This window comes from Hydrogenophaga sp. FG152 (assembly GCF_057809615.1).
The window spans coordinates 228,659-286,329 of sequence record NZ_JBMDKH010000004.1; the positions used below are offsets into that span (position 1 = coordinate 228,659).

At 72.1% G+C, this 57,671-nt stretch carries 18 protein-coding genes (2 of these 18 running past the window's edge); 14 read left to right on the top strand and 4 right to left on the bottom strand.

Annotated elements, in window-relative coordinates:
* The 11 genes from ACODTB_RS07225 to ACODTB_RS07275 all read left to right on the top strand — a co-directional run.
* Window positions 1–3,995, top strand: the 3' portion of a protein-coding gene (locus tag ACODTB_RS07225; RefSeq protein WP_291116740.1) for a type I polyketide synthase. Its footprint begins 388 nt before the window's first position; only the last 3,995 of its 4,383 coding nucleotides appear in the window; its start codon lies off the left edge, out of view; it ends in the stop codon at window positions 3,993–3,995.
* Entirely contained in the window at window positions 3,992–11,707 is a 7,716-nt protein-coding gene (locus tag ACODTB_RS07230) for a type I polyketide synthase (RefSeq protein ID WP_291116776.1), read from the top strand. Before ACODTB_RS07225 ends, ACODTB_RS07230 begins: the two co-directional genes overlap by 4 nt.
* A 7-nt stretch (window positions 11,708–11,714) precedes the next feature.
* Window positions 11,715–18,332, top strand: coding sequence for a type I polyketide synthase (locus ACODTB_RS07235; protein WP_291116779.1), 6,618 nt, complete (start codon window positions 11,715–11,717; stop codon window positions 18,330–18,332).
* Window positions 18,329–19,231, top strand: a complete 903-nt coding sequence (locus ACODTB_RS07240) for a hypothetical protein (protein WP_291116781.1) — start codon at window positions 18,329–18,331, stop codon at window positions 19,229–19,231. Before ACODTB_RS07235 ends, ACODTB_RS07240 begins: the two co-directional genes overlap by 4 nt.
* A 147-nt stretch (window positions 19,232–19,378) precedes the next feature.
* A complete protein-coding gene (locus ACODTB_RS07245; RefSeq protein WP_291116784.1) occupies window positions 19,379–20,272 on the top strand; it encodes a DMT family transporter in 894 nt (297 codons plus the stop codon).
* Between the two features lie 24 nt (window positions 20,273–20,296).
* Window positions 20,297–26,812 (top strand): type I polyketide synthase, encoded by a 6,516-nt coding sequence (locus ACODTB_RS07250; protein WP_488929193.1) that lies wholly within the window; start codon window positions 20,297–20,299, stop codon window positions 26,810–26,812.
* Complete coding sequence (locus ACODTB_RS07255) at window positions 26,809–30,213, top strand: non-ribosomal peptide synthetase (protein ID WP_291116790.1); 3,405 nt, start codon at window positions 26,809–26,811, stop codon at window positions 30,211–30,213. The genes ACODTB_RS07250 and ACODTB_RS07255 overlap by 4 nt, the downstream gene beginning before the upstream one ends.
* Before the next feature lie 37 nt (window positions 30,214–30,250).
* The gene (locus ACODTB_RS07260) at window positions 30,251–34,849 is read left to right on the top strand and encodes a type I polyketide synthase (RefSeq protein ID WP_488929194.1); all 4,599 of its coding nucleotides are present in this window, start codon (window positions 30,251–30,253) and stop codon (window positions 34,847–34,849) included.
* Complete coding sequence (locus ACODTB_RS07265; RefSeq protein ID WP_291116796.1) at window positions 34,846–38,157, top strand: non-ribosomal peptide synthetase; 3,312 nt, start codon at window positions 34,846–34,848, stop codon at window positions 38,155–38,157. Before ACODTB_RS07260 ends, ACODTB_RS07265 begins: the two co-directional genes overlap by 4 nt.
* Window positions 38,154–38,924: an alpha/beta fold hydrolase gene (locus ACODTB_RS07270; RefSeq protein ID WP_291116799.1), complete on the top strand. Its 771-nt coding sequence runs from the start codon at window positions 38,154–38,156 to the stop codon at window positions 38,922–38,924. Before ACODTB_RS07265 ends, ACODTB_RS07270 begins: the two co-directional genes overlap by 4 nt.
* The gene (locus tag ACODTB_RS07275) at window positions 38,924–39,814 is read left to right on the top strand and encodes an alpha/beta fold hydrolase (protein WP_291116802.1); all 891 of its coding nucleotides are present in this window, start codon (window positions 38,924–38,926) and stop codon (window positions 39,812–39,814) included. The genes ACODTB_RS07270 and ACODTB_RS07275 overlap by 1 nt, the downstream gene beginning before the upstream one ends.
* A 9-nt stretch (window positions 39,815–39,823) precedes the next feature.
* On the opposite strand, the gene ACODTB_RS07280 is transcribed toward ACODTB_RS07275, so the two are convergent.
* Genes ACODTB_RS07280 through ACODTB_RS07290 form a run of 3 tightly spaced genes read right to left on the bottom strand, consistent with a single transcriptional unit; the run spans window position 39,824 to window position 54,194 of the window.
* Complete coding sequence (locus ACODTB_RS07280; protein ID WP_291116804.1) at window positions 39,824–40,684, bottom strand: serine aminopeptidase domain-containing protein; 861 nt, start codon at window positions 40,682–40,684, stop codon at window positions 39,824–39,826.
* 3 nt (window positions 40,685–40,687) lie between these two features.
* The gene (locus ACODTB_RS07285; RefSeq protein ID WP_291116807.1) at window positions 40,688–41,494 is read right to left on the bottom strand and encodes an alpha/beta fold hydrolase; all 807 of its coding nucleotides are present in this window, start codon (window positions 41,492–41,494) and stop codon (window positions 40,688–40,690) included.
* A 25-nt stretch (window positions 41,495–41,519) separates the two neighbouring features.
* Window positions 41,520–54,194 (bottom strand): amino acid adenylation domain-containing protein, encoded by a 12,675-nt coding sequence (locus ACODTB_RS07290; protein WP_488929195.1) that lies wholly within the window; start codon window positions 54,192–54,194, stop codon window positions 41,520–41,522.
* A 263-nt stretch (window positions 54,195–54,457) separates the two neighbouring features.
* Between ACODTB_RS07290 and ACODTB_RS07295 the strand changes: the two genes are divergently transcribed.
* The 3 genes from ACODTB_RS07295 to ACODTB_RS07305 all read left to right on the top strand — a co-directional run bounded on the left by ACODTB_RS07295 (window position 54,458) and on the right by ACODTB_RS07305 (window position 57,402).
* Complete coding sequence (locus ACODTB_RS07295) at window positions 54,458–55,153, top strand: SGNH/GDSL hydrolase family protein (RefSeq protein ID WP_291116813.1); 696 nt, start codon at window positions 54,458–54,460, stop codon at window positions 55,151–55,153.
* Window positions 55,150–56,226 (top strand): acyltransferase family protein, encoded by a 1,077-nt coding sequence (locus ACODTB_RS07300; protein WP_291116816.1) that lies wholly within the window; start codon window positions 55,150–55,152, stop codon window positions 56,224–56,226. The genes ACODTB_RS07295 and ACODTB_RS07300 overlap by 4 nt, the downstream gene beginning before the upstream one ends.
* A 153-nt stretch (window positions 56,227–56,379) precedes the next feature.
* Window positions 56,380–57,402 carry a polysaccharide deacetylase family protein gene (locus ACODTB_RS07305; protein ID WP_291116819.1) on the top strand — a complete coding sequence of 341 codons (1,023 nt, stop codon included), beginning with the start codon at window positions 56,380–56,382 and terminating at the stop codon, window positions 57,400–57,402.
* An 81-nt stretch (window positions 57,403–57,483) separates the two neighbouring features.
* Here the strand turns inward: ACODTB_RS07305 and ACODTB_RS07310 are convergent.
* The coding region annotated (locus ACODTB_RS07310) for a hypothetical protein (RefSeq protein ID WP_488929196.1) crosses the window boundary (this coding region is incomplete at its 5' end): on the bottom strand, window positions 57,484–57,671 show 188 of its 1,502 nt. The annotated region continues 1,314 nt past the right edge of the window.

Genomic DNA, 57,671 nt, shown 5'->3' on the forward strand with positions numbered 1-57,671 from the left:
TGCAGGTGAGCTGGGAAGCGCTGGAAGACGCCGGCCACGCCGGCCCCGAACTCGCGGGCTCGCGCACCGGCGTCTACCTGGGCGTGAGCAACAACGACTACGGCCGCGCGCTGTTCGCCCACCCCGAGCTGATCGACGCCTACTTCAGCACCGGCAACGCCTACAGCGTGGTGGCCGGCCGGCTGTCCTACTTTCTCGGCCTGCAGGGGCCGGCGGTGGTGGTGGACACCGCCTGTTCCTCCTCGCTGGTGGCGCTGCACCAGGCCTGCCAGGCCCTGCGCGCGGGCGAGTGCGACCGGGCGTTGGCCGGGGCGGTGAACCTGATCCTCACGCCCGAGATGAACATCAACTTCTCGCGCGCCCGCATGATGGCCGCCGACGGCCGCTGCAAGACCTTCGACGCCGAGGCCGACGGCTACGTGCGCGGCGAAGGCTGCGCGGTGCTGGTGCTGCGCCGCCTCTCGGACGCGCTGGCGCAGGGCGACCGCGTGCTGGCCGTGGTGCGTGGCAGCGCGCTCAACCAGGACGGCCGCAGCGGCGGCCTGACCGCGCCCAACGGCCCGGCCCAGGAGGCCGTGCTGCGCGCGGCGCTGGCCTCGGCCCGGGTGCCGGCGAGCGCGATCGGTTATGTGGAAGCGCACGGCACGGGCACGCCACTGGGCGACCCGATCGAGGTCGGTGCGCTCGGCGCGGTGCTGGGCGAGGGCCGCAGCGCGGCGCAGCCGCTGCCCATCGGCTCGGTCAAGACCAACATCGGCCACCTGGAAGCGGCCGCCGGCATGGCCGGCGTGATCAAGGTGGTGCTGGCGATGCAGCGGCGTGAGATCCCGCCGCACCTGCACTTTCGCACCGGCAGCCCGCACATCGCGTGGGACCGCCTGGCGCTGACCGTGCCCACGCAGGTCACGCCCTGGGCGCCGATCGAGGGCCGGCGCCTCGCGGGCGTGAGCTCGTTCGGCTTCAGCGGCACCAACGCCCACGTCATCCTCGAAGAAGCCCCGCAGAAGACACCCGCCCCGGCTGGCAAGGACCGCCCGCTGCACCTGCTGGCGCTCTCCGCGCGCGACGGCGCCACGCTGCAGGAACTGGTGCGCCGCCACGAGGCCGCGCTGGCCAAGGCCACCGCGCCGCTGGCCGACCTCTGCTTCACCGCCAACGCCGGCCGGGCCCACTTCAGCCACCGCGTGGCCGTGGTCGGCGCCGACCTCGAAGGCATCCGCCAGGGCCTGGCCCAGGCCGAGGCCAGCCAGGTGCAGGGCGCGCAGCGCCCGCAGGTGGCCTTCCTGTTCACCGGGCAGGGCGCCCAGTACGCCGGCATGGGCCGGGCCCTGTACGACAGCGCGCCGGTGTTCCGCCAGGCGCTGGACGACTGCGCCGCGCGCCTCGCGCCCCTGCTGCCGCGCGGCCTGCTGGAGGTGATCTTCGCCGCGCCCGGCGAGGCCTCGCCGATCAACGACACCCTGTATGCGCAGCCCACCACCTTCGCCATCGAGTACGCGCTGGCCGCGCTCTGGCGCTCCTGGGGCATCGAGCCGGTGGCCGTGATGGGCCACAGCCTGGGCGAGTACGCCGCCGCCTGCGTGGCCGGCATGCTCCCGCTCGACGACGCGCTGCGCCTGGTCACCGAGCGCGGCCGCCTCACGCACGCGCTGCCCGCCGACGGCGGCATGGCCGCGGTCTTCGCGCCCGAGGCGGTGGTGATGGCCGAGCTGGCCCGCGCCGGCGGCGCGCTGACCATCGCCGCCTACAACGGTCCCGAGCACTTCGTCGTCAGCGGCCTGCGCACCGAGGTGGACGCGCTGCTGGCCCACCTGGAGCGCGCCGGTGTGCGCGCCAAGGCGCTGCGCGTGCCGCACGCGGCGCATTCGCGCTGGATCGAGCCGGTGCTGCCCGAGTTCGGCCGCGCGCTCGAAGGCGTGCGCTTCTCGGCGCCGCAGATCGCGCTGGTGTCCAACCTCACGGGCCAGTTCGCGGGCGTGGAAGAGATCGGGCGCCCGGGCTACTGGCTGGACCACATGCGCCAGCCCGTGCGCTTCGAGCAGTCCCTGCAGGTGCTGCTGGCCCAGGGCATCACGCACTTCATCGAGATCGGCCCGCACCCCGTGCTGCTGGGCATGGGGGCCGAATGCGCCGCCGGCGCGCCGGTCGAATGGCTGCCCTCCCTGCACCGCGAGCGCGCCGACTGGACCGACCTGCTCGAAGGCCTGCAGCGCCTGTACCTGGCGGGCGCGGACGTGAACTGGGCCGCGCTCGACGCCGGCCAGGCCCGCCAGCGCGTGGCCCTGCCCACCTACCCCTTCCGAGAGCGCCGCCACTGGATGGACGTGGTGGGCCAGCCGGCCGCCCCGGCCGACGGCGCCGCCCGCCGCTGGGACGCGCTCACCCGCGCGCTCCAGCGACAGGCCGAACGCGGCCCGCTCGACCTGAACGCCGCCTCCTACCCCGCCAAGTGGGCCTGCCTGGAGCGCATCACCTCGGCCCACGCCGTGCGCACCCTGCGCGACGGCGGGCTGTTCAAGGCGGCAGGCGAGCGCCACACCCTGGCCCAGGTGCTGCAGCGCGCCGGCATCGCCGAGACCTACGGCCACCTGGTGCAGCGCTGGCTGGACCGGCTGGTCGCCCAGGGCGATCTGGTGCAGGAGGGCGACAGCTTCGTGGCGCCCGCGCCGCTGGCCGAGCCCGACCTGGCCGCGCTCTGGCGCGAGGCCGAGGCGCTGTTCGCCGACAACCAGCCCCTGCTGGCCTACGTGCGCCATTGCGGCGAGCTCGTGAGCCCGGTGCTGCGCGGCGGCGAGAGCCCGCTGGAAACCCTGTTCCCCGGTGGCGGCTTCGAGCTGGCCGAAGGCCTGTACGAGCGCTCGGCCACCATGCGCTACATCAACGCGCTCGCGGCCTCGGGTTTCGAGGCGCTGGGCGCCTCGGTCGCGCCCGGGCGCCAGCTGCGCGTGCTCGAGGTCGGCGCCGGCACCGGCGGCACCACCGCCTCGCTGCTGCCCGCCTTGCCGGCCGACCGCACGGCGTACCGCTTCACCGACGTGTCCGACTTCTTCATGGACCGGGCGCGCGAGCGCTTCGCGGGCCATCCCTTCGTGAGCTACGGCGTGCTCGACATGGACCGCGATCCGTTCGAACAGGGTGTCGCGCCGCAGAGTTTCGATGTCATCGTTTCGGCCAACGCGGTGCACGCCAGCAAGGACCTGCGCCTGACCCTCTCGCGCCTGCACGATCTGCTGGCCCCGGGCGGTGTGCTGCTGCTGGTGGAATCCACCGTGCACATGGCGTGGTTCGACATGACCACCGGCCTGATCGAAGGCTGGCAGCATTTCGCCGACGACCTGCGCACCGACAACCCGCTGCTGCCGCCCGCCACCTGGCTGCAGGCGCTGCGCGACGCCGGCTTCGACGCCGCGGGCGCCTGGCCCCAGGCCGGCTCCAGCGCCGAGCTGCTGGGCCAGCACGTCATCGTGGCGCGCGCGCCCGGCGATGCGTCGTCGGGCGCCGCGGCGGCGCAGGCCGGCGAGCTGCCCGAGGCGATGGCGCCGAGCGCCACCCCGGCCCAGACCCGGGCTGGCGCCCTGCGCGAACAGCTGGAAGCGGCCCTGCCGGGCGAACGTCTGGAGCTTTTGCGTGAATTCGTGCGCGATCGGGTCGTGCGTGTGCTGCGCCTGGACAAAAACGACACACCAGGGCGGCATGATCGCCTGATGGACCTGGGTTTCGACTCTCTGATGGCGGTGCAGCTGCGCAACCAGCTGGGCGCCAGCCTGGGCCTGGACAAGCCCTTGCCCGCCACCCTGATGTTCGACCACCCGACGATCGACGCCCTGGCCAGCCACCTGCTGGGCCGTCTGGCGCCGCCCGAGGCCCCGGCGCCGGCGGCCCCGAAGGGCATGGAAGTTGCACCCGCCCCGGCGGTGCTGGGCGAGGCCGCGGTCGCGGCCATGAGCGATGCGGACATCGAGGCCTTGCTCCTCGACCGCCTGGGAAAACCATGAACGACGAGCGTCCGAACCCCGCTGCTGCGCCGCAGGAGCCTGCGGCCCTGTCGCCCCTCAAGCGCGCCTTCCTGGCCCTGGAGGATGCGCAGTCGCGCCTGGCGGCCATGGAGCGCGCCGCGCGCGAGCCGATCGCGGTGATCGGCCTGGGCTGCCGCGTGCCCGGCGGCGGGAACGACGCCGACAGCTTCTGGCGCCTCATGCGCGACGGCGTGGACGCCATCGGCCCCACGCCCGCCGACCGCTGGGACATGGACGCGCTCTACGACGCCGACCCCGAAGTCCCGGGCCGCATCGCCACGCGCCAGGGCGGCTTTCTCGGCCCGGTGGACCAGTTCGACGCCGGCTTCTTCGGCATCGCCCCGCGCGAAGCGCAAGGCATGGACCCGCAGCAGCGCCTGCTGCTGGAGGTGAGCTGGGAAGCGCTGGAGAACGCCGGCCAGGCGCCCGACCGGCTCGAAGGCTCGCGCACCGGCGTCTACGTGGGCGTGACCGCCAGCGACTACGCCTACATGCAGCTCATGAGCGGCGACCGCTCGCTGCTCGACGCGCACTTCACCTCCGGCATGGCGCACAGCATCGTCTCCGGCCGCCTCTCGTACCTGCTGGGCCTGCAGGGCCCCAGCCTGACGCTGGACACCGCCTGCTCCTCGTCGCTCGTGGCCGTGCACCTGGCCTGCCAGGCCCTGCGCAGCGGCGAATGCCGCATGGCGCTGGCCGGCGGCGTCAACCTCATCCTCTCGCCCGACCTGTACATCGCGCTCTCGCACTCGCGCATGCTCGCGCCCGACGGCCGCTGCAAGACCTTCGACGCGTCGGCCGACGGCTTCGCGCGCGGCGAGGGCTGCGGCATGGTGGTGCTCAAGCGCCTGAGCGACGCCCAGGCCGACGGCGACCGCGTGCTGGCCGTCATTCGTGGCAGCGCGGTCAACCAGGACGGCCCCAGCAGCGGCCTGACCGCGCCCAACGGCCCGGCGCAGGAAGCCGTGATCCGCGAGGCGCTGGCCCGCGCGGGCGTGGCGCCCCACGAAGTCGGCCTGGTCGAGGCGCACGGCACCGGCACCCAGCTTGGCGACCCGCTGGAGGTGCAGGCCCTGGGCGCGGTGTTCGGCAAGGACCGCGAGCAGCCGCTGTGGCTGGCCTCGGTCAAGACCAACATCGGCCACCTGGAAGCGGCCGCCGGCATCACCGGCCTCATCAAGCTGGTGCTCTCGTTGCGGCACCGCGAGATACCGGCCCACCTGCATTTCAAGACGCCCAGCCCGCACATCCCCTGGGCCGACCACGCGCTGCGCGTGCCCACCGAACACACGCCCTGGCAGCCCATCGGCGGGCGCCGCATCGCCGGCGTGAGCTCGTTCGGCTTCAGCGGCACCAACGCGCACGTGGTGCTCGAAGAGGCGCCCGAGGCACCCGCGCTGCCGGCCCGGCCGGCGCGCGCCGCGCACCTCATGGCCCTCTCGGCGCGCGACGAGGCCGCGCTCGCCGCCCTGGCCGCGAGCTACGCCCAGGCCCTGCGTGGCCGCGACGACGCCGAGCTTGCCGACATCTGCTTCACCGCCAACGTTGGCCGCTCGCACTTCGCGCAGCGCGCCACGGTGCTGGCCCACAGCGTGGCCGAACTCTGCGAGCGCCTCGACGCGCTGGCGCGCGGCGCCGAAACCGAGGGGGTGAAAACCGCGCGCGTGGCGCGGCGCGATCCGCCGCGCGTCGCCTTCCTGTTCACCGGCCAGGGAGCGCAGTACGCCGGCATGGCCCGAGGCCTGTACGACAGCGAGCCGGTGTTCCGCGCCGCGCTGGACCGCTGCGCCGCCTTGCTCGCGCCACAGCTCGAACGGCCCCTGCTGTCCGTGCTGTTCCCGGCCGAGGGCGAGACCTCGCCGCTCAACGAGACCGCCTACACCCAGCCCGCGCTGTTCGCGGTCGAATACGCGCTCACCGAATGGTGGCGTGCCTGGGGCGTCGCGCCGCAGGCCGTGATCGGCCATTCGGTGGGCGAACTCGTGGCGGCCTGCGTGGCCGGCGTGTTCAGCCTGGAGGACGCGCTGCGCCTGATCGCGGTGCGCGGCCGCCTGATGCAGGCGCTGCCCGCCGGCGGCGGCATGGCGGCGATCTTCACCACCGAAGAACAGGCAAGGAAAGCCATCGAGCCCTACCGCGACAGCGTGTCGCTGGGTGCCGTCAACGGCGTGGACCAGGTCGTCATCTCCGGCGTGCAGGCCGACGTGGACGCGGTCTGCCGCGAACTGGCGGGGCAGGGCGTGCGCACCCAGGCCCTGACCGTCTCCCACGCCTTCCACTCGCCCCTGGTCGAGCCCATGCTCGACGCCTTCGAGCGCGAAGCGGCGCAGCTGCGCCTCTCGCGCCCGCAATTGCGCCTGGTGTCCAACCTCAGCGGCGCGCTGGCCAGCGAGGAGTTCACCCGCGCCAGCTACTGGCGCCAGCACGTGCGCGAGGCGGTGCGCTTCGGCGACGGCCTGCAGGCGCTGGCCGCGCTGCGGCCCGATGTCTGCATCGAGATCGGCCCGCACCCCACCTTGCTGACCATGGCCAGCCGGGCCTGGGGCGATGCCGGCCCCACGCTGGTCGCGTCCCTGCGCAAGGGGCGCCACGACGGCGAGCAGATGCTCGACGCCGTCGGCGCGCTGTACCTGGCCGGTGCTGACTTGAACTGGCGCGCCGGCGGCGCGGGCCGCACGGTGGACCTGCCGTCCTACCCCTTCCAGCGCGAGCGCTGCTGGTTCCAGGCCAAGCCCCCCGCGCCGGTGCCCGCGGTGCGCGGCCGGGGCACGGGCCATCCCCTGCTCGGCACGCGGTTGCGTGGCGCGGGCACTGAAACGGTTTTTGAATCCCGCCTGAGCGCGGACGAGCCCGGCTACCTGCGCGAACACAGGGTGCAAGGCCACGTGGTCGTGCCGGCCACCGCCTACCTGGACACCTTGCTGGCCGCCGCGCGCCAGCTGTTCGGCCAGGGTCCGGTGGCGGTCGAAGACATCACCGTGCAGGAAGCCATGCTGCTGGCCGAAGACGGCGCGGCGCGCACGCTGCAGGTGGTCTGCGGCGCGGCGCGGCAGGGCGGCGCGGTGGCGGTCACGCTCAGCAGCCTGGATGAAGACGCCACCGACGCCGAACCCTGGGTGGCGCATGTGTCGGGCACCTTGCGCGCGGGCGCCGCCGCGGCGTCAACCGGTTCCCTGGCGGCGCTGAAAGCCGCCTGCGCGGAACCGGTGGACATCGCCGGTTTCTACGAAGGCTTCGCGCGCCGTGGCCTGGACTTCGGCCCCGGCTTCCGCTCCATTCAAACCCTGTGGCGTGGCCCGTCGCAGGCCGTGGGCGAAGTCGCCCTGGCCGATGCGCTGGCCAAGGACGCCGGCGCCTACGGCATGCACCCCGTGCTGCTCGACGGCTGCCTGCAGGTGCTGGCCGCCGCGCTGCCCACCGACGGCGAGGAAGGCCTGTACCTGCCCATCGGCATCGGCCGCTTCGCCTTGCATGGCACGCCCGGCGCGCGTTGCTGGAGCCATGTGAACGTGCTCGCGAGCAGCGCCGAATCGAGCCGCGCCACCGTCACGGTCTGGCAGGCCGACGGCACGCCGCTGGCCGAGCTGGCCGACGTGCAGCTCAAGCGCGTCTCGCGCGACGCGCTGGCGCGCCTGGGCGAGCGCTGGCTCGACGACTGCCTGTACGAGACCGTGTGGCGCGCCGCGCCGGCGCCGCCGCAGGACGCCGCGCCGCAGGCTCCGCTGGCGGTGCTGAGCGCGCAGGCCATGCAGGCCTTGCCCGCGCTGCGCCAATCGGCGCGCCTGGACGCCTACGATGCCTTCATTCCCCAGCTCGAAGCCTTGTGCGCCGAGTACGTGGTGCGCACGCTCTCGCGCCTGGGCTGGGCGCCCGCCGTGGGCGAACACGCCACCGAAGCCGCCCTGGCCGCGCGCCTGGGCGTGCAGGCGCGCCACCACCGCCTGTTCGGCCGCCTGCTGGCCATCCTGGGCGAGGTGGGCCTGCTGGCCCGCGATGCGTCCGGCTGGGTGGTGCGCCGTGCCCTGCACGAGGCGCAGCCCGAAGCCGAACTGGCGCGCCTGAAGGCCGCCTACCCGGACGCCACCGCCGAGCTGGAGATGACCGGTCGCGTGGCAGCCGAGATGGCCGAGGCCCTGCGCGGCGAGCGCGAGCCCATGCAACTGCTGTTCCCCGGTGGCTCGCTGGACACCGCCGAGCGCATGTACCGCGACGCGCCCACCGCCCAGGTCTTCAACGGCCTCATGACCGAGGTCATGCTGGCCGCCGTGGCCCACCAGGCGGCCGGCAGCGACCGGCCGCTGCGCATCCTGGAAATCGGCGGCGGCACCGGCGGCACAACAGCGCGCTTGGCGCCGCGCCTGCCCACGCAGGGCGTGGAATACACCTTCACCGACATCGGCCCGCTGTTCGTGGCGCGCGCCAGGGAACGTTTCGCCGCGCACGGCTTCATGCGCTTCGCGGTGCTCGACCTCGAACAGGACCCGAAGTCGCAGGGCTTCGATCCGCAGCGCTTCGATGTGGTCATCGCCGCCAACGTGATCCACGCCACCGCCGACCTGCGCCGCACGCTCGACCGCGTGCGCGGCCTGCTCGTGCCGGGGGGCCTGCTGGCCATGCTGGAGGTGACGGCACCGCAGCGCTGGTTCGACCTCACCGTGGGCCTCACCGAAGGCTGGTGGGCCTTCGACGACACCGACCTGCGGCCCGACTACGCCACCCTGCCGCGCGAGGCCTGGCTCTCGTTGCTGGCCGACCGGGGCTTCGAAGAACGCACGGCCCTGCCGGAAGGCGGCGGCCACCAGGGCACGCTGGCCCTGCAGTCGCTGCTGCTGGCGCGCGCCACCGGCCCGGCCGCGCGCCGCTGGCTGCTGTGGGCCGACGAAGGCGGCGTGGCCGCAAACCTTGCCGATCGACTGCGCGCTCGCGGCGATCAGTGCGTGCTGGTGCGCGCGGGCGAACGCTTCATGTCGGGCGCCGACGGCACCCTCACCATCAACCCGGCCTCCGCCGCCGACCACCGGCGCGTGTTCAGCGAGCTGCAGGCCGCGGGCCAGGCGGTGCACGGCGTGGTGCATGCCTGGTCGCTCGATGCCGAGCCCTGGGAAAGCCTCTCGTCCAGCCAGCTGAGCGCCGCGCAGACCGTGGGTGCCATGAGCGGCACCCTGCTGGCGCAGGCGCTCATCGGTCTGGGCGCGCCGCCCCCCTTGTGGTTCGCCACGCGCGGTGCCCAGCGCACCGACGAGGGCGACCGCGCGCTCAACCCGGCGCAGGCGCCGGTGTGGGGCCTGGCCAAGGCCGTGGCGCTGGAACACCCCGAACTGCGTTGTGCCTGTGTGGACCTGGAAGAGGGCGCGGAGGTCGATGCCTTGCTGGCCGAACTTGACGCACCGGTGGCCGGCCCCTCGGCGCCGACGCAGGTCGCCTGGCGCGCGGGCGAACGCCGCGCCGCGCAGCTGGCGCACCTGCGCCGCGCCAACGCCACCATCTCCACCAGCCGCCCGGCGGCCTACCGCCTCGCACCTGCGGTCCGGGGCGCGCTCGACGAACTCGGCCTGCAGCCGCTGGAGCGCCGCGCGCCCGGTGCCGGCGAGGTCGAGATCGCGGTGGAGGCCACCGGCCTGAATTTCAAGGACGTGCTCAACGTCCTGGGCATGTACCCCGGCGACCCCGGCCCGCTGGGCGGCGAGTGCGCCGGCCGCGTGAGCGCCGTGGGCCCCGGCGTGACACACCTGCGCGTGGGCGATGCCGTGCTGGCCGTGGCCGGCGGCAGCTTTGCCTCGCACGTCATCGCGCGCGCCGCCTTCGTGCAGCCCCGGCCAGCCGGCCTGAGCGCGGAAGAGGGCGCGTCCTTCCCGATTCCTTTCGTCACCGCCGAGTTCTGCCTGGGCCACCTGGCTGGCATGAAGGCCGGCGACCGTGTGCTGATCCACGCGGCGGCCGGCGGTGTCGGCATGGCGGCGGTGCGGCTGGCGCAGCGCGCCGGTGCCGAGGTGTTCGCCACCGCCGGCTCCGAAGCGAAACGCGAGCTGCTGCGCGCCATGGGCGTGCCGCACGTGATGGATTCGCGCAGCGCCGACTTCGCCGACGAGGTGCTCGCGCTCACGCAAGGCCGGGGCGTGGACACCGTGCTCAACGCGCTCTCGGGCGAGCTGATCGACGCGGGCTTCCGGGCCCTGGCCGACGGCGGCTGCTTCGTCGAGATCGGCAAGCGCGGCATCAAGACGCCGGAGTGGGTGCAGGCGCTGGACCGGGGCCTGCGTTACCACATCGTCGATTGGGGCGAGACCGGCGAGCGCGACCCGGCGCTCATCGGCGGCATGCTGGCGCGCCTGGTGGCCGAGCTGCGCGAGGGTCGGCTGGCCCCGCTGCCGCGCCACGTGTTCGCGCTGGACGAGGCCGAGCGCGCCTTCCGTTTCATGGCCCAGGCCAGACACACCGGCAAGGTCGTGGTGCGCCACGGCGCGGCCGCGCCCGCTGCGGTGCGCCGCGACGGCACCTACCTCATCACCGGCGGCCTGGCCGGGCTGGGCCCGGTGGTGGCGCGCCGGCTCGCCGAGCAGGGCGCGGGCCGCGTGGTGCTGATCAGCCGCCGGGGCGTCACGCCCGAGGTGGCGCCTGTGCTGGATGAGATCCGCGCGCTGGGCACCACCGTGGTGGCCGAGGCGGTGGACGCGAGCGACGCGGACGCGATGACCGCGCTGCTCGCGCGCATCCGCACCGACGGCCCGCCGCTGCGTGGCGTGGTGCACAGCGCCGGCGTGCTGGACGACGCGGGCCTGCTGCAGCAGGACGCGGCGCGCTTCGAGCACGTCTTCGCGCCCAAGGTGCGCGGCGGCTGGCTGCTGGACCAGCTCACCCGCTGCGACGCGCTGGACTTCTTCGTGCTGTTCTCCTCCGTCGCCGCCGTGCTCGGCTCGCGCGGGCAGGCCAACCATTCCGCCGCCAACGCCTTCCTCGACCTGCTGGCCCACGAGCGCCAGGGCCGGGGCCTGCCGGGCCTGAGCATCAACTGGGGCGCCTGGACGGAAGTGGGCGCGGCGGCGGATCGCCAGCTCGCGCAGCGCCTGGCCGCGCAGGGCATCGGCGCGCTCACGCCGCCGCAGGGCCTGCTGGCCTTCGAGCGCCTGCTGGCCCAGGGCGAGGCCCAGGCCGCCGTGCTGCCGATCGAATGGCCGCGCTACCTGCAGGCGATGGGCCTGTCCACGCCGCCGGCCTTCCTGGCCGACCTGGCCGAGCAGGGCGCCGTCGTGGTGGCCTCCACCAAGGCCGGTGCGGCCGCACCCACCGCCGGCCTGCGCCAGCAGCTGCAGGACGCACCGCCCGGGCGCCGTCGCCCGCTGGTGGCGGCCTTCGTGCGCGAGCGCGCGCTCAAGGCGCTGGGCGTGGACCCGGCGCGCGCGGTCGATCCGCGCACGCCGCTGGGCGAGCTCGGCCTGGACTCGCTGCTCGCGGTGGAACTGCGCAACACGCTGGGCTCGGCGCTGGGGCAGACGCTCTCGGCCACCCTGCTGTTCGACTACCCGACCATCGACACGCTCACCGACTACCTGCTCAACGATGTGATCCAACCGCCGCCCGAGGTGGTGGCGGTCGCGGTCGAGGAGCCGGCCAGCATGGTGGACGCGATCGAAGACCTTTCCGACGAAGAAGTGGACCGCTTGCTCGCGCAACGCGCGCAACGCAAGGGATGAAGACGACATGAGCGACTTTCTCGACCGCATCAGCAAACTCTCGCCCAAGCGCCTGGCGCTGCTGGCGCTGGAGCTGCACGAAAAGGCGGAAGCCGCCGGCACGCACTCGAACGAGCCGATCGCGGTGATCGGCATGGGCTGCCGCTTTCCCGGCGGCGCCACCAGCCCCGAGGCCTTCTGGGACCTGCTCGACGCCGGGCGCGACGCGATCCGCGACGTGCCCGCCGACCGCTGGGACAAGGACGCCTTCTTCGACGCCGATCCCGACGCCCCGGCCCGCATGTCGGTGCGCAACGGTGGCTTCCTGGACGACGTGGCCGGTTTCGACCCCGCCTTCTTCGGCATCTCGCCGCGCGAGGCCCTCACCATGGACCCGCAGCAGCGCCTGCTGATGGAGGTCTCGTGGGAAGCGCTGGAGCAGGCCGGTCTCTCGCCCGAAGGCCTGGCCGGCTCGCCCACCGGCGTCTTCTTCGGCCTGTGCAACAGCGACCACTTCCACCGCGTGCTGCAACGCGGCAGCGACAGCATCGACGCCTACATCGCCTCGGGCAACGCGCACAGCGTGGCCTCGGGCCGCGTCTCGTATTTCCTCGGCCTGCAAGGGCCGGCCATGTCGATCGACACCGCCTGCTCGTCCTCGCTGGTGGCGCTGCACGTGGCCTGCCAGAGCCTGCGCAGCGGCGAGTCGCGCACCGCGCTGGCCGGGGGCGTGAACCTGATGTGCTCGCCCGAGACCACCATTGCCCTCACCAAGGCGCACATGCTCGCGCCCGACGGCCGCTGCAAGACCTTCGACGCGTCGGCCGACGGTTTCGCGCGCGGCGAGGGCTGCGGCGTGCTGGTGCTCAAGCGCCTGAGCCACGCCCAGGCCGACGGCGACCGCGTGCTCGCGGTCATCCGCGGCAGCGCCGCCAACCAGGACGGCCGCAGCGGTGGCCTCACCGTGCCCAACGGCCCGGCGCAGGAAGCGGTGATCCGCGCCGCGCTGGCCGATGCGGGCGTGGCCCCGGCCGACATCGGCTACGTGGAGGCCCACGGCACCGGCACCTCGCTGGGCGACCCGATCGAGGTGCGGGCCCTGGCCGGCGCGCTCGGCCCGGGCCGCGACGCGGCGAACCCGCTGCTGATCGGCTCGGTCAAGACCAACATCGGCCACCTCGAATCGGCGGCCGGCGTGGCCGGCGTCATCAAGGTGATCCTCGCGCTGCAACACGGCCGCATCCCCCGGCACCTGCATTTCAGCGAACCCAGCCCGCACATCGCCTGGTCGCAGTACCCCGTGAGCGTGACGCGCGACGGCCATGCCTGGCCGCGCGGCGAACGCCCGCGCCGCGCCGGCGTGAGCTCCTTCGGCTTCAGTGGCACCAACGCGCACGTCGTGATCGAAGAGGCCCCGGCGCCCGTGGCCGCCGCCTCGGGCGACCAGCGCCCGGTGCACTGCCTGCCGCTCTCGGCCCGCTCCGAGCCCGCCCTGCGCGCGCTCGCCGCCCGCTTCGCCGATGCGCTCGCGGCTGGCGCGCCGCTGGCGGACGTGGCCCACACCGCCGGCGTGGGCCGCTCGCATTTCGCCGAGCGCCTGGCCGTGGTGGCCAGCGATGCGCAGGAAGCGCGCGCCGCCCTGCAGGCCTTCGCCCAGGGTCGCGAACACCCCGCGCTGTACCGGGGCACCGCCACGCCGGGCGTGGCCCCCGAGGTGGTCTTCCTCTACACCGGCCAGGGCTCGCAGTACCCTGGCATGAGCGAGGCGCTGTATGCCGCCTCGCCGCTGTACCGCGACATCATCGACCGCTGCGACAGCCTGCTGGGCGCCGACGCCCAGGGCCGCACGCTCAAGTCCGTGCTGCGCGCCGGGCCGGCCGAAGGCGCGGCCATCCACGAAACCGCCTGGACGCAGCCAGCGCTCTTCGCCGTCGAATACGCGCTCACGCAGCTCTGGCGCGCCTGGGGCATCGAACCCGCGGCCGTGATCGGCCATTCCGTGGGCGAGTACGTGGCGGCCTGCGTGGCCGGTGTGTTCACGCTCGAGGAAGGCCTCAAGCTCATCGCCGAGCGCGGCCGCCTGATGCAGGCGCTGCCGCCCGGCGGCGCCATGGCCGCCGTGTTCACCTCGGCCGACGAGGTGGGCCGGGCCATCGCGCCCATGGCCGATCGCCTGGCCATCGCCGCCATCAACGCGCCCGACAGCCTGGTGGTCTCGGGCGATGCGAAGGCCGTCGACGCCTTGCTGGCCGACTTCGCCACGCGCAATGTGCAGGGCCAGAAGCTGTTCGTCTCGCTCGCCGCGCACTCGCCCCTGGTGGCGCCCGCGCTCGACGCGATGGAAGCCTGCGCCCGTGCCGTGAGCATGCGCGCGCCCCAGATTCCCGTGGCCTGGAACGTGACCGGCGGCGCCGCGCTGCCCGCGCCGGGCGCGCCCGATGCGGCTTACTGGCGCCGCCACCTGCGCGAGCCGGTGCGCTTCGCCGAAGGCATCGCCTCGCTGGCGAAGCAGGGCTACCGCGTGTTCCTGGAGGTCGGCCCGCACCCGGTGCTGATGGCCCTGGCCCAGCGCAGCCTGCCCGAGCAGGACCACCTGCTGCTGACCTCACTGCGGCGCGAGAAGAGCGACTGGCACGAACTCAACGCCAGCCTGGCCGCGCTGTACGTGCAGGGTGCGGCAGTCGACTGGGCCGGCGTGGATCGCCCCTACGCGCGCCAGCGCGTGGACCTGCCGACCTATCCCTTCGAACGGCGCGATTTCTGGATCACGCCGACCGCCGAAAAAGCCGTGCGCGCGCCGGCGCCCAGCGGCCTGCCGGGCCGGCGCCTGCCGACCGCCGTGCCGATCTTCGAGACCCTGCTGTCGCCCGCGAGCACGCCCTACCTGGCCGACCACGTGGTGCAGGGCGTGGTGCTGGTGCCCGGCCCGCTGCTGCTGGAGCTCGCGCAAGGCGCGGCCCAGGCCGTGAACGGCCGTGCGCTGCGCGCGGTCGAGGCCTTCGAGATCCTCGAACCCCTGGTGCTGCCCGAGGCGGGCCGCACCGTGCAGACCCACCTGGGCCCCGAGTCCGGTGGTTCGCAGCCGTTCTCCGTCTACAGCCAGGCGGCCGATGGGTCGGGCGAATGGCACCTGCACGCCAGCGGCCGGCTGCAGCCCAGCAGCGCGCAGCAGGCCCAGGCCGGTGCCGACACCACCAGCTTCACCGCCACGCGCGACGCGCTGGGCGCGGCCACCAGTGGCGAGGGCTACCACCAGCGCCTCGAAGCCCTGGGCATCCACCTCGGGCCCGCTTTCCGCAGCCTGCAGGACGTGCACCGCCGCGACGGCGAGGCCCTGGCGCGCATCGCGCTGCCCACCGCCTGTGCCGACGAGCCCGTGACCTGGGCACACCCCGCGCTGCTCGATGGTGCCTTGCAGTCCATCGGCCTGACCCTGCCGCAGACTGACGACACCGAACACACCTACCTCTTCACCGGCCTGGACCGCATCGACCTGGCCGGCCCGCTGCCCGCCAGCCTGTGGTGCCATGCCCGCCTGCTCAACGCGGCAGGCCAGGCGCCGCAGCCGCCCGAATGGCAGGCCGAAGTCACCCTGCGCTCGCTCGACGGCGGCGTGCTCGGCCAGATCCGCGGCGTGCACCTGCGCCGCGCCTCGCGCGACGCGCTGGCACGGTCCCTGGGCCATGCCTCGGGCCATGGCCTGTTCCATGAGGTGGTGTGGGAAGACGCGCCGGCCCATGCGCCGGCCGCCGCCTCGCTGCCCGATCCCGCCGGCCTCGCGCCGGCCCTGCGCGAGCGCTTCGGCGCGCTGGCGGCCGAGCACGGCCTGGCCGTGTACGAACGGCTGCTGCCCGAACTCGATCGCCTGAGCGCCGACCACGTCGCCACCGCCTTGCGCCAGCTCGGCTTCGACGACACGCCGGGGCGCGGGTTCGACACCGCCGGTGAATCGCAGCGCCTGGGCGTGGTGCCGCGCCACGAACGCCTGTTCGCGCGCCTGCTGCAGATGCTGGCCGAAGACGGCCTGCTGCGCCGCGAAGGGGATCGCCACACGGTGCTCGCCCGCCTGGGCACGGCCGATGCGGCCGCGCGCTACGACACGCTGATGCAGACCTTCGGCGAGGTCGACGGCGAGCTGCGCACGCTGCGCCGCTGCGGGCCCGCGCTGGCCGCTGTGCTGCGCGGCGAGCAGGACCCGCTGCAACTGCTGTTCCCGGGCGGCTCGTTCGACGAGGCGCGCAAGCTCTACGTGGACTCGCCCTACGCGCAGACCTACAACCGCGCGCTCGGTGAAGCCTTGCAATCGGCCATTGCCCAGCTGCCTGCCGGCGCGCGCCTGCGCGTGCTGGAGATCGGCGCCGGCACCGGCGGCACCACCACCTACGTGCTGCCGCTGCTGCCGGCCGAGCGCACCGAGTACACCTTCACCGACCTCTCGCCGCTGTTCCTGGAGCGTGCGGCCGAGAACTTTGCCGCCTATCCCTTCGTGCGCCACGCACTGCTCGACATCGAGCGCGACCCGCAGGCGCAGGGTTTTGCGGCCGGCGCCTACGACATCGTGATCGCGGCCAACGTGCTGCACGCCACCGCCGACCTGGCCCAGACCCTGCGCCACGCGAAAAGCCTGATGGCGCCGGGCGCCATGCTGTTCCTGCTGGAAGGCGTGGCCCCGGAACGCTGGGTGGACCTCACCTTCGGCCTCACCGAAGGCTGGTGGCGATTCACCGATGCCGCCCTGCGCCCGGACTACCCCCTGGTGCCGCGCAGCGCCTGGCTGGACACGCTGCAAGGCCTGGGCTTCCAGGGCGCCTGCGCGGTGCCCGACGACCGCTGGACCACGCGCGGCGCGGCCCAGCAGGCGCTGATGCTGGCGCAAGCCCCGCTGGGCGGCCAGGCCTGGACCCTGGTGGGCGACCTGCAGGGTCTGGGCCAGGCGCTGGCCGGGCGCCTGCGCGCGCGCGGCGACCAGGTGCAGACCCTGGCGGCGGACGCGGTGCCGCCCGCCGGTGCGCTGGGCGAGATCATTTACCTGGCGGCGCTGGAACTGGCCTCGCGCGGTCTGGACGACCGCGAAGCCGCCGCCTTGGCCCACACGCTCGCGGGCGAAGGGCCGCGCCGCTGGCTGGCGGCGGCCGCGCAAGGGCAGGGCCGCATCCGGTTCGTGACGCAGGGCGTGCAGGGCGGAGCCGGTGGCGCCATGAGCCCGGGCGCCGCCTGGCAGGCGCCGCTGTGGGGTTGGGGACGCGGCTTCTCGCTCGAACAGCCCGGCGCCTGGGGCGGCCTGATCGACCTGCCTTCGGCTTCGACCGTGGACACGCTGCTGGAAGCGCTCGATGCGGTGGACGGTGAAGACCAGGTGGCCTGGCGCGATGGCCAGCGCCGCGTGGCGCGCCTGGTCCAGGCCGACACGCCGCCCGCGTCGGCGCCGAGCTTCAGCGCCGATGCCTGCTACCTCGTCACCGGCGGCTTCGGTGGCCTGGGCCTGGTGGTGGCGCGCTGGCTGGCCGAACACGGCGCGCGCCACATCGCCTTGCTGGGGCGCAACCCCGACCTTGGCGCGCCCGGCGTGGCCGAGATCGAGGCCCTGGGCGCGACGGTGCACACCGTGCAGGCCGACGTGGCCGACGAAGCCGCCATGGCGCGCGCCTTCGAACAGCTCAAGCGGGAGGCGCCGCCGCTGCGCGGCGTGATGCACGCCGCCGCCGCGCTGAGCGCCGCGCCGCTGCTTCAGCTCGACGACGCGATGGTGCGCCAGATGCTGGCACCCAAGCTCACGGGCACGCTGGTGCTCGACCGCCTCACGCGCGGCATGCCGCTCGATTTCCTGGTGCTGTTCTCCTCGACCACCGCCTTGCTCGGCGCCTCGGGGCTGGCCCACTACGCGGCCGCCAACGCCTTCCTCGACACGCTGGCTGAGGCCAGCGATGCCTCGCGCCGCGTGATCTCGGTGAACTGGGGCACCTGGGAGGTGATGCGGCTGGCCTCCAGCGACGACCAGCGCAGCTACCGCGAAGGCGGCCTGCAGCCCATGGCCGCGGCCGACGCGCTGGACGCGCTGGGCCGCCTGCTGGGCGGCACGGCGCGGCAGGCGGTCGTGGCCCAGGTGGACTGGACCGCGCTCAAGGCCTTGCACGAAGCGCGCCGCTCGCGCCCGCTGCTGTCGCACCTGGGCGTCGCGCCGCGCGCCGCCGTGGTGCAAGCGCCGCGCGCGGACAGCGGGCCTTCGCTGCAGGCGCGGCTGGAGGCCGCGCCGCCCGCGATGCGCCACGACCTGCTGGTCGAGTTCGTGCGGCAGGAGGTGGCCTCGGTGCTCGGCCTGGCCGGGCCGGCTGTGGTGCCCATCGCCACCGGCCTGTTCGACCTGGGCATGGACTCGCTGATGGCGGTCGAACTCAAGCGGCGGCTGGAGCGCGGCGCGGCGCGTGCGCTGCCATCCACGCTGACCTTCAACTACCCCAACGTGGGCGCGCTCGCGCGTTTTCTGGAAACCCAGCTCACCGTCAAGCCGGCCGCACCACCGGCACCCACCGCAGCGCCCGCCGCGGTGGCCGAGGTCGAGGTGCCCGATGCCGATGCGGACCTGGATTCGCTCAGCGACGACGAACTGGAGGCCCGCTTGCTGGCCCGACTGGAGCAGACCCGATGAAATACCGATCCCTTGGCATGCGCCTGACGATCATCTTCGTGGCCCTGTGGGCGGCCGAGGAGGCGCTCACCGGCGTGCTCCTGCAGCGCTACGGCCTCGCGCAGGTCGTGTGCCTGCGCTTCGCGCTGCACCTGGCCTTGCTGTGGATGCTGTTCGGGCGCGGCAACGGCCCTTCGCTGTGGCGCACGCGCCGGCCGGTGTCGCAGCTGTTCCGCGCCGCGATGATGGTGGGCATGCCGGCCTGCTGGTCGCTCGGTGTGCAGCGGGGCCTGGCCCCGGTCACCTTCCTGGCGGTGTTCTGGATCGCGCCGCTCATGATCCTGGGCCTGTCGCGCCTGGTGCTGCGCGAGCGCGTGCCGCTGCGTCTCTTCGGCTTCGCGGCGGCGGCCAGCGTGGGCGTGTTCCTGCTGCTGGGCCCGCACGTGCTGCCCCGGCCCGAGCTGCTGGTGTTCCCGGTGGCCATGGCCGCCTGCTTCAGCGTGTACGTGGTGATGACGCGCCTGCTGCACGCCGAGCCCACCCGTGTGAACCTGTTCTACACCGGCCTGGGCGCCTGCCTGCTGCTGTTGCCGCTGATGCCCTCGGGCTGGGTGACGCCGAGCGCGCCCGATCTGCTGCTGCTCGGGGGCGTGGCGGTACTGGGCCTGGGCGCGCTGCTGGCGCTGGAGCGGCTGACGGCGGTGGCGCCGATCTCGCGCACCGCGCCGCTGCTGTACCTGCAGATCGGTTTCACACTGGCCTTCGCCTGGGTGGCAGCGCACCCGCTGCCGGGCCTCATCGCCGTGGGCGTTGTGCTGCTCGCCGCCGGCCTGTGGCTGGCGCTGCGCCGTCGCCGGCGTGGCTCGTCCTGGCACATGACCTCCCTGCTGGCCGACACCGGCCACGCCGGTCTGGATTGACATGAGGCACCCCCCTGCGCCGCTGCGCGGCTTCCCCCCTCCGTGGCGCGCCTTCGGCGCTTCGAGGGGGGACGGCATTTCGGGCCGGCGGAGCCGGACCCTCGATGCCTCTGGATGGGGCTGCTGCTTTCGTCGTGGGGCACTGAAATGACTGCCAACCGCCGCGCCATCCTGCTGATGCTGGCCTTCGTCCTGCTGTGGGCGGGGATCGAGGCCATGGCGGCGAACGTGCTGCGCCACTACTCCCCGTACCAGGTGGTCTGGACGCGCTATGCCGTGCACCTGGCGCTGATGCTGGCGCTGTGGGGATGGCGCGAGCCGGCCTCGCTCTGGCAGACGCGCCGCCCGGTGTTCCATGTGGCGCGCTCGCTGCTGATGCTGGGCATGCCCGCGTCCTGGGTGATCGGCATGCAGATGGGCGTGCCCGGGCATTCGGTCATGACCATCTTCTGGATCAGCCCGGTGCTGATCCTCGGGCTGGCCTGGGTGTTTCTGCAGGACCGCGTGCCGCTGCTGGTCTGGGTGGCCACCTTCGTGGCCTGCCTGGGCGGCCTGCTGGTCAACGGCCTGCACGGGCTGCCGGGGCCGTCGCTGCTGGTCTATCCCCTGGGCATGGCCCTGTGCTTCAGCGTCTACGTGGTGATGACGCGCTCGCTGCGCACCGAGACCACCCGCACCAACCTGTTCTACACCGCCGCCGGTGTGTTCGTGGCGCTCACGCCCGCCATGCCCGGCCTGTGGATCACGCCACCGCTGACCGACCTGCTCACCATGGTGGCGATCGGCCTGCTCGGTTACGTGGCCTTGCTCGCGCTGGACCGCTCTGCCGCCGCCGCGCCCGTGAGTATTTCGGCACCCTTCGCGTATTTACAAATTGCCTTCACCGTGCCGCTCTTCTGGGTGGCAGGGCTGGGGCATGATATGTCGGTCCCGCGCATGGCGCTGGGGCTCCTGTTGATCGTTGGTGCTGCGCTCTGCCTTTGGCTGCGCGAGCCGCGCCTGCATGCCCGCGACGCGGTGATGGCGCGGTCGACGCCGTGATGAAGTTTTCAGTGAGGAAGTGATATGCAGTCAGATCGGACCAACCCCCCTGAATCGACGCCCGCCCAGCCGGCGCCCGCCGCCGATCGGCGCAACATGCTGCAGAACGCGCTCGGCGCCATCGAGCGCCTGCAGTCCCGCCTGGATGCGGTCGAGAACGCGAAACACGAGCCGATCGCCATCGTGGGCATGGCCTGCCGCGTGCCCGGTGGCGCGGAAGACGCCGACAGCTTCTGGAACCTGCTGACCGAGGGCAAGGACGTGGTGGGCGAGGTGCCCGCCGACCGCTGGGAGGTGGACGCGTACTACGACCCGGACCCGAGCAAGCAGGGCAAGGCGCGCACCAAGGCCGGCGGCTTCCTGAAAGACATCGACCAGTTCGAACCCAGCTTCTTCGGCATGTCGCCGCGCGAGGCCGCGGGCGTGGACCCGCAGCAGCGGCTGCTGCTGGAGGTGGCCTGGGAGGCGATGGAGCATGCTGCGATCCCGACCGACCAGCTCGACGGCAGCCTGACCGGCGTGTTCGTCGGCATCACGTCGATGGACTACTCCAACCGCATCGACGTGGCCGACCCGGCCCGCAGCGACATCTACCTGGCCACCGGCACCGCGCTCAACGCCGCCGCCGGCCGCGTGTCCTTCACCTTCGGCTTCCGCGGCCCCTGCATGGCGATCGACACCGCCTGCTCGTCCTCGCTGGTGGCGATCCACACCGCCTGCCAGAGCCTGCGCAACGGCGAAAGCAACCTGGTGCTGGCGGGCGGCGTCAACGCCATCCTCTCGCCCGACCCCTTCGTGCTGATCTCCAAGTGGGGCATGTTGTCGCCCGACGGCCGCTGCAAGACCTTCGATGCCTCGGCCAACGGCTTCGTGCGCGGTGAGGGCTGCGGCCTGATCGTGCTCGAGCGCCTGTCCGACGCCGTGGCCAACGGCCGCCGCATCCTGGGCGTGATCCCCGGCTCGGCGATCAACCAGGACGGCCGCTCCAGCGGCCTGACCGTGCCCAACGGCCTGGCCCAGCAGGAAGTGGTGCGCCAGGCGCTGGCCTCGGCCCGCCTCAAACCGACGGACGTGAGCTACGTCGAGGCCCACGGCACCGGCACCTCGCTGGGTGACCCGATCGAGGTCGAGGCGCTGGCCGCCGTGTACGGCGAAGGCCGGGCCATGCACCAGCCTTTCGAGGTCGGTTCGGTCAAATCCAACATCGGCCACCTGGAAGCCGCCTCCGGTGTGGCCAGCGTGATCAAGCTGGTGATGGCGCTGCGCCACCAGAAACTGCCCGCCAGCCTGCACGTGAAGCAGCTCACGCCGTCCATCCCCTGGGACACGCTGCCGGTGCGCGTGAGCACCGCGCTGCACGACTGGCAACCCGTGGGTGGCGCGCGCCGCATCGCGGGCGCCAGTGCTTTCGGTTTCAGCGGCATGAACGCCCACGTGCTGGTGGCCGAGCCACCCGTAGCCGCCGCGCCGGAGGCCGCACCGGCCCGGCCCCTGTACGCCATGCCGCTGTCGGCCAAGAACGACGCGGCGCTGCAGGCGCTGGCGCTGCGCTACGCCGACCACCTGGAACAACGCCCGGCCGATGCCCTGGCCGACGTGTGCGCCACCGCCGCCATCGGCCGTTCGCACCACCTGCTGCGCACGGTGCTGGTCGCGGCCGACCGCGCCGGCATGCAGGCCCAGCTGCGCGAACTCGCCAGCACCGGCCAGTCGGCCGTGCAGGGTTCCGTCTCGGCCAGCGGCCGCAACCGCGTGGCCTTCCTCTTCACCGGGCAGGGCGCGCAGTACGTCGGGATGGGCCGCGAGCTCTACGACGCCGAGCCCGTGTTCAAGGCCACGATCGACCGCTGCGCGGCCGTGCTCGACCCCTTGCTGGGCCGGCCGTTGCGCGAGGTGATGTTCGAGGAGACCGGTGGCAGCCTGGACCAGACCGGTTTCACCCAACCCGCGCTGTTCGCCATCGAGGTCGCGCTGGCCGCCACCTGGCGCAGCTGGGGCATCGAGCCCACGGTGGTGATCGGCCACAGCGTGGGCGAATTCGCCGCCGCCGTGGTCGCGGGCGTGTTCAGCCTGGAAGATGGCGCGCGCCTGATTGCGGCCCGGGGCCGGCTGATGCAGGCGCTGCCGGCCGGCGGCGCCATGGTGGCGGTGCAGGGCGATGCGGCGCTGGTGCAGCGCGAGATCGCGCCGCACGCCGACAAGGTGTCGGTCGCGGCCTTCAACGCGCCGGGCAACCTGGTGATCGCCGGTGCCGGCGCCGAAGTGGCCGCCATCGCGGCGCGCCTGGCCGAGCAGGGCCTGCGCACGCAGGCGCTGTCGGTGTCGCACGCCTTCCACTCGCCGCTGATGGACCCCATGGTGGAAGAATTCCGCCAGCTCGCCGCGAGCGTGGCGCATTCGGCGCCCACGCTCACCTGGATCTCCAACCTCGACGGCGCCCCCATGGATTGGGCGAAGTGGGGCAGCCGCATGGCCGACTACTGGGCCAGCCACGTGCGCGCACCGGTGGCATTCGAAAGCGGCGCGCGCGCGCTGGCCGCCACGCAGTGCGACGTGCACCTCGAAGTCGGGCCCAATCCCACGCTCATCGGCCTGGGCATGCAGTGCGTGCCCGAAGGCACGGCGACCGACTGGCTGCCCTCGCTCAAGCGCAGCAAGGGCGGCTGGGAACAGATGCTCGACAGCGTGGCGCGCCTGTATGTGCGTGGCGCGAAACTGAACTGGACGGCGGTGCAGGGCCCGGGCGTGCGCCACAGCCTGGAGCTGCCGCTGTACCCCTTCCAGCGCCAGGCCTACCTCGTGCCCTTCGCGCCGCGCGCCCGCCGCGTGGCCGGCGACTCGGTGCACGACCTGCTCGGCGAGCGCCTGAACGTGGCCGGCGTGGCCGCGCAGTTCGAACGCACGGTGGACGCCACCAGCCCGGCCTGGGTGGCGGACCACGTGATCGCGTCCGAGGCCGTGATGCCGCTGACCGCCTACCTCGAGGCCGCGCTGGCCGGGGCGCGGCAGGCCGACCCGGCCGTCACCGGGCTCACGGCGGTGGAGATCGGCGAACCCATGCCCCTGCTCGACGGCGAGCAGCGGCTCATGCAGGTCTCGGTGGACAAGGCCCTGGGCGGTGCGCCCTCGCGCGTGCGGGTGTTCAGCCGCGACGCGAAGCGGCCCGATGCCGAATGGGCCCAGCACGCCAGCGCCGAGCCGCTGCGTGGCCCGGTCGAGGCGGTGCCGGTGTCGCCGGTGGCCGAGGCGGCGAAGCGATTGACCAACGAGGTCGAGGTCGCGCCGTTTTACGACAAGGTGCGCAAGCTGGGCGTCGATTTCGGCGCCGGCTTCCGGGGCATGAAGCGCGTCTGGTGCGGTGAAGGCGAAGCCATTGGCGAGATCGTGCTGACCGACGCGGTGCAGGCCGATGCCGGCAAGTACCTGATGCACCCGGCGCTGCTCGACGCCTGCTTCCACACCTCGGCGGTCGCCATGGACACGCTGCCCAGCGCCAACGACGGCCGCTTCTACCTGCCCATCGGCGTGGACCGCTACCTCTGGAACGCCACGCCCACCGCCACGCTGCGCAGCCATGCGCGCGTGCGCCCGGCGCCGCCGCACAGCGACATGCTGGTGCTCGACGTGCACATCGAGACGCCCGACGGCCAGCCCGTGGCCCTGCTCGAAGGCCTGCGCTGCCGCCGCGCCAGCCGCGAACTGTTCCGCCAGCGCGTGGACGCGCAGGTGGCCGACTGGCTCTACGAACTGCAATGGAAGCCCGAGGCCCTGGTGGCCGAACCCGCCACCGCCGAAGGCATCTGGCTGGTGTTCGACGAAGGCCAGGGCCGCGGCCAGCGGCTGGCCGACGAGATCGCCCAGCGTGGCGGCCAGGCCCTGCGTGTGCTGCCTTCGGGCAGCGCGGCCGGAGCGGGCGCCACGGTGATCGACGAGACCCAGGCCGGCGAGTACGCCCGCCTGGTGGCCAAGGCCGCCGAGCGTGGCGCGTTGCGTGGCGTGGTGTCGCTGTGGCCGCTGCGCGTGCCGGCGCTGCGCGACGACGACCTGCCCAGCGCGGTGCAGCGCTTCGGCGTGGACGCCGCGCTGCTGACCCTGCAGGCCCTGGCGCAGGCCGGGCTGCCGTCGGCGCCGCGCCTGTGGATCGCCACCGCCGGCAGCCAGTCGGTGGACGGCACCGAGGAACTGCGCATCACCCAGGCCCCGGTGGCCGGCCTGGCGCGGGTGGCCGCGACCGAGCACCCCGAGCTGCGCGTGACCCTGGTGGACCTCGATCCGCAAGCCACGCCCAGCGATGCGCGCCTGCTGCTCGACGAAATGCTGTCCGGCAGCGAAGAGAACCAGGTCGCGCTGCGCAAGGGCGTGCGCTATGCCGCCCGCCTGGCGCGCCAGCCGCGTTCCAGCGCGCCGCACATCGACGACGCGCCGATCCGCCTGAACATCACCGAGCGCGGCACGCTTGAAAACCTGAACCTGGGTGCGATGGAACGCCGCGCGCCGGGCCGGGGCGAGGTCGAGATCCGGGTGCGCGCCAGCGGCCTGAACTTCCGCGACGTGCTCAGCGCGCTGGGCATGTACCCCGGCGAGATTCGCCACCTGGGCAGCGATGCCTCGGGTGAGGTCGTGGCTGTGGGCGAGGGCGTGACGCAGTTCAAGGTCGGCGACCGCGTGGTCGCGATGCTCGAAGGCGCCTTCTCCAGCCACGCGGTCGCGCGCTGGGAATTCGTCGCACCGTTGCCCGATGGCGTGAGCTTCGAGCAGGGTGCCGCCATCCCCACCGCCTACCTCACGGCCGACATCACGCTCAACCTGCTGGGCAAGATGAGCAAGGGCGACCGCGTGCTGATCCACTCGGGCGCGGGCGGCGTGGGCATGGCCGCCATCGCGCTGGCCCGCCGCGCGGGCGCCGAGATATTCGCCACCGCCGGCAGCCCCGAGAAGCGCGAGGAACTGCGCCGCCTCGGTGTGCACCATCCGCTGGACTCGCGCAGCGACTCCTTCGCCGACGAGATCGCCCGCATCACCGAAGGCAAAGGTGTGCGCCTGGTGCTCAACTCGCTCGCCGGCCACCTGCTGGACCGCAGCTTCGAATGCCTCTCCGACGGCGGCATCTTTCTGGAGATCGGCAAGCGCGGCCTGTGGACGCACGAGCGCGTGGCCGAGCTCAACCGGGGCATCGAGTACCACATCGTCGACTGCAACGACAACGCGCGCGACACACCGGAAATCGTGGGCCAGATCTTCACGCGCGTGCTGCAGGAGATCGAGTCCGGCGTGCTGCCGTGGCTGCCTTGCACCACCTTCCCGTTCGAGAGCGCGCCCGACGCCTTCCGCTACATGGCGCAGGCCAAGCACATCGGCCGCGTGGTGTTCCGCCACCGCGTGGACCCGCCCAAGGTGCCGCAGGCGGTGCGCGACGACGCCACCTACCTCGTCACCGGTGGTCTCAAGGGCCTGGGTCTGCTGGCAGGCCAATGGCTGGCAGGCGAGGGCGCGCGCCACCTGCTGCTGGCCGGTCGCAGCGAACCCGACGCCACCGCGCGCGACGCCATCGCGGCCATGGAAGCCGAGGGCGTGAGCGTGAAGACGGTCTCGGCCGATGTGGCCACGGCCGAGGGCATCGCGCGCCTCATGGCGGCCCTGAAGGACATGCCCGCGCTGGGCGGTGTCATCCACGGTGCGGCGGTGCTCGACGACGGCGTGCTCATCAAGCAGACGCCGGAGCGCTTCGCCACCGTGATGGGGCCGAAGGCCGACGGTGCGTGGCGCCTGAGCGTGGCCTTGGAGCGCGCCGGCCATCGGCCCGACTTCGTGGTCTTCTACTCCTCGCTGTCGGCCGTGTTCGGCTCGGCGGGGCAGGGCAACTACGTGGCGGCCAACGCTTTTCTCGATGCGCTGGCGCGCCAGCGCCGCGACGCGGACCGCGCCGCCCTCAGCGTCAACTGGGGCGCGTGGAGCGAGGTGGGCATGGCGGTGCGCGCCGGCACGGTCTCCAAGGCGGGTGCGCAAGGCCTGGCCTCGCTGTCGCCGGCGGAGGGCATGCAGGCGCTGAGCGTTCTGCTGCGCGACAACGCCACCCGCAGCTCGGTCGCGCCGATCGACTGGGCGCTGCTGGGCCAGCAGATGCCGGCCGGGCAGGCGCCCAGGCTCCTGTCGGACCTGCTCGCGGCCGCGCAGAACCGCGGCGGCGGCCAGGCCCAGGGCAGCGCCGCGCGCGTGGACTACGCCAGCCTGCCGGCCAAGGAGCGGCGCGAACAGCTGGTGACGCTGGTGCGCCGCGAGCTGGCCACCGTGCTGGGCCTGGCGGGTTCGCCGCAATCGATCCCGGTGGACCAGACCTTCACCGCGCTGGGCCTGGACTCGCTCACCTCGGTGGAACTGCGCAACCGCCTGCAGCAGGCGCTGGGCCGCAGCGTGGCCGCCACGGCCGCCTTCGAATGGCCCTCGGTGGGCGAGATGGCGACCCACCTGAACAGCCTCTATGGCGATGACGACACCTCGGATGCCTCCGACGCCAACAGCCGGGAGGAACTCACGTTGTGAGCGATACCGTTGAGTTGATCAAGCGGCTTCAAGGGCTGGACATCCATCTGAAACTCGACGGAGACCGGCTCAGCGTCAACGCGCCCAAAGGCGCGGTGACGGCCGAACTCCGCGAGGAACTCGGGCGGCGCAAGGACGAGGTCAAGGCCTACCTGGCGGCGCACGGCACGGCGCCCGCCCGCTCGGTGCTGCCGGCGCTGGAGCGCGTGCCGCGCCAGGCCGACATGCCGATCTCGCACACCCAGCAGCGGCTGTGGTTCCTGCGCCAGATGGACCCCACCAGCCACGCCTACAACATCGCGGCGGCGCTGCGCATCAGCGGGCCGCTGGATGAAGCCGTGCTCGAGCGCGTGCTGGCGGTGCTGGTGGCGCGGCACGAAAGCCTGCGCACGCGCTTCATCTCGGTGCAGGGCGAACCGCGCTTCGTGATCGACCCGCACGCCCGCGTGCACCTGGACCGCATCGACATCTCGCCGCTGCAGGGCGGCGCGCGCGACGCCGCGTGCAAGCAGGCGATCGAAAGCATCGCGCGGCGCCCGTTCGACCTGTCGCAGGCGCCCCTGCTGCACGCCGGCCTGATCCGCGAGAGCGGACAGCAGCAGGTGTTCGCCTTCGCGCTGGACCACATCGTGTCCGACGGCCTGTCGCTCGGCATCTTCATGCTGGAGTTCCGCGACCTGTATTCGCGCCTGGCGACCGGCCACGAGGTGACGGTGGTCGAGCCGCCCATCCAGTACTACGACTACGCCGAATGGGAGCGCCGCGCCTTCGCGCAGGGCGCGATCGACGAGCACCTGGCGTTCTGGAAGCGCGAACTCGCCGGCCTGCCGTCGATGCTGCAGCTGCCCACCGACCGGCCCCGCCCGCCGGTGCAGACCACCCATGGCTCGCGCTGCGCGCTGCAGCTCACGCCCGCGTTCTCCGACCGCCTCAAGGCCTTCGGCCGCGCCGAGGGCACGACGCTGTTCATGGTGATGCTCTCGGCCTTCCAGGTGCTCATGCACCGCTACAGCGGCGAGACCGACATCGCCATCGGCTCGGCCATCGCCAACCGCAACCGTTCCGAGGTGGAGCACACCATCGGCTTCTTCGCCAACAACCTGGTGCTGCGCGCCGACGTGAGCGGCGACCCGACGGTGCGCGAACTCATGACCCGCGTGCGCGAGCGCGCGCTGCGCGCCTACGCCCACCAGGAGATGCCGTTCGACATGCTGGTCGACGAGCTGGGCACGCGCCGCGAGCTGGACCATTCGCCGTTGTTCCAGGTGCTGTTCGTGCTGCAGAACCTGTCCATGACCAGCCTGGAACTGCCCGGCCTGCGTTGCGACAGCGTGGACCTGGACGTGACCGCCTCGCGCTTCGACCTGTCGGTGGACGTGTTCGACATCGTGCACGGCCTGCGCTGCTACTTCGAATACAACACCGACCTGTTCGACGTCTCCACCATCGAGCGCATGCTCAACCACTACCGCAAGCTGCTCGAAGGCTTCGTGGAGCGGCCGGACGCGCGCGTGAGCGAACTGGCCCTGCTGACAGACGACGAGCAGCGCCAGCTGCTGCTGGACTGGAACGCCACCGCCATGCCGTACCCGGTCGAGCAGACCGTGCACGGCCTGTTCGAGGCCCAGGCCGCGAGCACGCCCGACGCGGTGGCGCTGCGGTTCGAGGACGTGTCGCTGAGCTACGCCGAACTCAATGCCCGCGCCAACCAGCTGGCCCACCACCTGCGTGCCCTGGGCGCGGGGCGTGAGTCGCTGGTCGGTGTGTGGATGGAGCGCAGCGAGGACATGGTGGTCGCGGTGATGGGTGTGCTCAAGGCCGGCGCGGCCTACGTGCCGCTCGACCCGGCGTTCCCCAAGGACCGCATCGACTACATGATGGAAGACGCCGAACTGTCCATCGTCGTGACCCAGTCGGCCCTGGCCGAAGGCCTGCCCGCCGGCATCCGCGCGGTCTGCCTGGACCGCGATGCCCCCACGCTGGCGACCCAGCCCAACGCCAACCCGGCGCCCCTGGCCGCATCCAGCGACCTGGCCTACGTGATCTACACCTCGGGGTCCACCGGCCGCCCCAAGGGCGTGATGCTGGAGCACCGCTCGGTGGTGAACTTCCTGCTGTCCATGCACCGCGAGCCGGGCATCACCGCGCAGGACCGATTCGTCTCGGTGACCACCCTGTCGTTCGACATCGCGGGCCTGGAAATCCACGGCCCGCTCACCGTGGGCGGCACGGTGGTGCTGGCCTCGCGCGCAACCGCGCTGGACGGCGTGCGCCTGGCGGCGCTGCTCGACCGGTCCGAGGCCACGCTGCTGCAGGCCACGCCGGCCACCTGGCGCCTGCTGCTGGACAGCGGCTGGCAAGGCCGGCCCGGCCTGAAGATGCTGTGCGGCGGCGAAGGCCTGCCGCGCGACCTGGCCGACAAGCTGCTGGCCACGGGCGGCGAGCTGTGGAACATGTACGGCCCGACCGAGACCACCATCTGGTCCACGGTCTGGCGCGTCACCGACACGCAGCGCGCGATCTCCATCGGGCGCCCGATCGCCAACACCCAGGTCTATGTGCTGGAGCCCTCGGGCCTGCCGGCACCGGTGGGCGTGGGCGGCGAGCTGTGCATCGGCGGCGACGGCCTGGCGCGCGGCTACCGCAACCGCGACGACCTGACGGCCGAGAAGTTCGTGACGCTGGACCTGCCCGGCGTAGGACCGGCGCGGGTCTACCGCACCGGCGACGTGGTGCGCTTCCTGGCCGACGGCCGCATGGAGTTCGTCGGCCGGCGCGACCACCAGGTCAAGGTGCGCGGCTTTCGCATCGAGCTGGGCGAGATCGAAACCGTGCTCGCGAAACACGAGGGCATCAAGGATTGCGTGGTGCACGTGCGCGAGGACACGCCGGGCGATCAGCGCCTGGTGGCCTATGTCGTGAGCCAGCCCGGCGCCACCTTCGAGACCGAGGCCGCTCGCGCCACGTTGCGCGTGCAGCTGCCCGAGTACATGGTGCCCAACCTCTTCGTGGTGCTGGAGGCGCTGCCGCTGACGCCCAACGGCAAGGTGGACCGCAAGGCCCTGCCGGCGCCGACGCTGGTGGTGGACGAGGCGGCCGACCTCGCCGACGAGGCCCTCATGACGCCGGTGCAGCGCCAGGTCGCCGCGCTCTGGCGCGAGGTGCTGAACACCCAGCGCGTGGGCCTGCACGCCAACTTCTTCGACCTCGGCGGCCACTCGCTGCTGCTGGTCCGGCTCCAGTCGGCGATGCAGCGCGAGTTCGGCAAGGAGTTCCCGCTGGTGGAGCTGTTCCAGCGCACCACCGTGGCTGCGCAGGCCGAACGCATGTCAACACCGGCGGGCGCCAGCGGGGCGCTGGAGCGCGCCCGCGCGCGCGCCGCCAAACAGATTCAGGGGTAAGGGGATGGGTCCCAGCGAGAAATTTCCCGAGCACGCCATGGCCATCGTCGGCATGGCGGGGCGCTTCCCGGGCGCGCGCGATCTGGACGCGTTCTGGCGGAACATCCGCGAGGGCGTCGAGTCGCTCGAACCGTTCAGCGACGCCGACCTGCACGGCGCGGGCGTGGACCCGGCCCTGAGCGCGCAACCGCAGTATGTGCGCAAGGGCACCGTGCTGGAGGACGCCGACCACTTCGATGCCGGCTTCTTCGGCATGTCGCCGCGCGAGGCGCAGGTGATCGATCCGCAGCAGCGCATCTTCCTGGAGTGCGCGTGGGAGGCGCTGGAGCACGCGGGTTACGCGCCCGGTGCCGTCGCGCAGGCCGTCGGCGTCTACGCCGGCGCCAGCATGAACACCTACCTGCTGTCGCAGATCCTGCGCGACCCGGCGCTGGCCGCGTCGGTGGGCGGCTACCAGCTCATGCTGGGCAACGACAAGGACTTTCTCTGCACGCGCGTGTCCTACAAGCTGGACCTGCACGGGCCCAGCATGACGCTGCAGACCGCGTGCTCGACCTCACTGGTGGCGGTGCAGGTGGCCTGCCGCGCGCTGGAGCGGCACGAGTGCGACATCGCGCTGGCCGGCGGCGTGTCGGTGAACTTCCCGCAGCGCGGCGGCTACCTGTTCCAGGAGGGCATGATCCTCTCGCCCGACGGCCACTGCCGGCCGTTCGACGTGGACGCCAAGGGCACGCGGCCCGGCGCCGGCGCCGGCATCGTGGTGCTCAAGCGCCTGGCCGATGCGCTGGCCGATGGCGACACCATCCACGCCGTGATCCGCGGCGCGGCCATCAACAACGACGGCGCTGGCAAGGCCGGCTACACCGCGCCCAGCGTGGACGGCCAGGTGGAGGCCATCGCCACGGCGCAGATGCTGGCGGGCGTGGAACCGCGCAGCATCGGCTACCTGGAGGCGCACGGCACCGCCACGCCGCTGGGCGACCCGATCGAGATCGCGGCGCTGCGCCAGGTGTTCGAGGCCGGCACGGCCGACCAGGGCTTCTGCCGCCTGGGCTCGCTCAAGGCCAACCTGGGCCACCTCGACGCCGCTGCCGGCGTGGCGGGTCTGATCAAGACCGTGCTCGCGTTGCAGCACCGCGAGCTGCCGCCGCTGGTGAACTTCCGCCAGGCCAACCCGCAGCTCGGCCTGGACAGCTCGCCGTTCACCGCCAGCGCCCAGGCCGCGCCCTGGCCAGCGGGGGATGCACCGCGCCGCGCGGGCGTGAGTTCCTTCGGCATCGGTGGCACCAACGCCCACGTGGTGCTGGAAGAGGCCCCCGCCATCGAGCGCGTGGAAAACGCCAGCCAACCGCAGCTGCTGGTGCTGTCCGCGCGCAGCGAAGCCGCGCTCGAAGCCGCCACGCAGCGCCTGCGCGAGCACCTCGCCGGACCTGGCGCGGCGCAGGACCTGCGCGACGTGGCCTGGACGCTGCAGGAAGGCCGGCGTGCCTTCCCGCACCGCCGCACCCTGGTGGCCGCGACCGCCGCCGACGCGGTGGCCGCGCTCGGTGCGCCCAGGCGCGCGCCGGTGCACACGGCCCGCCACGAAGGCGGCGAGCGACCCGTGGCCTTCCTGTTCAGCGGGCAGGGCAGCCAGTTCGCCGGCATGGGCGCCGACCTGTACGCGCAACACGCCGTGTACCGCGACGCGATCGACCGCTGCGCCGAGTTGCTGCGCGAGCCCCTGGGCCGCGACCTGCGCGACGTGCTGTTCGCCCCCGCGGGCGACCTCACCATCAACGAAACCCGCTATGCCCAGCCGGCGCTGTTCGTCACCGAGTACGCGCTGGCGACGCTGTGGCAGTCGTGGGGCGTGCGCCCGGCCGCGATGCTGGGCCACAGCATCGGCGAGTACGTGGCGGCCCACCTGGCCGGCGTGATGTCGCTGGCCGATGCGCTCACCCTGGTGGCCGCGCGCGGCCAGCTGATGCAGGGCATGGCGCCCGGCGGCATGGCGGCGGTGCAGCTCAGCGCTTCCGAGCTGCAGAAATGGCTGGCCACGCCGGCCGGCACGCTGGAGATCGCGGCGGTGAACGCGCCTGGCCTGTGCGCCATCTCCGGCCCGCACGAGGCGCTGGAGGCCTGCCTCAAACAACTGAAAGAGCAGGGCATCGACGCCCAGCCGCTGCACACCTCGCACGCGTTCCATTCCTCGATGATGGAAGGCGTGCTCGCCCCATTCACCGCGCTGGTCGAGAAGATGGCCCTGGCCGCCCCCGGTGTTCCCTACGTGTCCAACGTCACTGGCCTGTGGATCACACCGGCCCAGGCCACCTCGCCCGCGTACTACGCCGAGCACCTGCGCCGCGCCGTGCTGTTCGAGGCCGGCGTGCGCACGCTGGCGGCCGATGCCTCGCTGCACCTGCTCGAGGTCGGCCCCGGCCGCTCGCTGGCCACGCTGGCCGGCATGGCACTGGGCGTGGAGGGCGTGCGCCGCACCAGCCTGTCCATGGGCAACGCGCGCGATGCGCGCGGCGGCTCGGTGGCGATGCTCGAAGCCGCGAGCCGCCTCTGGCTCGCGGGCGTGTCGCTCGACTGGGCCGGCCTGCACGGCCCGGCGCGGCCGCACCGCGTGCCGCTGCCCACCTACCCGTTCGAACGCAAGCGCCACGCGGTGGACCCGGCGGCGCCCAAGGCCGCGCCCGCCAAGGCGGCGGCCCCGGTGGCGGAAGCCGCCGTGCAGCGGCCCGTCGACGACTGGTTCTGGGAAGCTTCCTGGCAACGCGCGGGCGCCTTGCCCACCGGTCTGTCACCGTCCTCCGAGGCCCAGGGCCGCTGGCTGGTGTTCCGGGGCGACGACGCCGCGTCACAGGCCCTGGCGACCGCGCTGGCCGGGCAGGGCGCCGAGGTGGTCTCGGTGAGCGCCGGTGACGCGTTCCGGCAGGTCTCGGCCACGCACTACGAGGTGGCGCCCGGTTCACAAGCCGACCACGATCAACTGTTCGGCGCCCTGGGCGCGGCACCGCTGGCCTGCGTGCTGCACGCCTGGAACGTGGCGCCCGATGCGCCGCTGGTGGCCGATGCCCTGGACGCCGCGCTGCCGCAAGGCCGCCGCCAGGCCTTCGACGCGCTGATCTGCCTGGCGCGCGCGCTGGGTGGCCTCAAGCGCGCCCAGCCGCTGCCGGTGCTCGTGCTCAGCAGCGACCGCGAGCCGGTGCTGGGCACCGAGTCCGTTCGGCCCGAGCGCGCGCTGCTGCTCGGCCCGGCCTTGCTCTTGCCGCTGGACGTGCCCGGCGTGCACTGCCGCGTGATCGATCTGGCGGGCAGCGAATGGGCGCCTGAGGCCGCGCCCCGGCTGGCCGCCTCGCTGCGCGCCGAGGCGGCCCGGCCCGAACCGGACGGCGTGGTGGCCTACCGTGGGCGCCATCGCTGGACGCCCACGCTCGCGCCGCAGCGCCTGGGCGCCGACACGGGCGCTCTGCCGCTGCGCGACGGCGGTACCTACCTCGTGACGGGCGGTGCTGGTGGCATTGGCCTCACGCTGGGCCAATGGCTGGCCCGCACCGCGCGCGCGGCCCGGCTGGTGCTGCTGTCGCGTTCGGCCTGGCCCGACCGGGCGCAGTGGGATGCGTTGCTGGCGGCGAAAGACACGCCCGCGCCGCAGAAGGAGCGCATCGCCGGCATCCGCGCGATGGAGGCCGCCGGCGCCGAGGTGCTGCTGTGTTCGGCCGATGTGGCCGACGAAGCGCAGATGCAGGCCGTGGTCGCCATGGCGCGCGCGCGTTTCGGCGCGGTGCACGGCGTGGTGCACGCCGCAGGCGCGCTGGGCACCGGCACCGTGTTCGAGAAAACGGCGCAAAGCATCGAGGCCGTGCTGCGGCCCAAGCTCGAAGGCACGCTGGTGCTGGACCGCGTGCTCGCCGGCAGCGGGCTCGACTTCTTCATGATGTGCTCGTCCATCAGCACGTCCTTCGGTTCGGCCGGCATGGCCGACTACTCGGCCGCCAACGCCTTCCAGGACGCGTTCGCCAAGTCCGGCCTCGCGCGCTCGAGCCAGCGCGTGCTCGCGGTGGGCTGGGATTCGTGGCGCGACGTCGGCTTCTCGGCCGCGCAGGGGGGCGACAGCTCGCATGCTGCGCTGCGTTATGCCATCCGCCCCCAGGAGGGCGCTGAAGCTTTCGGGCGCGTGCTCGCCAGCGGCCTGCCGCATGTGTACGTGACGCGCCAGGTCATGCCCGACATGCTGCGCGACGTGGAGGCCTTGAAGGCCTGGTTGCGCACCTCGGGCGAAGCCACGCAGAGCCAGGCCGCCTTGGCCGAGCCGGGCGCCGCCGCCGCGGTGGACCTGCAGGCGCTCGCCCCGAGCGAGATCGAAGCGCGCATCGGCGCCATCTGGGCCGACCTGCTGGGCGTGGACGACATCGGGCTCGACGACGACTTTTTCGCGCTGGGCGGCCATTCGCTGATGGCCACCCGCATCATCGCGCGCATCGAAGAGCAGTTCGGCGCGCGCCTGTCGCTGCGCGACCTGTTCGAAGGCCCCAGCATCCGCCAACTGGCGGCGAAAGTGGTGGCGCAGGGCGCATCGGGCGCCAGGAGCACAGGCCAGCCCGAGAGCGGCGCTGGGGATGAAGACCGGGAGGAGATCGAGTTTTGAACGCGCACGAGTTGCTGGCACAGCTGCAAGGCCTGGGCGTCGAATTGACGGCGGACGAAGGCCGCCTGCGCGTGAGCGCGGCCCGAGGCCGCCTGGACGAGGACCTCAAACACGCCATCGGTGAACACAAGACCGAGTTGCTCGCGCTGCTGGCGCAGCGCCGCGCCCCCGGCGCCGGGCCGGTGGCCGGCGTGGCGCACGACGGGCCGTTGCCGCTGTCGCCGTTCCAGGAGCGGCTGTGGATCCTGCAGCAGCTCGAACCCGACAGCACCACCTACCTGATGGCCACCACCTGGCTCGCGCCCCTGGGCGTGAGCGGTGAAGCCCTGGTGGCCGCGATCGAGCGCGTGCACGCGCGCCAGCTCGGCCTGCGCATGGTGTTCGTCGAGGAACAGGGCAAGCCCACGGGCCGCCGCGTGCAGGTGCCCAAGGTGCGCATGCACGATCTGCGGCACCTGAGCCCGACCGAACAGAAGTGGCAGATCGATGCCGACGTCGAGCGTGTGGTGCACACGCCGATCGACCTGGCGCACGAGACGCCTGCGCGCTTCGAGGTCTACGCCACCGCGGGCGACACCTGGGTGGTGATGGTCGCGGCGCACCACATCGCCGTCGATGCCTGGTCGCTGCACGTGCTGCGCCGCGAGATCGCGGCCGAGCTGGCGGCGCCGCGTGACGACGAAGCCGCCGCGCCCGCGCTGCAGTACGCCGACTACGCCGCCTGGCAGCGCCACGCGGTCGATACCTCCGCGGGGCTGGACTGGTGGGAGCGCACGCTGCAAGGCGCGCCCCAGCTCTCGGCCTTTCCCGCCGACCTGCCGTTGTCCGACGCGCCTCCCAAGGGCGCCTCGGTGGACTTCGAGCTGGACGCCGAGCTGCTCTCGGGCCTGCGCCAGCTGGTGCGGCGCGAGAACGCCACGGTCTACATGGCGCTGCTGGCGGCCACCGCCGCGCTGCTGCGCGCGCACACGGCGCAGGGCGACCTGCTGCTGGGCAGCCCCATGGGCGTGCGCGAGCGCGCCGAGTTCGAAAACCTGATCGGTCCCTTCGTGAACCTGCAGGTGGTGCGCCTGCAGGCCGGCGACGACCCGGCTTTCAGCGAGCTGCTGCGCCGCGCGCGCAACGCGTTGCTGGACGCGCACGAGCACCGCGAGGTGTCTTTCGAAAGCGTGCTGGAGCGGCTGCGCCCGGTGCGCTCATTCCAGCACTCGCCGCTGTTCCAGGTGGCGGTGGTGCAGCACAACGTCAACGCCCAGAGCCAGGGCTCGACCAGCGAGAGCGGCCTGGCCATCACCGGTGGTGGTGCGCTGCACGAGCTGACCTGGTTCGCGCGCGAGGAGGGCGGCCGGCTGGTCTGCAGCCTGGAGTACCGCAGCGACCTCTATTCGAGCGGCATGATGGAGCGCCTCGCTTCGCAGCTGCAGGCCCTGCTGCGCGGCGCGGTGGCGAACCACGAAGCACCGATCAGCCAGCTGCCCCTGCTCACGCCGGCCGCGCGCGAACAGCTCGTGCACGGCTTCAACGAGACCACGCAGGCGCTGGACACCACGCTCTTCGCCCAGCGCCTGGAGCGGCAGGCCGCCCAGTCGCCCGCGCGCACCGCGGCGGGCTTCGACGGCCAGACCCTGGACTACGCCACGCTGAACCGCCGCGCCAACCAGCTCGCGCACCACCTGCAGGGCCTGGGCGTGCGGCCCGGGGTGCGCGTGGGCATCTGCATGGACCGCTCGCTGGACCTGCTGATCGCGCTGCTGGCGGTGCACAAGTCCGGTGGGGCCTACGTGCCGCTGGACCCCGACTTTCCCGCCGAGCGCCTGGCCTACATGCTGGAAGACAGCGGCGCGCAGGTGCTGGTCACGACGGGCGAGGCGGCCGACGCCGTCAGCGCGCCCGAAGGCGTGCGCTGCGTGGACCCGATCGCTGATGCGGCCGCGATCGCCGCGCACAGCGGCGACAACCCGGCGCCCTCGGCTGGCGCCGGCGACGCGGCCTATGTGATCTACACCTCCGGTTCCACCGGCCGCCCCAAGGGCGTGGTGGTGCCGCAGGGTGCGCTGGCCAACTTCCTGGCGTCGATGGCGCTGCAGCCCGGCCTGGGCGCCGACGACGTGCTCGCGGCCGTGACCACGGTGTCGTTCGACATCGCCGGTCTGGAGCTGTACCTGCCCCTGACCGTGGGCGCGCGGGTCGAACTGGCCTCGCGCGAGACCGTCACCGACGGCACGGCGCTGGCGGACTGGCTCGCCGCGTGCGGGGCCACGGTGCTGCAGGCCACGCCGGCCACCTGGCGCCTGCTGCTCGAAACCGACTGGACCCCGGCGCGCCCCTTGCGCGCCTTCTGCGGCGGCGAACCACTGCCGCGTGACCTGGCCGACCGCCTTTTGGAGCGCGTGGCCCAGCTGTGGAACCTCTATGGCCCGACCGAGACCACCATCTGGTCCACCGTGCAGCGCGTGGAGCCCTCACCGGCGCCCATCCGCATCGGCCGGCCGATCGCGAACACGCAGGTCTACGTGGTCGACGCGCGCGGCGAGCCCGTGCCCATCGGCGTGCCGGGCGAGCTGTGCATCGGTGGCGCCGGCGTGGCCACGGGTTACCACGAGCGCGCAGAGCTCACGGCCGAGCGCTTCGTGGCCGACCGCTTCGCCCGCGAGCCCGGCGCGCGCCTGTACCGCACCGGCGACCTCGCGCGCTGGGACGCGCAAGGCCATCTGCACCACCTGGGCCGGCTCGACCACCAGGTGAAGGTGCGTGGCTACCGCATCGAACTCGGCGAGATCGAGACCGCGCTGTCCGCGCACCCGGCCGTGCGCCAGGCGGTGGTGATGGGCCGCGAGGCCGGCCCGGCCGATGTGCGGCTGGTGGCCTACCTGGCGTTCCAGCCGGGCGAAGACCTGACCGCCAGCGACGTGCGCCGCTTCCTGCGCAAGCAGTTGCCGGACTACATGATCCCGTCGGTGGTGGCGGCGGTGGACGCGATCCCGCTCACGCCCAACGGCAAGGTCGACCGCGCCGCGCTGCCCGACCCGTTCCGCCACGCGGTGCAGGCCGCGCGCGATTTCGTCGCACCCGAGCCGGGCCACGAACAGGCCATGGCCGAGATCTGGCGCGACATCCTGCACGTCGATCGCGTGGGCGCCGAGGACAACTTCTTCGAACTCGGCGGCCATTCCCTGCTGTCGCTGCGCGTGGCGCAGGCGGTGGAAAAGCGGTTGGGGTGGCGCATGGATGCGCGTACATTGTTCTTCCAGAACCTGCGTCAGGTGGTGGCCACCGCGGCCGCCGAAAAGGGAAGCCTTCAGGAATGACGCCACTGTTTTTTGGTGAGAGCTCGCGCCGCCTGTTCGGCGTCTACACGCCGGCGCACGCGCGCGGCGGGAAGGCGCGCGGCGTCGTGATCTGCCCGCCCTGGGGCACGGAATACCTGCGCGCGCACCGCAGCGTCTGCCAGCTCGGCCGGCTGCTGGCCGAGTCCGGCGTGCACGTGCTGCGTTTCGACTATTACGGCACCGGCGATTCCGCCGGGGACACGAACGAGGGCGATCTGAAAGGCTGGCAGGCCGACGTGGAAACCGCCATCGACGAACTCAAGGACACCGCCGGCCTGCAGCGCGTGGGCCTGGTGGGCCTGCGCCTGGGTGGCCTGCTCGCGGCCCGCGTGGCGCCGGTGCGGCGCAAGGACGTGGATGCCGTGGTGCTGTGGGACCCGGTGGTGCAGGGGGCCGACCACCTGGCCGGCCTGCAGCGCCTGGACGCGGCCGTGGCCCGCGAGCGCGCCTTGAAGGTGAACGCCGGGGAACTGCTGGGCTTTCCCATGTCCGTGGCCCTGGCCACCGAGCTGCAGGCCATCGACCTGCTGCAGCACGTGCCCGGCCTGCCGGCGCGCACGCTCATGGTGGTCTCGGAAAACGTGCTGGGGCAGGACGCGGTGCGCACCGCGCTCGAAACGGCGCGGCCCGGCACGCAGCCCTTCGAGCACATCCAGAGCCAACCCGCCTGGCTGGAGGACCAGCATTCCGGCGCGGGCGCCGTGCCCGTCAAGCTGCTGCAGCGCGTCGTGGAGTGGCTGGCGTGATGGAACGCGTCGTCGAACAGGCCTTGCTGCTGGGCCCCCGCAAATCCATGGTCGGGGTGATCACGCCCGCGTCCACGCGCTCGGCCGTGCCCGATGCGCCTTTTGTCGTGATCCTCAACGCCGGCATCATCCACCGCGTCGGCCCCAACCGCATGCACGTGCTGCTGGCCCGCGCGCTGGCGGCCGCGGGTTTCGGTGTGCTGCGGGTCGACCTCTCCGGCCTGGGCGACAGCGAGGCGCGCGACGACGCGCTGCCGCCGCTGGACGCCACCCTGGCCGACATCCGCGAGATCCTGGACATGCTGCAGGCCACGCGCCAGGTGCAGCGCGTGGTGCTGGTGGGCCTGTGCTCGGGTGCCGACCATTCCATCATCTACGCCGGCACCGACGAGCGCGTGGTGGGCGTGGCGCTGATGGACCCGTCCATTCCGCGCACCCTGGGCTACTACGTGCACCACTACGGCCACCGCATCCTGGGCTTGCGCGCCTGGCTCAACCTGATGCTGGGCCGCCACCCGATCTGGCGCGCGCTGCGGCACCGCCTGAGTAGCAAGGTGCCCGGCGGGTCGCCGGCCGAAGAGGTGGAGGCCCGGGGGCCGTCGCTGGAAGACCCGAAAGTCAGGGCCTTTTTGCAGAACGCCTATGGCCGCGCGCTGGGCAGCGGCGTTCAGATGCTGGCCGTGCTCACCTCGGACCGGCAGCGCCAGCACAACTACCGCCGCCAGCTGCTGGACGCCTTCCCCCTGCTGACCTTCGGCGACCAGCTGTGGCTGGAGTACTTCAAGGAATGCGACCACACCTTCGCGTCGTCGGCCAACCGCGCCCGCCTGATCGGCCTGGTGGAGACGTGGATGAAGGCGACCAACTTCCGCTCGCCGCCGAAAGGCTGAGCGAACGGTTCAGCGGTTCGAAGGCAGCACGCGGCTTGTCAGCCAGTCGTCGGTCATGGCCAGGAAGGCCTGCTGCGCGGTGCGTGTCGTGATCAGGTGGTCCGACACTTCCAGGTAGTTGAAGCCCACCTTCTCGTGGAACGGGAACTGGCCGAACATGCCCTTGAACTGGCCGGCGTGGTTGAACCACTCGGGCTCTCCGCCGCAGTAGACAAACAGCAGCTCCACGCCACCGTCGCTCAGCGTCTGGATGCGCTGGCCGAAGACCTCTTTCGGCGGCACGAGGGAGACTTCCACCGCGCGCCCGCTGCCGTTGCCGCCATCGCCGTCGGTGGCTCTGGCGCGGAACAGGCCGAGCAGCCGGTCGGCCGCCTTGCGCACCGTGCCCGCCAGGCCCGCGCGGCGCAGCTTGTAGAAGAAGGTGCGGGTGCGTGAGGCGGCCGTGGGGTAGGCGTAGAGGTCCCACAGCAGGATGGCGCGCAGGCGCGGGTCTTCCAGCGCCACCAAGTGCGCCACCTCGGCGCCCGAGCAGAAACCCACCATCATGAAGCGGGCGCAGCCAAAGCGCGCCTGGGCCGCGTCCATCACCGAACGCGTGTCGGCCACCCATTGCTCGACCACCGGCAGGGTGCTGGCGGTGCGGCGGCTGTCGCCCAGGCCGCTCATGTCGAAACGCACGGAAGGAATGCCCTGGGCCGCGAGGCGGCGCGCGAGGTGCACGTTCATGCGGTGCGGCCCGCTGCGCGGGATCACGCCGGAGTTGGTCAACAGCGCCACGACGGGCGGCGCGCCGTTGAAGCCCGTGTCGGCGGGCGTGAAGGTGGCGACGAGGTGGTTTTCGATCCCCAGCGTCAGGGTGTGTTCGGCCATCGGTCAGTCGAGGGTGGAGAGAACGGCGCGCAGCAGGTCCGGAGGGACGATCGCCGTGCCCATCGCCTGACTGGACATCCAGTCGGTGATCTGCCCGATATTGTGCAGGCGGAACTCGGGGTGGTTCTCCAGGTCGGCGAAATGCCCGCGCTGTTCATCGGGCACCGCGCAGAGCACGCGCACACCGCGCCGCAGCGCGGGCGCCACCTGCACGTCGCGCAGGTTCTGCAGTTCGTCGGCCAGGGACTGGCCCAGGTGAAAGCCGAGCAGGTCGCCCGGCAGACCGGGGGCGACGCCCTTGTCGCTGGCGAGCAGCCGGTCCCAGGGCACGCGGAACATGCGCACCAGCTCTCGCTGGTGGCCTTCCATGAGCTGGCGCACGTAGGTGGGACCGTCGAGCACCGGCTCCCACAGCACGAGCTGCGTGGGCGGCTTGCGCGCGCGCAGGGCCGCGCGCAGCGCGAGGGTGGCGCCCAGGCCCATGCCGAACCAGATCACGGGCGCGCCATCGCCGTCCTGCAGTTGCTCATGGGCGGCCAGGGTGTCGTCCAGCCAGCCGCTGAGCGATTGGTCTTCCTCGTTGCCGGGGGAGTCGCCAGTGCCGTGGTAGTCGAAACGAAGGGATTCACAGCGCTCGCGCGCGAGCCGCTCGCCCACGACGCGGTAGATGGCCGCGGTGCGCACGGCCTCCTGGCCGAGCGGGCGGCACAGCAGGAAGCGCGCGCGCGGTTCGCCACCGCTGCTGGCGGTCTGGTACACGCCCACCATTTCCCGCCCGGGGCGGCCAAAACGTCTGATCGCAAGGTCCATGGAGTCGAATCGGTGGTGTGCCGGGTCAGGCCCGTTGAACGAGGCGCGCGAGCCGTTTCATGAGGCCCGGCGCGGGTTCGGCCGCGTCGGCGTTGGCGGCAGCGGTGGCCGGCGTGTCGGCACCGGTGGCGTCGTAGGCCACGGCGAGCTGGGCCAGCGTTTCGCTCACGTAGCGGCGCGGGCTGATCTGCTTGCCGATCTGCTGCTCCAGCTTGAGCACGGCCTGCATGGCGGTGAGCGAGGTGCCGCCCAGGTCGAAGAAGTTGTCGTTGCGGCCGATATGGCTCATGCCCAGCAGCTCGCTCCAGACCGCGTGGATGGCCCGCTCGGTGGCCGTGCCGGCGAAGCTGTCGCCGGTCGGGCTCGCCTGCGCCTTGAGCGCGCGCGATTGCGCCAGCTGCAGCCGGCCCGAGGGGTGGCGCACGATCTGCTCGAACCAGCGCAGGTCCAGCGCCGCACGGGCCTCGGCGGGCACGGCGTCGAGCAACGCGCGGGCGTGGGATTCGCGTTGCGCAGCGGACAGGGCGCTGGCCTGCAGGCCGATCAGCAGCCGGCGGCGCCCGTTCGGGTCCACCGCAGCTTGCGCGGCGGCCACGTCAACGCCCGGCAGCGCCAGCGCCGCCTGCTCCAGCGCCTCGAGGTCCACCAGGCCACCACCGAGCAGCACCGTGGGTTCGTTCGCATCGCTCACGTGTTGCAGCACGCCGTCGCTGCGCCAGCGCGCGCTGGTGTGGCTGGCCGTCCAGGCGCCCGCTGCGCCGGCCTTCACCCAGACGGGGGCGGCCACGCCGATCGGGGCCGTGCCCTCGGGCCGCAGCGCGACGCGCACGGTGTGCGGCACCAGCGGGCGGCCCACCAGGCCGGCCTCGGCCGCGTCGGCGACCCAGTGGGCGGCCAGCGGCAGGGGCAGTGAGTCGGTCTGCAGCACGTTGAGCACGGAAAGGCCCGCGTCCAGCAGCTGCGCGACGAGTTCGGGGGAGCTGTCGCGCGCGTCCACGGCGGCGATGACCGAGAGCGAGGCACCACGGCGGGCCTGCAGGGCGTCGGCCCAGGTGTTGGCGTCCGCGAAGACGAGGCCGGTGCGCTCGCGCTGGAGGTCGGCCACCAGGGTGGCGCCGTCGGGCGCCTGGTCCCACAGCACCAGCCGGCCGCCGGTGTGCAGCGCCAGGCCCAGCAGGGCCAGCGCGGTGCCGGTGGCGTGGGCGCTGGCGCGCAGGCAGTCGCCCACCAGCAGGTGGGCCTGGCGGGCGAGGCCGGCGCTGATCTGGGCGATGAGCGCGGCGTCGAAGGCTTGCGGCTGGACCGCCGCCTTGCGCGCCATGGCGGCGGGCTGGCTTTGCAGCCAGGGTGCGTCGCCGAAAGCCACCGCGTCGGCGGGCGGCGTGTCGCCAGGTGTCAGGGGCAGGCAGTGGTGGCCCAGGCGCAGCACGGCCAGGGCGGTGACCAGTTGGGCCACCGGCTCCTGCATCGCGATGGCCACGGTGAGCGGGTGGCCCACCGCGGGCAGGCGGGTCTTGAGCTGGGCCGCGTTGTCGTTGACGCGGCGGACCAGCTCGCGGGCGTCGAGTTCGGTGCCGCCGATGCGCAGCAGCGCGGGTGGGGTGAGTGCGCTGGCGCGCTGCTCCAGCAGATCGAACAGGCTTTGCGCGGGCGCCACGGCCGGCGCGTCCAGCGCCAGCACGCGGGCCTGTTCGGCGGGCGTGGGCGCGATCAGCTGCGCCACGGTCTGGTTCGGCGTGCGGGCCACCGCGTCGAGCAGGGCCACGAAGCGCTCGTGCAGGGACTTCGCGGTGGCGGGCAGGTACAGGTGCGTGTCGTACTGAATGCCCCCTTCGATGCCGGAAGGGATCTCGACCAGCCAGAGGTTGAGGTCTTCGGTGGCGCCTTTGTGCTTGATGCGCACTCGCTCGTGCGCGAGCGGGCCCCAGTGGGTCGGGCGGTTGCGGGCGTCCTGGAACGAGAACATGCACTGGTACAGGCGCGCGTGCACGCCGGGTTGCTCGGCTTCGAGCGCGTGGGCGATGCGCTCGAAGGGCACGTCCTGGTGCGCGAAAGCTTCGACCACGGCGGCCCGCACTTGCCCGATCCAGTCGAGCCAGCTCAGCGAGGTGTTCACCGGCAGGCGCACGGGCAGCATGTTGTTGAAGAAGCCCATGATGGGATCGAGCTCGGGGGTCGGGCGTCCGCGCACCGGCAGGCCGATGGTCGGCGCGGGCTCGCGCAGCAGCTGCGAGACCATGACGGCGTAGACCGAGAGGGCGACGATGCTCAGCGTCGAACCGGTGCGCTTGGCGATGTCGCGCACGCGGTCGGCCTGCTCGGCTGGGATGTGCATGGACTCGGTGGCGCCTTCGCGCAGCATGCCGGGCAGGCGGGCCAGATCGGTGAGCGGCTCCTGCACCGGCTTGCCCAGGAACTGGTTCTTCCAGTAGCCCAGCTGGCCTTGCAGTTCCTCGCTCTCCAGCCAGCGCGCGTGCCAGTCGGCAAAGTCGCCGTAGGTCAGGGCCAGCGGCGGCAACGGCGAGGGCCGGCCTTCGGAGAACGCCTGGTAGAGCGCGTTCATCTCGTCGTAGAACAAGTCGAAGGACCAGCCGTCCCAGATCACGTGATGCGTCATGAAGAACAGCACGTGGTGATCGTCGGCGAGGCGGAACAGGCGGGCCTTGAACAGCGGCGCATGTTCCAGTTCGAACGCCTGGTCGGCCAGCGCGGCCAGCCGGTCCTGCAGCGCGGCTTCCTGTTCGTCGGGGGTGTAGCTGCCGAAGTCTTCCAGCGGCAGCAGGCTGAACGCCGGCAGATCGACGTTCATCTGCACCGGGCCCTGTGGGGAGGACACGATGGCGCTGTGCAGGGCGGGTTGGCGTTTCACGACTTCCTGGAAGGCACGATCGAAGGCCTGCAGGTCCATCGGGCCGTGCAGGCGGTGGGCCGACGGCGCGTTGTAGACGGTGCGGCCGGGCTGCATGGCCTCGATGAAGCGGATGCGCTCCTGCATCAGCGTGAGCGGGGCCTGGCGCTGGTCGGCGCGGTGCACCAGCGGCTCGCGCGCCGGGGCGGTGTCGCCACGCTGCTGGTCGATCAGGTGGGCGAGTTTCTCGGCCGTGGTCGACTCGAACAGCACCCGCAGGTTGAGCTGCAGGCCAAAGGCCTTGTTGATCTGGCCCATGAGCTTGGCCGCCAGCAGGGAGTGGCCGCCGAGGAAGAAGAAGTCTTCGTCCACGCCGACCGCGGGCAGCTTGAGCACGGCCTGCATGGCCTCGACCACCGCTTTTTCGGTCTCGTTGCGTGCGGCCTTCACCGCACCGGCGTTGGCCGAGGGTGCCGGGCCGGTGGGCGCCGGCAGGGCCTTGCGGTCGATCTTGCCGTTGGGCAGCAAGGGCATGGTGTCGAGCAACACGATCTGCTGCGGCAGCATGTAGTCGGGCAGGCCGGCGCGCAGCGCTTCACGAAGGGCGGCGGCGTCGGGTTGCTGGCCGGCGTGCGGCACGGCGTAGCCGATCAGGCGCACGTCGCCCGGGCTGTCCTCGCGCGCCATCACCACGGTGCGGGCGATGCCGGGCAGGGCGGCGAGGCGGGCCTCGATCTCGCCCAGCTCGATGCGGTAGCCGCGGATCTTGACCTGGAAGTCCAGCCGGCCCAGGTGCTCCAGCGTGCCGTCTTCGCGCCAGCGCGCGAGGTCGCCGGTGCGGTAGATGCGCGCGCCGGGCGTGGTGGTGTCGAACGGGTCGGCCACGAACTTCTCTGCGGTGAGTTCGGGGCGCTTGAAGTAGCCGGTGGCCACGCCGGCGCCGCCGATGCACAGCTCGCCTTCCTGGCCGATGGCCACGGGCTTCATCTGCTCATCGAGCACCCAGACCTGGGTGTTGGCGATCGGGTGGCCGATGGTGATCTTCTGCGCCGCGTCGGTGATGCGGCACAGGGTGGACCACACCGTGGTCTCGGTCGGGCCGTACATGTTCCAGAGTTCCACGCCGGTCGCGAGCAGGCGCTGCGCCAGCGAGGGCGGCAGCGGCTCGCCCCCGCACAGGGCGCGGAAACCGGCGGGCGCGCGCCAGCCCGCGTCCAGCAGCATGTGCCAGGTGGTGGGCGTGGCCTGCATCACGTTGATGCGCTGCTCGGCGGCCAGGCGCGCGAGAACCTCGCCGTCCATGGCGTCCTCGCGCTGGGCCAGCACCACGCTGGCGCCCACGGTCAGGGGCAGGAAGAGTTCGAGCACCGCGATGTCGAAGGACAGCGTGGTCACGGCCAGCAGCCGGTCACCGGCCTGCAGGCCGGGCTCGCGGCGCATGCTGGCGAGGAAGTTGCATACCGCGTTCTGCGGCAGCACCACGCCCTTGGGCTTGCCGGTGGAGCCCGAGGTGTAGATCACGTACATGGGCGCGTCGTCGGCCCAGTCGGCGGGGCGAGGCAGGGCGCTGTCGGAGGCCGAGGCGATGGCGGCGGCGTCGTCGTCGATGCGGATCTGCTGTTCGCGCGGCACGCCCGAGAGGCTGGCGTTGGCGGCGTCGGTGATCACCAGGCGCACGCCCGCGTCCTCGGCCATGTAGTGCAGGCGGTCCTTCGGGAAGCCCGGGTCGAGCGGCACGTAGGCCGCGCCGGTCTTGAGGATGCCGAGCAGGGCGGGCACGAGGTTGGGGCCGCGCGTGAGGCACACGCCCACCAGCATGCCCGCGCCGATGCCGCGCGAGCGCAGCAGCTGGCCGAAGCGGTTGGCGCGCGATTCGAGCGCGGCGTAGCTCAGGCTCACGCCGTGCGCCACCAGGGCGACGGCATCGGGCGTGGCGGCGGCCTGGCGGCTGATCCACTGCTCCACCCGGGCGTTGGCCTCCAGCGGCATGGCGGTGGCGTGGTTCCAGGCGATCAGGCGGGGGTCGGGTGCCGTCGCAGGGCGCACCGGCGCGGGCGCCACCACGGCGGTGAGCACCGGCAGCTCGACGCCGGGGTGCTGCGCGAAGTGGGCGATTTCGGCGCGCAGGGCGTCGATCAGTTCCTGCGCGCGCTGCGGGCTGAAGAACTCGCTGCTGTGGTGCAGGTCCAGCGTGAGCGCGTCGTTCTGCTCGTAGAAGTTGAAGAACAGTTCGCTGAGCGTGCCGCGCTTGCGGCCTTCGTGCATGGCGGCCTGCAGGGGCGCGTAGGCCGAGAGGTCGACCTTGGGGTTGAGGTTGAAGAAGATGCCGGTGAGCGGCGGGCGGTCGCCCGCGCTGCGGATGCCCAGCGCGCGGGCCACCGTGCCCTGGGTCATGAGCGGGTACTCCAGAGCGTCCATCAGGCGCGAGCGCACGCGCTGCAGCACGGCCTCGGCGCTCTCGCCGGGCTGGCAGCCCAGGCGCAGCGGCAGGTCGAGCACGCCGTCGGCCATGATCGGGCCGCGGCGCTGCAGGCTCTGGCTGGCGTAGGGGATGCTGACCACGAAATCCGTCTGGCCGCTGCGTTTTTGCAACATGCGCGTGACCGCGGTGAGCAGCACCTGGAACAGCGTGGCGCCGGACTGCCGGGCCTGCGCGCGCAGGCGGCTGAACAGCTCGCCGTCCAGTCGTATGCGAAGCGTGTCGGCGGCGTAGGTGCGGTGGCCCTGCGGGCTGCGGTCGCCCAGGTTCAGCGGCGCGGGTGGGTTCTGCAGCTGCTGCTGCCAGAAGCGCAGGGCTTCCTGGCCGTCGGGGCCGTCGAAGCGGGCCTGCTCTTCCTCGGCAAAGTCCAGCGGCGACTCGGCCGGTTTGAAGACCGGTGCCATGCCCATGCTGCGGGCCTTGTAGGCGGTGGCGAGTTCGGCGTTGAACACGCTGGAGGCCCAGCCGTCGAACACCAGGTGGCTGGCCACCACGTGCACCACGGTGCGGCCGTCGGCCAGGGTGAGCAGGCTCACGGCGGCCAGCGGCGCCTGGTCCAGCGGGAAGTCGCGCAGGCTGGCCTGGGTGCAGAAGTCGTCCAGCGCCCGGTCGGCGTCGGCCTGGCCGCTCAGGTCGATCTCGGCCACCGGCAGGTTCAGTTGCGGCGCGACGCGTTGCCGCGGTTCTTCCAGGTCGAACTGGAGGCGGAAAGCTTCGTGGCGCGTCAGCACGTCGTCGAGCGCGGCCCTCAGCGCGATGCGGTCCACGCTGCCTTGCAGGCTGACGCAGAACGATTCGTTCAGGGCCAGGCGGGCCGAGGGGTCGAAGCCGCCGGCGAGCCAGCGCTCGGTCTGACCGGGCGAGAGCTGGGCGTCGGTGCCGGCGCGCGTGCCGCCCTGCGGGCCGGGTGGCGGCGGGCTGCCGTCCTTGGGCGTGATGAAGCCCAGGCCCATGAGCTCGTCCATGGCGTCGGTGAACACCTGGAAGATGCGGTCGGTGTGGGCGTCGGTCATGCCTTCGGTGACGAAGTGGCCGAACTGCTCGTACAGGTGCAGGCCGTGGTAGCGCACCAGGTAGTAGAAGAGGCTGATGTGCTTCTGGTTGTCGTCCCACTGCAGGCGCCAGATCGAGGCGCAGTGCACCGCCTTGACCGGTGCTCCACGCACCGCGAAGGCCGTGTTGAGGCGGTCGATCAGGCGCTGCGTGCGGTCGTTGAGGTTGCGGTAGAACTCGCGCCCACCGGCCTTGATGTGCTGCAGCGTGGCGCGCGCGGCGGCCAGCGCCAGCGGGTGGCGCACGAAGGTGCCGGCGAAGTAGGTCACGCCGGCTTCGGGGTAGGAGTCGTCGCCGTACTGCCAGTGGCCGCCGTCGAGCGCGTCGAGCCAGTTGGCGTTGCCTGCGATGGCCGCGAACGGCAGTCCGCCGCCGATGACCTTGCCGTAGGTGGCGATGTCGGCGCGCACGCCGTAGAACTCCTGTGCACCGCCCGGCGCGACGCGGAAACCGGTCACGACCTCATCGAAGATCAGCGCGCAGCCGGCCTTGTCGGCGATCTGGCGCAGGGATTGCACGAACTCGCGCGGCTGCAGCGTGGGGTACTTGTTCTGGATCGGCTCGGTCATGATCGCCGCCAGCTCGGGGCCGCGCTCGCGCAGCACGCGCAACGAGTCCTCGCTGTTCCAGTCCAGCACCAGGATGTTTTCCACCGCGTTGGCCAGGATGCCGGGCGCGGCGGAGAGCGAGCGCAGCTGCCTGGTGCCGCGCACGATCACCTCGTCGAAGATGCCGTGGTAGGAGTTGGTGAAGATGGCGATGGTCTTGCGGCCGGTGACGGTGCGCGCGATGCGCATGGCGCCCATCACGGCTTCGGAACCGGTGTTGCAGAAGCCCACGCGCTCCATGCCGGTGAATTCCGAGATGAGCTGGGCCACATCGGCCGCATAGGGGTGTTGCGGGCCCACTTCCAGGCCGAGCTGCAGTTGCTGCTGCATGGCCTCGATCACCTTGGGCGGCTGGTAGCCCAGCAGGTTGCCGCCGAAGCAGGACAGCAGGTCGATGTACTCGTTGCCGTCCAGGTCCCAGAGGTTCGCGCCCTGCGAGCGGTTCACCACGATGGGGTAGACCAGGTCCTTGTACAGCGGGTTGAAGCCAGTCACCACGCGCGGGTCGGCCATGACCTTGCGGTGCTGCTGGCTGAAGGCCTTGGATTGGCCCGAGCGGGCGTTGTAGCGGGTGATGAACTCGTCGAGCCAGCGGCGCTGCGCGGGTGTGAAGTCCTGGCGCGCTTCCAGCGTGAGGCGCGGCGAGGCACCGAAGGGCTTTTCGACCAGCGACTTGATGGACGGCTGGGCGGGCTCGGCCTCCGTCGCGGTCGGCGCGGCAGGGGTGGGCGCCGGTGCTGCGGCCGTGGGCACCGAAGCGGCCACCGGCAGGGCCGCCGCCATGGGCTGGCCCGCGAGCACGGCGAGCTGCTGCGCCATGAGTTGCATCTGCTGTTGCAGCAGCTGGTGGACCGCACTGGCACCGCCGGGCAGGGCCGCGAGCGGCGCCAGGGGCGTGGTTGGCGCGGCGAAGCTGGCCACGTGGGTGGGCACGGCGGCGGCGACCGCAACCGGTGCCGCCACGGGCGGCGCCGGGGCGAACTTGTCGGCCGGCATCTCGGTGTCGAGAAAGCGCGCGAGCTTGCCGGTGTTGTCGAGGTCTTCCATCAGGCGGCGAAAGCGCAGCTTGACGCCGAAGACGCGCTCGAGCTCCAGCGTGGCCTGGGTGAGCGAGAGGGAGTCCAGGCCCTGATCGACAAAGCTGGCGTCCGTGGTCATGTCGTCGGCGGGGATGCCCGAGACGTCGCTCAGGACGCGCTTGAGTTCGTTTTCAACGTTGGGTATTCGGCTCATGGTGACGGCACTCGCTACGGAGGGGGAAACATCGGACGGCAGGGCGCCTGCGGGCGCGGTGCGGCGGGCAAACCAGTGACGGTCGTTCTGGAACGGGTAGGTGGGCAGGGGCGCGCGGCGCGCGGTCGCGGCCACCGGCCAGGCGGGTTCGATGCCGGCGCACCACAGCGCGCCCAGCGCGGCCAGGCCCTGCTCGGCGGGTTGGCCGGGGTCCTGCGCGGCGCCCAGCATGGACACGATGCGCGGCACCTCGGCCTTGGGCGTGCGGTGCTGGCGCAGCAGCGCGGTGAGTGCCTGCCCCGGGCCGACTTCGAGGAAGACGGTCTCGCCCTGGGCGAGCTCGGCCATCACGGCCTTGCTGAACAGCACCGGTGCGCGCACCTGGCGCGCCCAGTAGCCAGGGTCGGTGGCCTCGTGCGCCTGCAGCGGCGCGCCGCTCACGCACGAGTACACGGTGAGGCGGGGTGCCTGCAGGCGGGCCTGCGCGAGCGCTTGCGCGACGCGCGGCAGCGCGCCTTCCATGGAAGCGCTGTGGAACGCGTGCGAGACGCGCAGGCGGGTGGCATCGATCTCGCTGCGCTCCAGGGCCTGGGCGAAGCGGTCGATGGCTTCATGGCCACCAGCCACCACGGTGAGCGCAGGCGCGTTGCAGCCGGCGACCTCGATGCCCTCAGGCACCAGGGCCCGCACGGCGTCCACGCCGGTGCGCACAGCCAGCATGGCGCCGGCGGGCTGGTCGAACATGGCCTGGCCGCGCGCGACCACGGCGGCCATGGCGTCTTCGAGCGAGAACACACCGGCGTGGCAGGCGGCGGCGTACTCGCCGATGCTGTGGCCGATCATGGCGTCGGGCCGGATGCCCAGGCTGTCCAGCCAGGCCGCCAGCGCGTAGGACACGCTGAACAGGGCCGGCTGGGCGTAGCGGGTCTGTGCCAGCAGCTGGGCCACCTCGGCATCGGCCGGGTCGGCGGCCACCAGCCAGGCGCGCAGGTCCACGCCCAGCGCGGCCTCGGCCAGCGGCAGGGCGCGGTCGAGCGCTTCGCGGAAAGCGGGTACTTCGTCCACCAGCTGGCGCGCCATGCCGGGGTGTTGCGAACCCTGACCCGGGAACAGGAACACCAGGCGCGGCTTCTGCAGCGCGCTCACGCTGCTCTTGGCCGCGCGCAGGCGCGCGATGGCTTCCTGGGCGCTGCCGGCCACCACCGAGAGGCGCTGCGCCATCGGCTTGCGCCCGCGCATGAGCGTGGCGGCGACCTCGGCCAGCGGCAGCTGGGGATGGCGTTCGAAATGCTCGGCCAGGTCGCGCGCGCGCTGCAGCGCGGCTTCAGAGGTGCGGGCCGAGATCGGCAGCAGCCAGCGGCCGTCGCTGGTCGACGCCGGCGCACGGGCCGGGGCCTCTTCGATCACCACGTGGGCGTTGGTGCCGCCGACGCCGAACGAACTCACCGCCGCGAGACGCGATTCGCTGCCGCGCGGCCAGGGAGTGTTCTGCGCCACCACGCGAAACGGCGTGTTCTCGAAGTCGATCTGCGGATTGGGCTGGCGGTAGTGCAGCGTGCCCGGGATCACGCCGTGGTGCAGCGAAAGCGCGGTCTTGATCAGGCCCACCACGCCGGCACCGGCGGCCATGTGGCCGAGGTTGCTCTTGACCGAGCCGATGCCGCAGTACTGGCTGTCGGCGGTGTCTTCTCGCCAGGCGCGCGTGAGCGCGGCCACCTCGATCGGGTCGCCCAGCGAGGTGCCGGTGCCGTGCGCTTCCACATAGCCGATCTGGCGCGCGCTCACGCCGGCCTGGTCGAGCGCCATGCGGATGGCGCCCATCTGGCCGGTGACGCTGGGCGCGGTGAAGCTGGCCTTGTCGCCGCCGTCGTTGTTCAGGCCCACGCCACGGATCACGGCGTACACCGTGTCGCCCTGGGCCAGGGCGTCTTCCAGCCGGCGCAGCACGACCACGCCGCCGCCGCTGGCGAACACGGTGCCGCTGGCGTCGGCGTCGAACGGCCGGCAATGGCCGTCGGCGGATTCCATGCCGCCTTCGACGTGCAGGTAGCCATTGATCTGGGGCACGGCCACGTTGATGCCGCCGGCCAGCGCCACGTCGCACTGGCCGCTGGCCAGCGCGTGCCAGGCCTGGGCCACGGCCACCAGGCTGGTGGAGCAGGCGGTGTGGATGCTCAGGGCCGGGCCGTTGAGGTTGAGGCGGTTGGCCACGCGGGTGGCCACGTAGTCCTTCTCGCTGGCGAGCATGGTGGCGAATTCGCCGTATTGCTGCACCAGCTCGGGCTGTTCGCTGCGCAGCGCGGGCGCATAGGCGTTGTTGCCGGTGCCGGCGTAGACGCCGATGCGCGCATCGGTGCGCGAGGCGTCGATGGCGGCGTGCTCCAGAGCGGCCACGCTGAGTTCGAGCATCAGCCGCTGCTGCGGGTCGAGCATCGTCGCTTCTCGTGCCGAGATCCCGAAGAAGCCGGCGTCGAAGTGCTCGACGCCGTCGAGCACGCCGTGCGCGGCCACGAAATTGGGGCGCGAGCGCACCGAGTCCGGCACGCTGGGGTCGAGCTCGTCGAGCGAGAACTGGCGGATGCCTTCCCGGCCGTCGATCAGGTGCTGCCAGAAGTCGTCCAGACGGCGGGCCCCCGGTGTGCGGGTGGCCATGCCGACGATGGCGATACCGGCGGTCGGCCGAGCGGGCGCCAGGCGCTTGCGCTGACCCGCATTCACCGGGCCGGCCAGGGCCGCTGCGATGCCGGCCACGGTGGGTTTGTCGTACACGTCGGCCACGTTCAGGCCCTTCACGCCCTGGTCCTTGAGGCGCGTGACGAAGCGCATGACGAGCAGCGAGCGCGCGCCCAGGTCGAACAGGTTCTGGTCGTCGCCGATCGCGGGCAGGCCCAGCAGCTCCTGCCACAGGCCGCGCACGATGGCCACCGGGTCGCTGGACGCGGCGGCGGCGGCCGTGTCCATGGCCGGCAAGGGCAGGCCCTTGCGGTCGATCTTGCCGCTGGGGGTGGTGGGCAGGCGGTCCAGCACCACGTAGCGCACCGGCACCATGTACTCGGGCATGGTGGCGCGGAGTTCGGCGCGGATGCGGGTGATCAGCTCGCTGGTATTGGCTTGCGCGCCTTCGCGCAGCACCAGGTGCGCGACCAGCTGCTTGCCGATGCCGGGCAGGTCGGGCGCGGTGACCACCGCGTCCTTGATGCCGGCCTGGGCCATGATGGCCAACTCGATCTCGCCCGGCTCGATGCGAAAGCCGTCGACCTTGAGCTGCTGGTCAGCGCGGCCCAGGTAGGTGTACACGCCCTCGGCGTCGCGGCGCGCGAGGTCGCCGGTGACGTACCAGCGCCCGGGCAGCGCGGGGAAGTCGGTGCGGAAGCGCTCGCCGGTGAGTTCGGGCCGGCCGAGGTAGCCGCAGGCCAGCGTCTCACCGCCCAGCAGCAGTTCGCCGGTGTTTTCGTCGGTGGCGTTTCCGGACGGCACCAGGGCGAGCTGCACGTGCGGCAAGGCACGGCCAATCGGGGGGATCTCGGGCCAGGCAGCCGGGTCGCCGCGCAACTCGTGCGCGGTGACCACGTGGCTCTCGGTCGGGCCGTAGTGGTTGTGCAGCTCCGAACCCGGCAGGCGCTGGAACAGCGAGCGGATCGCGGGCGTGACCTGCAGTTGTTCGCCCGCGCTCACCACGTCGCGCAGGGTCGCGGGCAGTTCGTCGCGCGCGGCCTCGGCGATCATCTGCAGCGCCACGTAGGGCACGAAGATGCGTTCGATGCGGCGCTGGATCAAGGCGTTGAGCAGCAGGCCGGGGTCGCGCCGCTGTTCCTCCGGCACCAGCACCAGCGTGCCGCCGCAGGCCAGCGTGGAGAAGATTTCCTGGAAGTGCACGTCGAACGACAGCGGCGCGAACTGCAGGGTGCGCGCGGGCTGGCCCAGGCGGGGGTGGTCGGCGTGCCACTGGATCAGGTGGCGCAACGGCACCGCGCCCATGGCGACGCCCTTGGGCCGGCCGGTGGAGCCCGAGGTGAACAGCACGTAGGTGAGGTCGGGCGCCGAGGCGTGCAGGGCGGCTTGCACCGGTGCGGGCTGTTCCAGCGTGGGCAGTTCGCCCACCAGCGAGCGCAGCGTGGCCAAGGCCTGGTCTTCGCCCACCACCGCGCGAGGTTGCGCATCGTCCAGCATGGCGCGCAGGCGCTCGGCCGGGTAGGCCAGGTCCAGCGGCACATAGGCGATGCCGGCTTCGGCGGCGGCCAGGATCGAGATGATGGTGTCGGTGGAGCGCGTGGCGGCCACCGCGATGCGTTCACCGCTTTGCAGACCCGCGTCGGCAAAGGCGCGCGCGCGTGCCGCCACCGCGCTGGCCAGCTCACGGTAGGTCAGGGGCTCGCCCTCGGGCGATTCCAGGGCCAAGGCGTTCGCGTGGCTCTGTGCTCCGCTGCGCAGCCAGAGACCCAGGTTCGGTTCACCTGCGTCGTTCTCTTGCTGACTCATGAAGTGCATTGCAAAAACCCCCTACGTGCAGGAAAGCCCCTCGAATGAATACAAATGAGTACCATCAGAAACTTGTGTAACAAATGATAACCCGGTCGTGTTGTATTTTTTCTGACTTTCCGGGCCGCTTTCCCGCAGTTTGTACGACATACCTCACGCCGAAATGCATTTCCGACATTCCCGACCCAACGACACTGACAAGATGCGGGACTTCCTGCAACGGACCCTCTCGCATTGTTGCGGGCCCCAAGCCTTTTGATCTTGTGAAACATTCACCCAGGTTATCGCTGTGGACGGGTTGGGGCGCGGCGGCGCTGATCGCCTGCGCTGCCCTGGCGATTGGCGGCTCCGCCCGCCTTTCGGAGGCGTTCCTGTGGCGCCTGGAGCGTTGGCAGTCCGCGCCCACGGTGTCCCAGCGCCTCTTCGAACGGCGCACGATCGCCCACCAGCTGAACGTGGACCGCCTCGTGCCGCGTGGCGCGATCCTCTTTTTCGGCGACAGCCACCTCCAGACCTTGCCCACGGGTGGCCTGGCGCAGGCCTACAACTTCGCCATCGGCGGTGAAACGGCCCACCGGCTGAGCCAGCGCCTCGATCGCTACACTTCGCTGCCCTGGGCCCGCGCGGTGGTGCTCGGCGCGGGCACCAACGACCTGATCGAGGGCCGCACGCCCGAAGACGTGCGGCTGGCCTGGGGTGCGATCCTGGACCGCATGCCCGCGTCCGCCCAGGTGGTGTGTGTCGGCATCCCCGTGCCGCCCGGCCACCCGGCCGACGCCGTCAACGCGTCGGTGGCCGAGATGTGCAGGCAGCGCGGCCATGCCATGGTCGACGCGGTGCCGGGGCAGGGCGCCCTGGCCCGCGCGACCCTGGCGGCCGATGGCCTGCATCTCGATGCCACCGGTTCCCTGTTGTTGCTCCAGGCCATCGAGGCCGCCCTGACCAAGAAACCCGCATGATCGAATCGCCACCGCCGCAGTCGCACCGCCAACCCGCACTGGACTGGCTCCGGGGTTTCGCCGCCCTGATCGTGGTCGGCTTCCACTACTTCCATGCGGGGGTTCGCGATGGCTCGATCCAGGGCCAGCAGAGCCCGATCCTGTACAGCCTGTTTTCCTACGGCTACGTGGGGGTGCACCTGTTCTTCATGATCAGCGGCTACGTGATCATGATGACCGCCCAGAATTCGAGCGTGCGGCGTTTCATCGCCTCCCGCGTGTCCCGGCTGATGCCCGCCTTCTGGGTGTGCATGACCCTGACGGTGCTGATCGAACTGGCCGCGCCGGCCGCGCCGTTCAAGCCCGAGTCCTGGGCCCAGTACGCGGCCAACCTGACCATGCTGCCCCGGGTGTTCGGCCAGAATCTCGTCGATGGCGCGTACTGGTCGCTGGCGGTGGAGATCAACTTCTACTTCTGGATCGGGGTGGCGATCGCCACCGGGCAGCTCAAGCGCATCGAGACACTGCTGATCCTCTGGCTTTGCCTGTCGCTGGTCAATTTCATTCGCCCCATGTACACCGTGGAGATCATCACCAGCGCCCAATGGGCGCCGCTGTTCACCGCCGGCGCCTTCTTCTTCCTGGTGCGGCAGTCGGGCTGGACCACCCGTCGGCGCTTGGCGCTGCTGGGCTGCGCCGCGCTGGCCTGCATGTACCTGTGGCGTGAAAATGGCCAGGCAGACAGCCTGGAGCAGCTGCTGGCCCTGGACGACAGCCCCAACAACCTCGTGATCGAGGCCATCCTGCTGTCGTATTTCGCCTTCTTCTACTGGATGATTCGCCGCAAGGTACCCATTGAGACCTCGACATGGAGCGATCTGTCCGGCCGCCTGACCTACCCGCTGTACCTGATCCACCAGCACGCCGGCTATGCCCTGTTCAGCGTGGCGGTGGCGTCCGGCCTGGTCGCGTCCTGGGGCATGACGCTGGTGACCCTGGGCATGATCGCCCTGGCCCTGCTGGTGGCCTGGGCGGTCAATGTCGGGGTCGAGCAGAAGTTCGGCCCCGTGCTGCGCAAGTGGATCGCGCGCTGAAGGCGGGAGAAGAAGCGTGACGAACTCCGCACCCACGCAAAGGCCGGCGCGGTATGCTGGTGCGGTGACTGATCGCGCTCGCCCCATGGGGTCTGTACAACAATGCACAACGCACCACGGCATTCGGGAGAAGATTCGATGAGATTGCCGGGATTGGACCCCCAGCCCGTCGAACTGGGCCTTGCCGCGCCGGTGCTGCTGGTGGTCGTCGACACCGAAGAGGAGTTCAACTGGAACCAGCCCTTCAACCGGCAGGCGACCGCCACCCAGTCCATTTCCTCCCAGGACCGGGTGCACGCGCTCTACGACCGGTTCGGCGTCGTGCCGACCTATGTGATGGACTACCCGGTGGCCAGTTCGGCGACCGCCACCCACTACCTGCGCGGGCTGGTGGACGCGGGCCGCGCGGAATTCGGCACCCACTGCCATCCCTGGGTCACGCCGCCGCACAACGAAACGGTGTCGGTGTTCAACTCGTACCACGGTAACCTGCCGCTGGAGCTGGAGGAAGCCAAGATCCGCACCAGCACCGACGCGGTGGCCCAGGCTTTCGGCCGCGCGCCCCGGGTGTTCAAGGCCGGGCGCTACGGCGTGGGGCCGAACACCTTCGGCATCCTGCAGGAACTGGGCTATACCGTGGACTGCAGCGTGGTGCCCCACACCAACTTTTCATTCGAAGGCGGGCCGAACTACCAGGGCATGTCCGATCGCCCCTTTTTCACCGACGCCTCGCGCACCTTGCTCGAAGTGCCCATGACGGTGGGCTACTCGGGCCGCCTGCGCCGCATGGGCCCCGCGAACCCCTGGCTCATCGGCAGCAACCTCTCGCAGCGGCTTCGCCTGCCCGGCGTCATGAGCCGCATGAAGTGGCTGGAGCGCGGCAGGCTGAGCCCGGAAGGCTTCGATGTGCGGTCGCAGGAGCGTCTGCTCACCACGCTGTTCCACGAAGGCGTGCGTGTGTTCACCATGACCTACCACTCGCCGACCTTGCAGCCGGGCAACACCCCGTATGTCAAGACCGAGGCCGATCTGGCCGCCTTCCTGGCGAACATCGAGTCCGTGCTGAGCTTCTTCCAGAACCGCCTGGGCGGGACCTTCTCCACGCTGACCCGCATCGAGCAACTGGCGCGCTCGCGGGCCGGTGCCGCACAGGCTGTCGCGGCCGTCGCGCACTGAGCGCTTCGCCCATCACCCGCCAAAAACAAACAACCCTCTGCGAAGAGAGGGTTGTTGAAGGTCAGAGCGGTCGAACCGGGATCAACGCGGCACGATCGCCCAGGTGGGGTCGTTCACGTAGCCGGCGTCCATTTTCGGGGTCATGGACTTCCACTTGCTGTAGGCGGTGCTGGCACCGTTGATGCCGAGACCGCTCGTGGCCGCCAGCATGGCGCGGGCGTAGGCGGCGTAGTCGTCCACGCGGTCCGGCGAACCTTCGGTGATCGCCA

Excerpts from the sequence above, each read along its gene's own strand:
- ACODTB_RS07290 (WP_488929195.1), bottom strand. The coding sequence starts at position 54,194 with ATGAGTCAGCAAGAGAACGACGCAGGTGAACCGAACCTGGGTCTCTGG.
- ACODTB_RS07275 (WP_291116802.1), top strand. The coding sequence starts at position 38,924 with ATGGAACGCGTCGTCGAACAGGCCTTGCTGCTGGGCCCCCGCAAATCC.
- ACODTB_RS07270 (WP_291116799.1), top strand. The coding sequence starts at position 38,154 with ATGACGCCACTGTTTTTTGGTGAGAGCTCGCGCCGCCTGTTCGGCGTC.
- ACODTB_RS07300 (WP_291116816.1), top strand. The coding sequence starts at position 55,150 with ATGATCGAATCGCCACCGCCGCAGTCGCACCGCCAACCCGCACTGGAC.
- ACODTB_RS07240 (WP_291116781.1), top strand. The coding sequence starts at position 18,329 with ATGAAATACCGATCCCTTGGCATGCGCCTGACGATCATCTTCGTGGCC.
- ACODTB_RS07235 (WP_291116779.1), top strand. The coding sequence starts at position 11,715 with ATGAGCGACTTTCTCGACCGCATCAGCAAACTCTCGCCCAAGCGCCTG.
- ACODTB_RS07285 (WP_291116807.1), bottom strand. The coding sequence starts at position 41,494 with ATGGACCTTGCGATCAGACGTTTTGGCCGCCCCGGGCGGGAAATGGTG.
- ACODTB_RS07280 (WP_291116804.1), bottom strand. The coding sequence starts at position 40,684 with ATGGCCGAACACACCCTGACGCTGGGGATCGAAAACCACCTCGTCGCC.
- ACODTB_RS07250 (WP_488929193.1), top strand. The coding sequence starts at position 20,297 with ATGCAGTCAGATCGGACCAACCCCCCTGAATCGACGCCCGCCCAGCCG.
- ACODTB_RS07260 (WP_488929194.1), top strand. The coding sequence starts at position 30,251 with ATGGCCATCGTCGGCATGGCGGGGCGCTTCCCGGGCGCGCGCGATCTG.
- ACODTB_RS07230 (WP_291116776.1), top strand. The coding sequence starts at position 3,992 with ATGAACGACGAGCGTCCGAACCCCGCTGCTGCGCCGCAGGAGCCTGCG.
- ACODTB_RS07245 (WP_291116784.1), top strand. The coding sequence starts at position 19,379 with ATGACTGCCAACCGCCGCGCCATCCTGCTGATGCTGGCCTTCGTCCTG.